Genomic DNA, 57,671 nt, shown 5'->3' with positions numbered 1-57,671 from the left:
CGTGAAATATGTAACGCACTAGGCGAAGTATCACATTTTCAGTACATGTTTATTATTTTACACAATATGATTCAAACAGACAGCATAATTGATTAAAAATTGAATGTTCTAGTACTTTTATTTCCAATAAACTTGAAGTTGAAAAGCATTTTCCAGCCTGGATAATAAAAAACTGCCAGTTCATCCACTGGCAGTTGTCTAATCAAAGCTATTATAGGCAAAGAAATTTTCCATGTCAAACAGCATTAGCCAGCCTGTGACTCCATGCGCTCTTTTTCTTCTGCATCCAAGACAATAGCATTTAAAATGGCAACAAGTTCATCACGAGTATCACTTTCATTAACAGCATTGCGGAATCTTGCATTTCCGCGGATCCCCTTCAGGTACCATGCGGTATGCTTTCTCATCTCTCTTACCGCAATATGCTCGCCCTTCAATGCAGCCAGGCGGTCAAGATGCAGGATACATACATCCATTTTTTCTCGCACTGATGGTTCGTCGATCAATTCGCCTGAATCCAAATATTTTACCGTCTGATAGATCATCCAAGGATTCCCTAAGGCTGCCCGTCCAATCATGACACCGTCACAGCCAGTTTCATCAAGCATCCGCTTTGCATCCTGAGGTGTTTTTACATCACCATTCCCAATGAGCGGAATCCCAATGCTTTGCTTTACTTCACGGATAATGTCCCAGTTTGCTGTTCCTTCATACATCTGCACGCGTGTACGGCCATGAAGGGAAACAGCTTTCCCGCCAGCCCGTTCAATTGCCTGTGCATTACGGACAGCATAAATATGGTTATCATCCCATCCCATTCGCATTTTTACTGTAACCGGCTTTTCAACAGCATCTGTTACCGCTGCAACCATTTCATAGATTTTATCCGGGTCTAATAGCCACTTTGCACCCGCATCACATTTTGTGATTTTCGGCACCGGGCAGCCCATGTTTATATCAATGATATCCGCATTGGTATTTTGGTCAACAAATTTGGCAGCTTGTACAAGCGTATCTTTCTCTCCGCCAAAAATCTGCAGACTAAGCGGCTTTTCCTGTTCGTCGATATAGAGCATATTTAACGTTTTTTCATTTTGAAAAACAATGCCTTTATCACTAACCATTTCCGCACAAACCAGGCCGGCACCAAATTCTTTAACCGTCAGACGAAAAGCAGAGTTGCAGATGCCAGCCATTGGTGCCAGCACAACTCGGTTTTTCATTTCAATATCGCCAATTTTAAGCATAGTGGTACCTCCTTCTTTATCTATTATTATTCCTTTGGAGCAATCTCATCAACTGACGTTTTCAGCACATCACTGATCTTCATAAGGAGCTGCTCGCTCGGCATCCTATTTCCTCTCTCAATTTCTCCGAGGATTGATACTGATATTCCAATTTCGCGCGCAAAGGTTTCTTGTGTAAAACCCTTCAGCTTTCGAAAAGCGCGAATGCGTCTTCCCCATTTTTCCGCTTCCATATTTGAACTCCTTTTTTGTCTGGAATCTCCTCAGCCAATATACGCAGAGGCATGTCCATCGCCGGAAGGGTGATGTCAGGCTTTATCTCTAAAAGAGGTATCATAACAAAAGCTCTTTCTTGTATCCGCGGATGAGGAACAGTTAGCTTCTCTGATTCAATATTTTCTTGATTATATAGCAGGATGTCAAGGTCTATTGTCCGGGGACCCCATTTGATCAGCCGTTTTCTTCCAAGTTCCTGCTCAGCCGCCAAGCATGTTTCTAACAATTCATAAGGACTAAGTTCCGTATCTACCTGGATGACCATATTTAGAAACCGATCTTGATCTTCATAGCCCACCGGATCTGTTTCATAAACAGAGGAGTAATTTACCATATTTATTTTTTTATTTGACGTTAACATTTCAATGGCATCCTGCAAATAAGAGAATCGGTCTCCTATATTAGAGCCCAAAGAAATAAAAGCAGTGTTCATGACCGGGACCTCGTAATCTCTACTGCAACGGATTCATAATGTCCTGGAATAGGAGGATCTGGCTTAATTACTTTTACCGTAAGGGAATCAATTGAACTGAAACGCAGTAATAAAGCTTCAGCAATTGATTCAGCTACCGCTTCAACAAGCTTATAAGGCTTCCCCTCCACAATTTGCTTACAAACTTCATAAAGCTCCCCATAGTTAATTGAATCATCAAGCTGATCGGTTTTTCCGGCCTGGCCCAAGTCTGTTTCTACCGTTAAATCCACGATAAATCGCTGCCCTAGCTTTGTTTCTTCAGGAAAAACGCCATGATATCCATAAAAATTCATCTTATTCACATAGATTTTATCCATTATATTCACCCTTTCCGCAAAGAGCATCCATCATTTTAGCCATTCTCGCCATTTCCTTCACATCATGAATGCGAATGATTTGGCAGCCCTTCTGTATGCCATAGCATATTGTCGCTCCAGTGCCTTCGGTGCGCTCGTTTATCGGCAAATTAAGCACTTGTCCGATTATGCTCTTTTTAGACGTGCCCAGCAAAACCGGATAGCCGATATCGACAAGCTTATCCAGATTCCTCATCATTTCAAGGTTGTATGTTAAATCCTTTGCAAAACCAATGCCCGGATCGAGAATGATTTGTTCATCCTTTACTCCTGCCTTTTTGGCAAGCATGATGCTTTCAAATAAGTCATTTAGGACATCCCTGTGAAAGTCAGTGTAAGACATATCAGTACGATTATGCATGAGGACAATCGGTGCTCCCGTATCCGCTGCAACAGCGGCCATGCCTTCGTCCGCTTTCGCTCCCCACACATCATTAATAATATGAGCTCCAGCTCTGATCGCCTGTTTGGCCACTTCCGCCTTATATGTATCCACTGAAATAGGAACTTTAACTTTAGAAGAGACAGCTTCAATCACTGGAATGACTCTCTGAAGTTCTTCCTCTACTGAAACAGCCGTATGTCCCGGTCTTGTCGACTCTCCGCCGATATCAATGATATCTGCTCCAGCATCCACCATCTCCTGCGCCCTGATAACCGCCGCTTCTGCATGGTTATATTTTCCTCCATCTGAAAAAGAGTCTGGTGTGGTATTCAAAATCCCCATAATCAGCGTTTTCTTGCCATAATCCAGAGTATAGGGACCACAGTTTAAACTATTTTTTTGCATTCTTTGCCCTCCTATAATTCATGCCGGCTTAACAGCTGCGAGGTTAAACTCTTATACTGATAGGATAAAAGCATCGTATACTTTCCATCCATACCCGGCATTACACCATTTTCAAAAGCTGAAACCGGGACAATCTCCTGAATAGAATTGGTTACAAATATCTCATCTGCCTCGGTAAGAGCTGAAGGCAAATAGTGCCCCTCCTCAACTGATAGTCCGTTCTTTTCAGCAAGCCTCATCACGAATAGACGCGTAATTCCATTTAAAATACCTAAATCGACTGAGGGAGAGTAAAGTGTTTCCCCCTTTATCCAAAAGATATTAGATGCAATTCCTTCTGCGGCAAATCCGCCTTCTGTTAAAAACAGCCCTTCCTTTTTTGAGTCATCACCTAACTCTTGTTTAGCTAAAAGATTGTTCATATAATGGTGAGATTTTAACCTTATTTCACCTTCAGGCGTATTGCGCCGGAGATTTAATACCACAATCTCTTTTTCATGAGTAACAGCTTGTTCAGGTAATTCCTTTGCAAAAATAATCATATTCGGTTCAGAATACGGTGCCGCTCTTAAACCAATTTCACCTGCACCTGCGGAAACATTCATACGAATATAAGCATTAGATATTTGGTTTTTCTCCAGCAACTCTTCTAATACAGTTTGTACTCCTTCATCACTGAACTGACTGCGGATATTCATAGTCTCTAGTCCATGGCGGAGGCGCTCTAAGTGATCTTTCAGCAAAAAGGGATGCCCGTCATAGATCCGAAACGTCTCAAAGAGGCCCATTCCATATAAAAATCCATGGTCAAATGGAGAGATCATGGCATCCTCTTGCTTAACCATTTGGCCATTTAAATAGATATACATATCTACACCTCTTTTACTTCAGTAACTCCTGTACAGAAGAAATTTCTCAGCAATTCCTTCCCTTCAGCGGTCATGATCGATTCAGGGTGGAATTGCACGCCCTCCACTGGAAGCTCTTTATGGCGAATGGCCATAATTTCTCCTTCTTCTGTCCAGGCTGATACTTCCAGACAGGATGGCAAGGTTTCTTTTTTAACGATTAACGAGTGGTATCTTGTCGCCGTAAACGGGTTTGATAGTGTGTTAAAGACTGTCTGACCATCATGATAAACAGGAGACGTTTTCCCATGCATCAGCTTTTCAGCACGCACTACTTCTCCTCCGAATGCCTGGGCAATAGCCTGCTGTCCTAAACAAACACCAAAGATCGGAATAACCCCCGCAAAAGCAGTGATCACTTCTAAGCTTATACCTGCCTCATTGGGACTGCACGGCCCTGGGGAGATCATAATATAAGCTGGCTTCAGGTTTCTAATCTCTTCGATTGATATTTCATCGTTTCGTTTTACAACTAATTCATGTCCCATTTCACCTAAATATTGAACGAGGTTATACGTGAATGAATCGTAGTTATCGATCATTAAAATCATTGTAATGCTCCTTTAGCTTCTTCTGCTGCTTCTTTTGCTTTCCATAGAGCAATTGCCTTCTTCATCGATTCTTTATATTCATTTCTCGGATTAGAGTCGATGACAATTCCAGCTCCTGCCTGCACATGAGCCATGCCATCTTTTATAAGCATCGTGCGAATAATGATATTTAATTCAAGATCGCCGCTGAAATTCATCCATCCTAATGAACCTGTATAGACTCCCCGGCGCACCGGTTCGAGTTCCTCAATGATTTCCATCGTACGCACCTTTGGAGCCCCAGTAATCGTACCTCCCGGAAAAGCCGCATCAATTAGATCAACACCATGCTTTCCTTCAGCAATCTTTCCTTTCACATTCGAAACAATGTGCATGACGTGTGAGTACTTTTCAATGACCATAAACTCGTCCACTTCCACTGTTCCATATTCGCAGACTCTGCCAAGATCATTTCTTTCAAGATCAACAAGCATCACATGCTCTGCCCGCTCCTTCTCATTTTCAATCAATTCATTTGCAAGCCGGAGGTCATCAAGTTCATCTTTCCCTCGAGATCTGGTGCCGGCAATCGGCCTTGTGCTGACCGTGCCGCCTTTCTTTTTCACGAGCAGCTCAGGCGACCCGCTGACAAGCTCATATTCATCTGTTTGAAAATATCCCATATACGGGGAAGGATTAAGGACTCTAAGCTGATCATACACCTCAATGGCTTTAACATTTAGCGGCTTACTTTGACGAACAGACAAATTGACCTGAAAAACGTCTCCAGCAGCTATGTATTCTTGTATTCTTTCAACTGCCTTTATAAACTCTTCCTCACTCATGGATACTTCCAGGCGCTGTTCAGGAGGATCATGATGCTTCGATTCCTCATGCACTTCAGCAGATCCTCGCCACCGCTTCATCCATAAAGCTTCACGTTCAGGCAGCTTGTCCGCTTCTTCCTCTTTATATAGCAATAACATCCACAATACTTCTTCTTGATGATCATATACAAACCACTCATTGTGAATAAGAAAATGAATGTCCGGTAAATGAAGATCATCTTCCGAAAGAGCAGGCAGCTTTTCAATGTAACGACCATACTCATAACTAATATATCCAATTGCTCCACCTTGAAAATCGGGGAGTTCACTGATCGGTTCAACTTTATATGCTTCCAGCCATTGTTTCATACTATGAAGCGGATTTCCTTTGATAATTTCTTTTTTCTCGCCTGTTACAATCTCAAGCTGATGATCTTTCCCCTTTAAAATCACTTCAGGCTCAAAAGCAGCAATGCTGTATCTTCCGCCTCTGCCGCTTTCCAGAATAACATGCTGTGCACAAGATTCTGAGAGGAATCTATATCTGCTGTAGAATTGTTTATATGAAATGGATTCCTTTTTTGCATATACCTTATACCCCATTAAAACACCCTCTTTAAGATAAGTATAACCCTCTAAATAATAACATGTTTTTAAAAAAGCGAATGTTGTTTTGCAATGAGCCTGCTGTTTAGAAGAAAGTCCGATTTTAAGAGAAATGGCGCATTAAACTTTTCCCCGAAATAAAAGCAGCCTTCAGGGAATTGAAGACTGCTTAAAATTTATTCACCTAAGATGTTAGGGCATAGTTAGTTTACTTCCATTTCAACATCGCCATCTTTTGAACTAACTGTTAATTTATGATCAGAATCATTATGGTTTGAAGCCTTATCGACGTATTCTTGGCCATTAATAGAGATATCACCATACTCATTTTCAATGTCGTAATTTAATTCTGCTTGTTTATTGACTAAACTCAAATGAATATCACCATAGCTCGAAGTAATTGTCGAATCCCCTAAGAGCTCTCCACCGATGTGAAGGTCTCCATCAGTACTTTCTAAATACGTCTCTTGGCTAGTATAATCTTGAAGCGTGGTATCCCCAAATTTATTTTTAAACGCAGCGCTTGCTGCATCAATGGAATCCAGTTTTACATTTCCATCGTTTAATTGCAGATCAAGCTGATCTATCTTTAAATCGGAGCCTGTTATGTCGCCATAGCTATTTTGAATAGCCAGCTGCTTTGATTGTATGTTATGAATCTCTATATCTCCATCCTCCTTGGATATCAAGATAAAGTTTGATTCTACTCCTCCCAGAGTCAGATCCCCAAAATGATGATCAATCTTTATATCTTCAAGAGTTTCCGGCACATACACTTTCACTTTTGTGCTATAGCTTACAAAAGCAAAATTCATCATAAAAAAGCTGGGTCTTGCGTTTTCCTCTTCTATAAAAAGTGTATCATCCTCGACATAATGGGATACTTTTCTGCTTTCTAATCGTTCAATCTCTATTTTATATTCCGTTGAGGGCAGGACCTCAATATCTGCATCATTTAAATTTATATCAATATTATTAAACTCCTCTAATGACCATTCTTCTTGCTGAAGATCCTCTTCTCCCGCTGCTTTGAAACCCTCACTTGTGTTAATAATCGAAAACTTTGATCCTGCTGCAGCCCCTGTACAGGCGAGAAGAATTCCAGCCGCAATTAAATAAATGGCTATTCGTTTACTGGGTCTTTTAGATTGCTTCATCTCAAAACCCCCTTATATTTATATGTCGCCTTATCAAACACTCTTTTTAATAATGAAACGATTGCGATAGAGGTCTTTTTTGAAAATAATACAACAGGCTGATACAGGAGCATTCCAATGCCTATTGCAAGAGAGCCAATTCCGATGAAGAACAGAGATGTTTGCCAGTGCTGCAACAGCACGCCAAAGCCAGCTATAATGCTGAATAGACCTGAGATAGGCAAAACAGCTACAAATAGAAAGAGGGTAAATATAGTCACTGCACAAACAATAATTAAAGTGAGTATTAGAAGAAAAAGAACAAGCAGCAGAGGCAGCCCGATTGGCGCAGCAAATATAGCCAGTATGATAAACCAGATGGAAGATAAGCTCTTCTTTGCCGACCTTGTTTCAGCATCCAAATCTTTTACAGCATGGTCAGCCAGAATTTGAGCTGCAACGCTAGAAGGTGATCCTAACCTTTTTATAACCGAATCATCTGAATCTTCTCCTGCCTCTTCAAAATATTCATCATAATACTCAATTGCCGCTTCTATTTCTTCTTTTGGCATTTTCCTGATTTTTGAACGTAGTTTCTTTAAATATTCTTCTCTACCCATCATTTTCCCCTCCTCCTAATAAAACAGAATCGATTTTATTCTTATAATCCATCCACTCTTGAAGCAATTCTTCATATCTTTCAATCCCGCTCGCAGTAATTTGATAATACCTGCGATTTCTCCCTTGATAAGGCTGGTCATAGGTCGTTAAGTATGATTTCTTCTGCAGCCTGCGCAGCACAGGATAAAGTGTAGATTCTGAGATATCCATTACTTCACGCACCTGTTGAGTAAGAGAATAACCATATGCATCCTCTTTGGCTAAGACAGCAAGAACACATGCATCAAGTAAAGATGAACCTAGCTGGAACGACATGTGAGCACCTCCTGTTCTTGTATAATACTATATGCCGTATATTATTATATTCATTCATATTATATGGCGTATAATATAGTTTTGCAAGTAATAAATTTCATAATTTTCACACCGTGCTCTGTTAGCCTTTGCTTTTAGGGAACTAAGAAAATGCGGCATTAAATCGGAGCAATTGTGAATGGATCCTTAAATCATGAATGTAGCATTCATGAAACAGCAAAAAGACAGCTTTCTGAGAAAGCTGCCTAATACACTCTAGTAAGCAATTTTATTCATTTTCAAATTGATACAGCGGTGTGCTTAAATATCTCTCACCGTTACTTGGAATGATGGCAAGAACTTTTTTTCCTTTGCCTAGTTCTTTTGCTACCTGCAAAGCCGCATAAATGGCTGCTCCAGATGAAATGCCTCCAAGAATTCCTTCTTCCTTAGCTGCACGGCGGGCATATTCAAAAGCCGTTTCATTTTCGACCTTAATAATCTCATCATAAATTTTTGTATTTAGGATATCAGGAACAAACCCCGCTCCAATTCCTTGGATTTTATGCGGACCTGGCTTTCCTCCAGATAGAACAGGAGAATCAGAAGGCTCAACTGCATAAATTTTAATATTTTCATATTTCTCTTTTAACACGTCACCTGCACCAGTAATGGTTCCGCCTGTACCAATTCCCGAAATAAATGCATCAAGCTGATCGCCCATTTGCTCTGTAATTTCCTTGCCTGTTGTTAAACGGTGAACTTCTGGGTTTGATTCATTTTTAAACTGCTGCGGCATAAAGTAGCCGTGTTCCTTTGATAGCTCTTCCGCTTTGCGGATCGCTCCGCCCATGCCTTCCGGTCCTGGAGTTAACACTAATTCCGCTCCATATGCACGAAGCAGGTTGCGGCGCTCCATGCTCATTGTTTCCGGCATAACGAGAATGCTTTTATATCCTTTTGCGGCAGCCACCATTGCCAAGCCAATTCCTGTGTTTCCACTTGTCGGCTCTATGATGGTATCTCCTTCTTTAAGACCGCCGTTTTCTTCTGCAGCTTCAATCATCGCAAGAGCAATTCGGTCTTTTACACTGCTGCCAGGGTTCATGTATTCTAATTTCAGATAAACTTCAGCAGATTCATTATCAACAATTCGGTTTAACTTTACAATTGGCGTCTGTCCAACTAATTCAGTGATTGAATTTGCTACACGTACCATATTCCCACCTCTTATTCCGAGTATTTTTATTGGTTTTATTAAAACTTACCAATTGATGACTGAAAAGTCAATTATTTTGCAGAGTTGCAGCACTTTTTTATGATAAAAAAGTCAGCATAAGCCTAATATATATCATACTCCTGCAACTGGGATTCTTTCCGTTTTAACAGAAAAAAATAACACGGAGTTCATCTCCGTGTTATTGTGTCTCATCATAAAACCATTCAACTTCTGCTTCATCCCAGAAAGGTCTTGCAGAGACTGGTGTATCCATCTGCTCAATAGCCAGCTGACGGCGGATTTGTGCTTTTACATCCTGATAATCATAGGACTCTTCTTCCATATACTCATGAAGCAGCATAATCACATAACCATCCTCTACTTCAATTGCTTCGCTCCACTCGCCAGGCTTTAGTGAACTAATTTCATCTAGCATCGATTCACTAACATGTTCGGTATCAGCACCGACAAAACCGGCGTCTCCACCTTGACTCGCGGTGAACTCATCAATCGAGCGTTCCATTGCCAGTACTGAGAAGCTGGATCCCTGTCCAAGCTCTTGCAGTGTCTGTTCTGCTTCTTCTTTGGTTTTAACGACAATTTTAGAAATATGATAAGAATCAGGAAACGTGAACATTGCACGGTTTTCTTCATAATAACGTTCCAATTCTCCCTCTGAAATATCCGCATCTTTCGTCAGCAGCTCTTCTAAAATTAAGCTATTTTCGATTTGCTCAGCAAGCTTCTCTTCATCATATAGGGTATAATCACCTACTGGACCATATGCGGTTTTCATCATTTTCATTTCACGATCAATATCTTCCTGTGAAATGGAAATATCATATTTTTCTCCAGCTTGACTAATAACCTCTTCACTTACCAGTTCATCTAATACATCTTTTCCATATTTTAATTCAATCTCACTGAGCCATTCTTGTCTTGTTATTTCCTGATTGCCGATGGTTGCGACAACCTCACTTCCCTTTTTGCTTTCACCGGAAAGAAGAAAGGTGAGAGTGACGCCATTTGTTATGATTAAAGCAGCAATGATCAGCCATAAATGCTGTTTTTTCATTCTTCCCTCTCCCTATAGAAAAACACTAAAGCTAAACACAGTGCGCTTGCGTAAATGTTTAGTTCTATTTAGCCTGCGCAGCCTCTCTCATTTCCTCTAACTCTTCCTTAGAGAAGACATAGATTTCATTGCAAAAATGACATTGCACCTCAGCTTGTCCGTCTGATTCGATCATATCTGTGATCTCTTCAGCTCCAAGCGTTACGATTGCATTTGAAAAGCGGTCTTTTGAACAAGTACATGTAAAGGCTACAGGCATTTTCTCCAGAACCTTCACTTCATCTTTTCCTAGCACCTCTTCTAAAATTTGTTCTGGTGTTAAGCCCTTTTCAATCATTTTAGAAACAGGATCGATTTGAGTCAGACGCTTCTCAATATGTGAAATAACCTCTTCCTCTACACCTGGAAGCAGCTGAATAATAAAACCGCCAGCAGCTAGAATGGTATTATCAGGATTGACAAGCACACCAACCGCAACAGAAGAAGGCACTTGCTCTGAAGAAGCAAAATAATAGGTGAAGTCTTCTCCTAATTCACCAGAAACGATTGGTACTTGACCAGTAAAATGTTCACGCATCCCAATATCTTTTATGACCGTTAAAAATCCTTCTGTTCCAACAGCTCGGCGAACGTCCAGCTTTCCTTGTGCATTTAGATCAAAGTGTACTTGAGGATGTGTCACATAACCTCGTACTTCCCCTTTTGCATTGGCATCCACTAAGACAGGACCAAGCGGACCGCCACCCTCAATTTTAACCGTAATTTTCTCCTCGCCTTTTAGCATAGCTCCCATCATTACAGATGCAGACATTGCCCTTCCTAAAGCTGCTGATGCAGTTGGCCATGTTTGATGACGGCGCTGTGCTTCTCCAATGGTTTCTGTAGATGATACTGCGTATGCCCGAACTTGTCCGTTATAGGCAAGTGCCTTAATTAAATAATCACTCATTTTTCGTTCTCCTTTATTCAAATGTCATAAGGGCAATTCCACATCAGCCCCATAACAATTATTTAAGCCTTATCTTTTATACTATCCATGTTGCGTTTATAAATAAGCTGTAATCCTTTTAAGGTTAGAAAAGGATCAACAATATCAATCATCGTGGATTCCTTTGCAATTAATGTAGCTAGACCTCCCGTTGCAATGACAGTTAGCGGAACGGCGGATTCGTCCTTCATTCTTTTTACGATTCCTTCAACCTGTCCAACATAGCCGTAAAAAATACCAGCCTGCATAGCAGAAACTGTATTTTTACCAACCACTCCATCAGGACGGGCAATTTCAATACGAGGAAGCTTAGCAGCCCTCGAATATAGAGCCTCTGTTGAAATGCCTATTCCTGGGGCAATTGCGCCTCCCATATACTGTTTATGTTCATTTATATAGCAGTACGTAGTAGCTGTTCCAAAATCAACTACAACAAGCGGGCTTCCATATTCATGTATAGCAGCAACCGCATTTACAATTCGATCTGCTCCTACTTCACGTGGATTCTCGTATTTTATATTTAAGCCTGTTTTAATCCCAGGTCCAACAACTAAAGGTTTAAGCTGAAAATATTTTTGGCACATTCTTTCAAGCGAAAACATAATGGGCGGAACAACCGATGAAATAATAATGCCATCGATCTCATTAAAGCTTAATCCTGCATGATCAAATAATGATTTAACCATCATTCCATATTCATCTTCTGTTTTATTACGGTTTGTTTCGATACGCCAGTGATGTTTTAACACATCCTTGTCATATACTCCAAGCACAATGTTCGTGTTGCCTACATCAAAAACAAAAATCACCATTCTCACCACTTTATATTTATTCTTGCCTATTATACTGCAAACATCATACCATAACTAACAACTGATCGTGTAATTGAAAAATCGCAGGAAGAGAAACAGCTGGAGTTCTTCGGAGTTGATTTACTGTGAAGGAATGAAAAAATGCCCCAATGTCAATGGCATTGGGGCATTCTGCTATCTATTTGCGTTCTTCATCGATGGCTGGAGGATCAACAGATTCTTCAGGAGAGGTATTCTCTCTGCTTTCTGTGATTTCACCTTCACCTGTTGTTTCTTCTTTTTTCATGTTGATGTTTACTTTCACATCATTAGAAGTTTCGATTTTTTTAGCTGAGCGATCTGGAAGTGTTCCATGATCAACAAGGTGTTTAATTTGTTCAGCGTCAAGCGTCTCAACATCTAATAGCGTATTGGCAATAAGGTCTAGCTTCTCGCGGTGTTCAGTAAGAAGCTGCTTACATCTTTCATAAGACTCCTTAATAATACGCTGAATTTCTAAATCAATTTCGTATGCAATAGCATCCGAATAGTTTTGTTCATTATTGAAGTCTCTGCCAAGGAATACTTGCCCGCCCCCGGATTGACCAAATTGAAGCGGTCCAAGCTTATCACTCATACCGAATTCTGTTACCATTCGGCGAGCAATGCCTGTTGCTCTTTGGAAGTCGTTATGAGCACCTGTGCTCACTTCTCCAAACACAATCTCCTCAGCAACACGTCCGCCAAGCAAGCCGACAATTTTATCAAGCAATTCTGGTTTTGTCATGAAATAACGATCTTCTTTTGGAAGCATAACAGCATATCCGCCTGCCTGGCCTCTAGGTACAATCGTTACTTTATGAACCATTTCTGCTTCATCAAGCACAACTCCGATCACAGTATGACCAGCTTCGTGGAAAGCAACAATATTTCTTTCTTTCTTTGAGATGACGCGGCTCTTCTTCGAAGGACCAGCAATAACGCGGTCGGTCGCTTCGTCCACGTCCTCCATGTCCACCTTCTTCTTATTTCGGCGAGCAGCTACCAGTGCCGCTTCGTTTAATAAGTTTTCAAGGTCAGCTCCAGAAAAGCCTGGTGTACGCTGTGCAATGGATTTTAAGTTAACTGATTCATCAAGCGGTTTATTGCGTGCATGTACTCTTAATACAGCTTCACGGCCTGTTACGTCTGGTCGGTCAACCGTAATTTGACGGTCAAAACGTCCTGGACGCAATAAGGCAGGGTCAAGAATATCTGGACGGTTAGTTGCTGCGATGATGATGATACCTTCGTTTGCACCGAAGCCATCCATTTCAACTAGCAACTGGTTCAGCGTTTGTTCACGCTCATCGTGACCGCCGCCAAGTCCGGCTCCACGCTGACGTCCGACTGCATCAATCTCATCAATAAAGATAATACATGGCGCATTTTTCTTCGCATTTTCAAACAAGTCACGAACACGGGATGCACCGACACCGACAAACATTTCCACAAAGTCAGATCCGCTGATTGAGAAGAATGGCACACCAGCTTCACCTGCCGCAGCACGTGCAAGCAATGTTTTACCAGTTCCCGGAGGTCCGACTAAAAGGATTCCTTTAGGGATTCTTGCACCGAGTTCAGCAAATTTGCGCGGATCCTTCAAGAAGTCAACAACCTCTACAAGCTCTTGCTTCTCTTCATCTGCACCAGCAACGTCTTTAAAACGTACTTTTTTCTTGCTTTCATCATAAAGCTTTGCTTTGCTCTTCCCAAAATTCATTACTCGGCTGCCGCCGCCCTGTGCTTGATTTAAAAGGAAGAAGAACAGGATAAAAATAATGATAAATGGAATGATTGAGGTGAAAAATGTCACCCAGCCGCTTGTTTCCTTAGCAGGCTGAATATTCACTTCTGATTCTGTGTCTGCTGCTAATGCATCAATTCGAGTAAGTACTGAATCGCTATTAGCTACATACGTAATGAATTGTTCACCTTCTTCTTGAGATGTTAATTTACCTGTTACGGCAAACACGCCTCTTTCAGGCTGCAGGGAAACTGACTCAATTTCACCACTTTCAAGTCTTTGAACAAATTCATCATAGCTCATTGGTTCTGTTGGTTCGTTGCCGCCATTAAAGAAGCTGACAACCCCTATAATCACTAAAAATATTAATAAATAAAAGATGGTATTACGGAAGATCCGATTCATCCCTTACCTCCTCCCACGGTAAACAAACTACATAGTATAGTATCATAGAAAATCGTGCCAATTCAAATATTTACACTTTTCACACCGGGCCAATTCATGCTGCAAGTAAAGGGCTTACCAAGATTAATTCCTTTTATCTTTCTCTTAATCGTTGCTGCTGTATACCTCTGGTTTAAGAACCCCAATATATGGTAGGTTGCGGTATCTTTCAGCATAATCTAAGCCATAGCCAACAACAAATTCATCTGGAACAATAAAACCGACATAATCTGCTTTAATGTCTACTTTTCTTCCAGTAGGTTTATCCAATAGCGTGACAATCTTGATGGATTTTGCTTTTCTGTAGCGGAAAAGCTCTACTAAATAGCTTAATGTTAAGCCGCTGTCAATAATATCCTCAAGAATAAGAATGTCACGGCCCTCTACTGAAGTATCAAGATCTTTTAGAATTTTTACTTCACCAGAAGAAACAGTAGAGTTTCCGTAACTGGAAACATCCATAAAGTCCATTTCCAAGTATGTATCCATGCGTTTGAGCAGGTCACTCATAAAAGGCATTGCTCCTTTTAACACACCGATTGCAAGCGGGAAACGATCTTGATATTCATCTGTAAGCTCTTTTGCAAGAGTAGCGATTTTTTCTTGCAGCTCTTCCTCTGAAATCAGTACCTTTTCAATATCATTTTTCATTTTTGTGCCCCCTAGAAGATCATTGCTTTATGTATTTTAAAAGAATATAACAAGAATGAGCATCACCCAGCATAGGCTCATCAGACTTTCTTAAACCCGGGAGCCAAAGAATTTTCCCTGTTGCATCTGTCAGGACCGGCCATTGATCCCTTTCATCCCTTGGAACTTTTTGATCAATAAAGATATCTTTAATCTTTTTCGTCCCTTTCATTCCTCTTAAATCAATTCGATCTCCATTTTTTCTCGTTCGGATAATGAGTGGCATGGGAATACTGTCAGCAGATAAAAGGAGGGATCCGGAATGATCTTTCACATGTTGACTGCAGGTAAACTCAAATGTAAGACTGCTGCCATTTGGAAGATCAATTTTCCCAGGTTCAAATAACTCATAATGATAGGATGACTGTGGTAAGTCTTTCGTTTGAAATGAAAAACGGCATTCCCTATACGAGCGTTTAACAATCAATCCACCTGGCAAATGCAGGACTCCTGATGGGTGAGGATTACGGATTAAGGAAAAAACATTTTCAATATGCACTGCGGATAAAGAAGATGGTTTTTCATTATAAAGATAGTTTAATATTAGTTGAATCCCTCTTCTTTGTAAAGGCATTGGCATATCTAGAAACAAATCAATGGCTAATCTTACTTCGTTATCTTTTATCTTCTCCATTACTTTATTCATTTCTCTAAAAGTTAATTCCTGCAGCAGATCCTCATCGCTCTCCAAATCCTCACTAAATCGCTGGAACTGTTCATGCATTTGCGGGTTTTCATTTCTCAAAAAAGGCAAAACATGATGGCGAAACCGGTTTCTGCTGTACGTATCCTTCTCATTGCTAGGATCTCGGCGGGGGTTTAATTGATGATCTCGGCAATAATCTTCTATCTCTTCTCTGCTAAGGCATAAAAAAGGTCTGATAATAAAACCTCCGGCAAATTTTCTCTCAAAGGGAATCCCTGCTCTAGCTGCTCCTGTGCTGCCTCTTGCAAGCCGCATTAAAATCGTCTCTGCCTGATCATCCCCGTGGTGCCCAAGTGCCAAATAAGTAAAGTTTTCTTTCTCCATCATTTCTGCAAAAAAGCGATAACGGCACTCCCTTGCTGCCACTTGGCCACTTTTACCGGTCACTTTCATATAAGCAGGCACGTCAATGCGCTCCATTTTAAAGGGGATGCCTAATTTTTCACAAAACTGTTCAACAAATTGCGCATCTAGTAAAGATTCTTCCCCTCTAAACATATGATCGACATGCAGAGCGAGCAGCTCTATATGAAAGATCGCACTTTTCTCTTTTAAATAGTGGAGCAGCGCTAATGAATCAGGACCTCCTGACACTGCGACCGCAATGCGCTTATGCTGCAGGTCAAAGCCCCGTCTATTGAGAAATAATTTTACTTTTGAATCCAGCATCTTCGTTTCCTCTTTACAGTATTGATAAATGAGCAGGAGAATTGCCTGCATTGCGGGCCTATTTTACACTCCCATTCACCTATATTAAAATCATACCATTCTTATGCTTGGCATCAAAGTATTGGTGCTTTCATTTAAATCAATTGACCATAAATATAAAGAAAATATAGGCAAGAAATAACGGCGACAATACATGCTGTTTCAAAAAATCCTCCGCTTTTCCTTTTCCGGACGTTCTGCTGCGTGCGCGTAACCGTGCTGCCTGCAGATACGGTCGGTGGCGATCTTCTATTACCCCTGCTGCTTGCTCTCGGAATATCGCTGCTGTTCATTGATTCCAGAAGTGCATGCCTCATTTCTTTAGCTGATAGATATTTACCCATTAAGGCATTTAAAATAACCTCTTCATATTGAATTAGTTCTTTGCTGGTTTGCACTTTCTCCTTTAATTCCGCTATCCCGCCAGTTTTTTTTGTAAATCGGTTTGGATAAGCTGTATTGATCATAATCATAGCTGCCGCAAATAGGTCATATCCTGGTTCAGCCTTTCTCGTACCGAGATTCCAGTAGCCCCTGTCATAAAACTCTGTGAATTCCTTAATTGCTCTTCCTTGCATGGTCGTCCCGCCAACGTCAATACAGCGCACCTTGGAGGGCGGACCCGTCACAATCAAATTTTCCGGCTTTAAATCGCCAAACACCCAGCCGCTGTCATGAAGATTTGCCAGATCATTTAAAAGCTGAAGGATCAATACAGCTGTCCATGACGGACCCTTTTGCTGAATAAAGGACAGCAAGTCAGGACCATGAATATATTCCATTACATAAAAAGAAATGTTTCTCCCATTAATAGCCCAATCATCAACATCAAGCAAAGAAGGTCCGAGGGCAGACCCTTGGACCTTCGCAAATGATTTAAGCACATTCACTTCGGATGTAATGGACATCCCGTTATCACTCATTTTAATCGCTACTTGCTGATGATTAAACTTTGACAAGTAAACAACGCCATTTGCTCCATATCCAAGCTCATTTAAAATGACATAACGGTTATTGTGCCATTTCCCCTCTATAACTGTGCCGGAGCGAACGTTAAACTGACTCTTCATAGAATGATTCATCATCACGAGAAAGCAGTCCCCTTAACGACCGTTTTTTCTTAAAGTATTGCAATGCCTCGCGCAGTGCTGGCCCTGTTGGCGTAATGCCGCCAACTGTCAGCTTAGCAAAAATACTATTTAGTGACTCCAGCCTTGGTGTCCAATCAAGCAGCTTCTCGACATCCTTCTTTTTCCCGGGAAATACAAAGACCGAGAAGCGATTATCTCCTGACCTGGCATTTAAACTTAATGATAAATCAAATAACGCTTCTTTCACGGTCGGCAGCTTTTGTTTCATACTTGCACTCGTATCAACTAAAATCAGTACTTCCAGTTCTACCGTTTCACCGAGTTCATCTACCACTTCCATGACCTCGCCTCTTTGCTCGGGCGGCAGATCTTCAACCGTTTTAGAGCTTCCTAAAATTTCTTTTAATTCTTTATTAACGACTCCTTGCAGTGTCTGAGTCATCGCCTTTCTTGTCACCATTTGAACCGTTTGTGATAATTGTTTTGCATAAACAACCTGACTGACACCGCCGCCTGACATGGCGATTCCTTCAATTTCACTCATCCCTTTTTCATCTATCACATCATTTTCCATAACCCCAATGACATTAACGGTAATTCCCTGTTCTTTCGCCAAGGCAGCCATTGCAATTGGATCTTCACCTTGATTGGAGCAGCCGTCTGTAATCAGCAGAATCTGTTTCAATGTACCCGTTTTCATATTTTCCCCTCCATCTCAATTTATTACCATTTTCGACGGTATGAGGTAGAAATATACATGATTTCATTTCATTTAGCAGATCCTAATAAATTTATTCTTAATTTGCCTTCTTGCGCATATTTTGCATTGGAATACTCGACCACTTTGGTGTATTATGAGTAACTTTCGATACAACTACTGTCATATCATCTTCTATTCTGCCGGAGCGGGATCGGATCACTTCCTCCATAATTAAATCTGCCACTTCCTGCGGATCTGAGGTCTTTAACTCAGTAATTTTCCGCTTCATCCATAAATCGAAATTCTCAACATGTTTTGGCCCTTCAAATACGCCATCACTCATCATGATCAATAGGTCACCTGCCTTCAGCTGCTCGCTGACCACATCGACATCAAACTCTTGTATGATTCCCATCGGCAGATTGCTTGCCTGTATTTTCATCACCTTTGACCCACGCTTAACAAAGCTTGGTGTTGAGCCAATTTTCAAAAACTTCACTTCAGCATTTTGCAGGTCAATCATGGCTAAATCCAGGGTCGAGAAAATCTCATCTGTGGTCCTTAATGATAAAATGGAATTCACTGATTTAATCGCTACCCGTTCCTCTATCCCCGATTGCAGGATTTTTTGAAGGAGTTCGAGTGTTTCTTGGCTTTCTATATGTGCTCTCTCGCCATTCCCCATTCCATCACTGATGGCAATCGCATATTTTCCGCTTCCTAGCTCAATCGTAGAATGGCTGTCACCAGAAATAAAGCCTCCGTCCTTGGCTGCATGGGCCACACTCGTTTCAACCGCATATGCTTTCGCTGAACGGAACGTTACATGACAAAACCCGGTTGAATATGCAGCACACTCCTCTTTGCCGACAAGAATGGTTTCTCCGAGAATATCCGACAGCATCGGTGCAATCAGTTTTTCGCATTCTCCATGCCCATTGCAGTATGGAATCGCCATATCAATGTCCACATTGCCCTGCTCTAAGCTGTAGATGTCAACCTGTTCGATTTCTACTCCGAATTCTTGAAGCGCTTCAAGAATCTGCTCTTCCTGTTTATGGTGGTTTTCCCGCTCGCGCTGTATTTCTTTCGCAAAATCTCCCATTACCTCTGAAACACCCAGCAGCTGATCTGCTACAAGTCTTCTGCTTTCATGAACTTGCTTCTTCAGTTTTTGATTTGCTTTTAGATAAGTAAGTTCCTGCTGAATTGTTTCTGTCACTTTTTTTGAACGTGTACAATGCTTTTCCCATTCTCTTGATAGTTTTGGAGATACGATTCCATCGCTGCTATCTATTTCTGTCATAATATCCTTCATATAATCATAGGTTGTATTAAAATTCCTTGCCCAGCAATGTTCCTTTTTAAAGCATGTCTGGCATGTCTTTTCAGTAACATTGCTTAAGAAATAATCAATTTCACGATCTTCATCATCGTCCCTGCTGGATGTTGCATCATAGTTAGAAAAGCTTTTTGATAATGCTTGAAACACGTTTGAAAATTGAGAGACTCTTTGAGCTGTAACATCCCGCATTTTTCTCATATAATGCTGCTGCTCAGCTGCATATTCAGGAGTACCTGGTATATGCTTCGCAAGCTTTGAGGTCAAGCTAATCGGCGTAACCAGGAAAATAAAAATAGCAGCACCTGTTTCATAAAGGGTAATCATAAGATTTCCATTACCTTCTCCATACATGCCCATTAACAATGTCGCAATCAGAAGTCCTAGAGATACACCCAATTTCCTGCCTTCTTTTAAGAGCCCGCCAAGTAAGCCGGCAAAGGCCAGCAAACTCATATGAAAGAAGCTTGAAATATTGGCAAGACTAAATATTAAGCCCGTTACAACCCCTACGGTAGAACCAACTGTTGCTCCTGCAACAAAGGCAAATAATAAAACCAAATATCTCGACATGATATGCTCAATCGACAAATCGTAAATGGTCCAGCCAATTGTCCCAGTCATCACAGAAGCAAGAATAATAATTAAACAGACAATCTCCTCTGTCTTTAAGGATTGTCTTCTCTTATTAATGGATAACAGCGGAAGCCCCTGCAAAAAGATCATGGTTAAAATAAATCCGAGACTGGCCTCTACTCCCGCCATCATTCCGTTATATAGCGTGACCGTGTTTGTCAGAATAAAACCTTCCGCTATTTTCCCTACTAATAAAATGGCAAAAACATAAAAGGGCAGGGCCTTCATTTCATTACTTAGCCACTTTTTTGAAATCCTGAACACAAATAAAAATAAAAAAGATATACTAAACGCGGATGCAGCATTTTGCACGGATAGAGTAGCAGCACCGGCCGTGAGTCCAACAAGTGCCAAAGGAGCCCGATCCTTCCTTAATAGGTACACAGCTGCGAAAAAAGGAAGCGTAAAAGGGGTCAGCTTAGCTAAAATCAAGGCTCTGCCCAGCAAGAAGCCGATAAACAGAAGGATGTACCCCTTTTTCAGAAAAAAAGTCTCCAGCCATAGTTGAAAATTGATAAAGGCTTGTCCTATATCCATCTTAGATCGATTAAGCTGAACTTCCCCGAGCGGCTCTGTCATTGACCTTCCAACCTTTTGCATATATTGCTCACTCCCTATTTAGATTCGTATTGTTTGCAGATCATTATAAAATTCTTAAATAAAAAAGTTTGTCAAAATCGCAGACAAGCTTTATTTTTTCGTTCGACTTGTTTCTCCGAAATGAGCGAATTCTGTACAAAAAATAAGGGAAATCGAGGAATGGCGGGGATAGCTTCTTTGGATAAAAATGTTCTTGTTCATGCTATGCGGCATTAATAGGGAGCAATATGACAATATTTTTACGGTTTCAAAAAACGACTATAGGGATATATATCATAGATTTCTGACCATTTTCTAAAAAAAGTATTGCTCCCTTCAGGTGCATAAAATACTTTACAATTTTTTATTGACACTTCCTATAAAAGTTTGTATGATATTACTTGTGTCTGATTGATACATTTGGCGGTGTAGCTCAGCTGGCTAGAGCGTACGGTTCATACCCGTGAGGTCGGGGGTTCGATCCCCTCCGCCGCTATACTTGTTATTAAATATGTACTGGCCCGTTGGTCAAGCGGTTAAGACACCGCCCTTTCACGGCGGTAACACGGGTTCGAATCCCGTACGGGTCATCTATAAAAAAGCGTCTGGAGATTTCCAGGCGTTTTTTTTGTATTTTAAATCCTGTTCCCCATCATTCAGATAACAAAAAATGAGACAGTCCACAAATGGACTGTCTCATTTTTAAGGGAATATCACGATAAACCCTGCGATATATGAATAAAATCAGCAACAAGTTAGCCTCGTCTAGCGCCTCTTCCCCCACGTTTTGATTCCGTATTGCGCTTTAAAGATGATAGGCGGTCTTCACTGTCCTTTAAGAAGCGTGCCATTTTTGATTCAAAATTTTCTCTTGGAGCACGATTATCATTTGTTCTGCCTTGACGTGGACGTTGAGAAGGACCTCTAGACTCTCTTCTTTCAGGTCTTTCTGGTCTTTCCGGTCTTTCAGGACGGTCTTTAGCCTTTTTAATAGATAAACCGATTTTTCCGTCTTTTTCTACATTAATGACCTTAACCTCAACCATGTCACCAACCTTCAGATGATCGTTGATATCCTTAACATAGTTGTCTGCTACTTCACTAATGTGAACAAGACCAGTTGAACCTTCCGGCAGCTCCACAAACGCTCCGAAATTTGTAATTCCTGTGACCTTTCCCTGTAACTTGCTGCCTACTTCGATTGACATAAAAAGAAATTGCCTCCTTAAAGATATAAAGTGAAACTAAAAAATTTCATACTTACTCTATATTATAACGAATTAGAAAAAAGGGTGTCAATACAGCTCTATTCAGCGTCCTTTTCTTTTTCCTTTTCCTTCTCCTTATTTTGCTCCTCTTCTGTCTCCGGCAAAACAAAGATTGTTTCACTTTTGTCTGATAAATAATAATCCTTGCGGGCAAGTTTGGCAATGTACTCATCGTCATTCAGTTTAACAATTTCTTCTTCAAGTACGACTTGCTCTTTCTCCAGTCCCGCCAGCTCATCTTCAAGTTTTTTCTTTTCAGCCAGCTTTTCATCCAGAGCGGCGGATTGCGAGACGAGTGTAGTAATCATAAATATGGATACAGTCGCTGCAACAATGAAAAAAGCGGCTAATCTTCTAAACAATAGCTTTCTTTTTCGATTGGCGCTAATCGTTGCATCCTCTCTCTGCTTTACATAGCTCGTTTGCATTTTGGCTACATTCTTTCTCTCGTTGTCACTCATTCTACGCTCCCCCCTCTCTGTTAGTTCTTTTTCTTCCAGTTGTTTATTTTCTTAACACAATAATTCTTTATTTTTATAAAATATCCTGCTAACGCTCTATAGAACTTATCGACCATTTTTTTAAGATGTTTCGGCAAAAGTCTCCATATAAGCATAAAGATCCATTTTAGCGGAAGTGTGATTATTTTTAATATAAGTATAATGACCTTATACAAAAATAAGAATAGTGCTAAAGTCGCTTTTCCTAACATCAGGATTACTGCTATTACAGCTGTTACAAGCCCTTGGACCGGCTTTATGACAAAAAATCTCAAAAACTTTAGAATAAAACGATAAAAAGAGATAAACATGGAAATTAGCAACTCTAAGAGTTTTAAATAAATTCTTTTGAATAAGCTTTGATAAGCTGCAAATCCGCACAATAAGGCGAGAAAAACATATAGACGCAATTCGCCTTGATTCACGAGGAATAGAATGTAGAAGATGGCTAGTCCTTGCAGGAGCCAGAAGAAAATATCATTTATAAAAACAGCCCATCTTTTTCTTTCCGTCCGTTTGAGGAAACGCTGGTACGTATCTAGCGACGCACCAAACATTCCGCCCATGCCGATCATTGCAAGCATTGTCATAAATTGTGTCGTCAGTGTCATCTGAATAGCTTGCTAAAGAATCCTTTAGCCTTATCTCCGTGCTGATCATCGATGTAGACAAGATCAAAAACCTTCCCTTTAATGGAGACGATTCCTTTGTCGACATCAAGGTTTTTCATTTGCAGATTTTGCCCTCGAATCGCTAAAAAACCCATGACTGTTTCAAGTAAGAACTCTTCATTATCAAAGCTTTCTACTTGTTTTACCCCAGATATCTCCAACGTTCTTCTGCCTCGCATGACCACATCATGTTCCTGGGCATTTGGCTTATTTGCATTTGATTCATAATATTGGCTCATATCATATCCCTCACAATCGCAATGTACTTCTGTTTGTACATGTTTATGAAGGTAAGGGATGAATTAGAACAAGCCATTCCTTTATACGGAAAGATCAGCTTTTTAAGAGGATCGGGAATGGCACTGACAGATATCAGCTCCCTCAAAGCTTAGATCTATTAATAAGATGATCAAATAACCATGTTCTTAATGGCAGGGTACGAATCAATCTTTTCCAACTTCAGTTCCAGCGTTTTCTTCTTTTAAAATGCTGTAAAGCTCTTGTGCTTCTTCCTTGCGTGTTGTTTCCTGCAGGCCATCAATTCTGACTGTTACAAGCTTTTGACCAAAGCGAATGGATAATACATCGCCCACTTTTACATTAGAGCTTGCTTTGGCCTGTATTCCATTTATTGAAATTCTCCCTTGATCGGAAACCTCTTTTGCTAATGTTCTCCTTTTTATCAGACGGGAAACTTTTAGAAATTTATCTAATCTCATATGCAAACGCTCCATCACTTAGTTTTTTAGTTTATATCCCAGATTTTTTGGCTTCTTCCCAATATTGATCCAGTTCTTCAAGCTGGAAGTCTGCAAACTCTCTCCCTGTTTCCTTTACCCTGTCCTCTATATAATTAAAACGCCGGATAAATTTTTCATTGGTCTCATGGATTGCTTCTTCTGGATTAAGGCCTAAAAATCTTGCAACATTGACAAAAGCAAATAAAATGTCGCCGTATTCTAATTTCATCTTTTCACTGCTTAATTCTTTTTCTGCCTCAAACTCACGGATTTCTTCCTTAACCTTTTCCCAGGCAGCATCTGCTTCATCCCAATCAAATCCAACAGATGCAGCCTTTTTCTGCAGTTCCTCTGCTCTCATTAGTCCCGGGAAAGAACGAGGAACAGAATCAAGGAGAGATGTTTTATCTTTCTTACCTGCCTTCTCTTCCTTTTTGATTTCCTGCCAATTCTTAACGACCTCTTCTGCATCCTCCGCTTGTCCATTACCAAATACGTGCGGATGTCTGCGGACCATCTTTTCTGATATGCCTTCAATAACATCTGTGATAGAGAAAAAGCCTTCATCTTCGCCAATTTGGGCATGAAGCATAATCTGCAGCAGCAGATCGCCAAGCTCTTCAATCATATTATCAATATCATCATTGTTGATTGCATCGATCAGTTCATATGCTTCTTCAATTACATATTTTCTTAGTGATTCATGCGTTTGTTTCCGATCCCAAGGACAGCCATCCGGTCCGCGCAAAATGGCAATGATCTCTTTTAACTTAGCAAAATCTTTATAAAGAATGGTTTCATCCTGGACAGGTGGTACATAAAGAGAAGTTAGATTATTCAGCTCTACCTCACGATCAAGTTCAACCAGTTCTACTTTTTTGATGTTTTCCTGACTGCTTCCGGCAGCTGTCACAATAAAAACCGGATAATCATGCGGCAATCTCTCCATTAACTCCAGCTTTACATCTGAGGCAACAAATTGATCATATACCTGGCCAATGATGATATGCTGGCGCAGCTGTGCTTCCTCAACCGAAAAATCAGTTCCGTCAAGAAGCTGAAATCCTTCTACCGGATCAATTCGCAGAGCTTGAAAAAGAGCATCCAAAAAGCTCTGGCCTCCGCCAACTTCTAACTGTATTCCGCTTTGTTCTGCCCGTTCGATCAGAAGCTGTACCGTTCTTTCAGCAACGAGCGGATGACCAGGCACTGCATATGTAACATCTTCACTCTTTGCAGCATTCAGGAGCACATTCGTAATTTCTTCATAAACAGCTTCAAAGGTATCGTACTTCTCATACACTTCATCAAAAGATCGGAAATGAGCCCCTTCCTTTATTAGCTCATCCACGACTGGATGTTCTTTTGTGCGCAAATAAAGATTTTCAGTGTTTTGTATCGTTTTGTAGACGCCTAAAGGAAGCTGATTTAAATCGCCTGCACCTAATCCAATTATCTTAATCTTATTCATTTTTTCGTCATCCTCGCTTTATTTTTGGGAAGCAGCCGTAAAAGCTTACTGCCTAAAGGAAGCATGTATAATTCCTCCTCAGTAAAGACCTGGCTTCTCAGCACCACTATCAAGTAAATAAATCCGCCAAAAAAAACAGCACTTATAGCTTGAAAACTCGATGCCATTCTTTCATAGCCAACCCCATAAAAGAAATCGGTAAGCAGCAAATACCCTTTTAACACAATATACATACAAACCGCTCCCTTTAAAATGGGAGTGATAAATTCCAACTGAACAATTTTAATATGTAATTGAAATTTTAACTTAATCAGCAAGGCTATGACAACAAGAAGCAAAGCAATGCATGACGCAATGGCAGCGCCGCTTAAGCCCGCAAGAGGGATGAACAGTATATTTAAACAATATTTTATAATAAAGCCGCCTAAAATAACAAAAGCAGGATATAAGGTAAATCCTAAACCTTGTAATACGGCTGATGCAGTCATAATGATCGAGCTTAAGAAAATCAGGATACTTAAAATCTGCAGTACATTAGAGCCAGCAGCATTTTCGAATAGCATCGTATTCGTTGGTTTTATAATGGCTATTAGCCCAACCATCGCCCCAGCTCCAGCAAAGATGGCAACGCGAAAGGCCAGCTGAATCTTCTCTTGTAAAAGTTTCCGGTCACTCTCAAGCTTCGCCTTGGTAATCAAGGGAACCAGCGAAAGTGATAATGAGGTAGCAACAACAGTTCCTAACTGAATAATAGGCTGTCCTCTATCATAAATCCCCTTCAACTGCTTTGCCTCCTCAATGCCAAAACCAGAAGATACAAGCAAAGAATAAAGATTAAACGAATCCGCCAGCTGAATGAAGACAAGCAGCAGACTGCTTACGCAAATAGCAAATCCTTGAACGATAAGTTCCTTTGCTATTTTGACAGATGAAGTTAACTCCAGCCGCTCTTTCCATAAAGTCTTTTTCAAATTTGCATTCCTTTTAACAAAAAAAATGTTCAACAGAACAATCGCCATCAGTCCGCCTGCCAAAGAACCTAAAAACGCCGAACTTCCTATGCTATAAAGTGATTCATTCTGCCTCACTAATAGAATAGCAAGCAGTAAAATAGTTAAAACCCGAATAAGCTGTTCCCCTATTTGAGAAATCGCTGTAGGGACCATATCATTTCTTCCTTGAAAATAACCTCTTAGTATAGAAATCGGAGCTAATAAAAGAAATACAAACGAAACTGTTCGGATAGGATCTGCCAAATACGGATCCTTCATTCTTTCAGCCAGGAAATTGGCACTTCCATACAATAAAGAAAATCCGCCAATGCTAACGAATAATAAAATAATCGACGACACAGCTAATACATGACGAGCTCCATGCCATTTATTTAAACTAATTTGTTCAGCATATAATTTTGAAATAACAACGGGAAACCCATAGGTAGCTAGTGCAAGAACAATACCATAGAAAGGATAGACTTGCTGATAAATATAAAAACCAACATCTCCTACAATATTTTGAAAAGGCACCCGATACACAGCGCTCAATATTTTCGTAATCACTGCCGCTGCTGTTAATACAAGCGCGCCTCTAATAAACTCACCTGAACGATCCACGCGCTCCATCGCCCAACCCCTCTCAAAAAACAACTTTAAATATTATAGCATACTACGAAAAGCGGAAGGCGCTTGCTCAGGGGCGACAAGCATAAGGCAGGTTGACATAAAGGTTGTTCTTTAACCTTTAGGGCAACATGACTTATGACCTTGAGCCCCTAGCGCCTGGAGCTGGACAATCAGAAATGTGGAGGCGGCTTGCTCAGCCCCGACAAGCATAAGGCGAGCTGGCTGGAAGGTTATTCTTTAACCTTCTAGACGGATCGACTTATGACCTCGAGGGGCTAGCCGCCGGAACTGGACAACTAGAAAAGCGGAAGGCGCTTGCTCAGGGGCGACAAGCATAAGGCAAAACAGCCAGAAGGTTGTTCTTTAACCTTTTGGATGGATTGACTTATGACCTCGAGCCCCTAGCGCCTGGAGCTGGACAACTAGAAATGTGGAGGCGGCTTGCTCAGCCCCGACAAGCATAAGGCGAGCTGGCTGGAGTTTTAAAACTGCCTAAAAGATACCGGCTGACGACCAAAAGTGCGGAATTTAGCTCTATTTCATATACCAATTAACAAAAAAGGCAACACAGCATGTCGTTTTTTATCCTAAATCGTTCAAAAAAGGCCTTTATCCGCCGTCCAGGAATTATATCCGCCATAAAGATTCCGCCGCCGTGCTCTTTCATGCACAAAAAAACAGGCAGCCCACGCCGCCTGTTTCTTATGATTCCATTTGTCTTGCAAGGAAGCCAGCAGCTGTTTCAACTGCTTTTTTCTCTACTTCGCCCAGTGTATCCTCTTTCGCAAATATAACAACTGCTCCAATTGGATCACCATTTGCTACGATCGGTCCAATCGTATAAGAAGCAACTGATTCTGTGTTTCCATCAACAATTGAAATGTCACCGGATTGTGTGACAAGGACCGAACTTCTGTCCTCAAGCGTCTTTTCAATCAGATCACTAATGTTTTTGTTTAAATAATCTTTCTTGGAACCGCCTGCTACTGCGATATAAGTATCACGGTCACAGATTAAAACGGCATTTCCGAGGCTGTCATATAGTGCCTCTGCATATTCTTTCGCAAAATCGCTTAATTCGCTGATTGGCGAATATTTCTTTAAAATGACCTCGCCATCTCGGTCGACAAAGATCTCAAGTGGGTCCCCTTCTCGTATGCGCAAAGTTCTGCGGATTTCTTTCGGAATGACAACACGACCCAAATCATCGATACGACGAACTATACCAGTTGCTTTCATCCAACGTTGCCTCACTTTCATCTGATGATTTTTTTGAACAGCTGAAGCACTCTACCGTTCCTCAAGCAAAAAATGGATGTATAAGGAATCATTTGCTGCCTTACTACTTGTAGGATGGTTTGATATGTAGAGTAAGCACCTTTCTAATTCATAATCGGGCCACATCCATATATCCAGCACTTCTGCCATTCTAATACGGCAATGCTTCAAAATCACAATTGGGAGAAAATGAATCCATCACCATGTTTGAACTTAGTATCTTTCATATGGAAAGTTCTATACACATGCATATAGGTTTTCTTTAGGCTGTTTTATATTCCATAAACGGAAAGACATTCCAATAGATGATTTATTGTGAAATTACCCTGACTCTGCGCATTTAAACATTTCATATATTTCAATTTATTTACAAAATTCTTATCGAATCGCCCACCGAGTTCAATTGAAATAAAAAAACAGAACGATTATGCTTTTGCCTTCTTTTCTTCTTTTTTCGCATTCTGAAGACCTTGAATAAATTCGTACAATGTTTCAAGCCACTTGTTTACTTCAATGCCTTTAATATGGAATACAGCTTTCAGCTTTTGCCCTTCCATGCCTAATCCAATCATTCTGCCATATTTGCTCGACAGCTGAAATACCTTTTGCCCATCAATTTGAGCACTTGCCTGCTCCGAAAATAGCAGTAGGATTTCCTGTTTAGACTGTTTAATGAGTTCTACCCCAGCAAGCTCACCGTATACTTTCATTTCTGCGATCGTAAATAAATACGAGACTTCCTGCGGATAATCTCCAAAACGATCAACAATCTCTTCTTGAAGCTCCTCTACATCCTCTAGAGCAGAAATTCCTCTGAAGCGTTTGTACATTTCGATCTTTTGATGGCCATCTGAAATATAGGCATCCGGAATATAAGCATCAAGTTCAAGATCGATTTCCATGCTAGCCTTTTTCTCTTCCGTTCCCATCATTACGTCTTTTCGTTGCTCAATTGCTTCTTTCAGCATTTGTGAGTATAGGTCAAATCCAACAGAGTCAATAAACCCATGCTGTTCTGCTCCCAGGAGATTTCCTGCACCTCTAATCGTCAAGTCTCTCATAGCAATTTTGAAGCCGGACCCAAGTTCTGTAAACTCTTTAATAGCTTGCAATCTCTTTTCCGCCACTTCAGTCAGAACTTTATCCTTTCTATACGTAAAGTAAGCATAAGCTACCCGATTCGAGCGTCCTACGCGGCCTCTTAACTGATAGAGCTGTGAAAGCCCCATGCGATCAGCATCATGAACAATGAGTGTATTTACATTCGGAATGTCTACGCCGGTTTCAATAATAGTCGTGCTGACAAGTACGTCATACTCGCCCTCAAGAAAACCGATCATTACCGACTCTAATTCATTTTCTGTCATTTTTCCGTGTGCATATGTGACTCTTGCATCAGGGACAAGCATCGAGATTTCCTCCGCTTTCCGCTCAATATCCTCCACACGGTTATATAAAAAGTACACTTGGCCATCGCGAGCCAGCTCTCGTTCAATTGCTTCTCTCACCAATGCTCCGTTATATTCCATTACATAAGTTTGAACCGGGAAACGGTTTTCCGGCGGTGTTTCTATGACAGAAAGGTCCCGGACCCCAAGCATGGACATATGTAAAGTCCTTGGAATTGGTGTAGCAGTAAGTGTTAAAACATCAACATTTGTTTTCAGCTGCTTGATTTTCTCCTTATGTGTAACACCAAAACGCTGTTCCTCATCAATGACAAGCAAACCTAAGTCCCGATATTCAATATCTTTTGAAAGGATCCGATGGGTACCGACAACTACATCAATCGTTCCTGCTTTTAAACCTTTTAACGTTTCTGTTTGCTGTTTCTTTGTCCGGAAACGGCTCAGCAGACCGATTTCAATCGGATAATCCTGAAAACGCTCACGCATTGTTTCATAATGCTGCTGTGCCAAGATGGTTGTTGGCACCAGGAATGCTACCTGTTTTCCATCCGCAATGGCTTTAAAAATGGCACGAATGGCAACTTCTGTTTTCCCATAGCCAACATCTCCGCATAATAGGCGATCCATTGGACGTTCCCGTTCCATATCCTTTTTAATTTCATGAATGGAACGAGCCTGATCCTCTGTCTCCTGATATTGGAAGGCCGCTTCAAAATCCCGCTGCATCTCTCCATCCGGGCTGAAGGCATAGCCTTTCGATGACTCCCGCTCTGCGTACAATTTAATTAAATCATCCGCAATGTCTTCCACTGAAGATTGAACTTTTTTCTTTACCCGCTTCCAGTCATTTCCGCCAAGTTTATAGATTTTCGGTTCTTTTGCTTCAGAAGCAACGTATTTTTGAACAAGGTCAATTTGTTCAACCGGCACATAAAGCTTATCGCTTCCCTGATAGCGAATATGAAGATAATCTTTATGTACCCCGTTAATCTCTAATGTTTCAATGCCAATATATTTTCCAATTCCGTGATTCACATGAACTACATAATCGCCGATTTTCAGCTCGGAATAACTTTTAATGCGCTCTGCATTTGAAAGTTTCTGTTTTCGTGATTTTTTCTTTACTTTTTTATTAAATAATTCTTCCTCAGTTATAACAGCCAGCCTTTGGGAGCTTAGCTCAAAACCAGTTTGCAGGCCGCCTGGGAGAATTTGAGCTCTTCCCTGAAGAACTGCCTGATCAGCACTTATTTTAGCAGCATCGATTTCATAATCTTCAAGAACCTTTTGAAGTTTATCTACTCTCTCTTCGTCAGATGCTAAGAATACAACAGAATAATTATTCTTCTCCCAGCGTTCTAACTCTCCTTTTAGCACATGCATTTGCCCATGAAAATTCTGCATTTGCTTACAGGTCATATTCACAATGTTTTGCGGGCTTGTATTAGGAACATGGCGAAGAAATAAAGACATATAGGTAATGGAATGATCCGTTCTGGCTGTGAGCTCCTTTAGAGAGTAAGCAACCTTCACATCATGAATCATTTTCCCTTCACCTAGCATGCTTGTATACCATTCTGCTTCTTCTTTCTCAAGTGAATCATTCATTTCCTGGACTCTGCTGATTTCATCTATAAAAATAAGACCTGATTCTGGTAGATAATCTATTAAACTACTTCCTGATTCATAAGCAAGAGAAGTGTATTTAAATAGCTGCTCAGGCTTTTGGCCTGTTCTCAGCTGTTCAAGCTCATAGCCGATATTTTGTGATAATAATGTTTTATCTTTATCATTTTTAAGCTTTTTCAGGCTTTTCCCCAGTCCTAGTTCAATCCGCTCAACTAGTTTGTCATAATGTTCTTTTTCAAGCGGGATTTCGGTTGCTGGACCAATCAAAGTTTGCTGGAGCTTTTCCTTGGATCTCTGATCATCTAGTGAGAATGTTCGAATGGAATCAATTTCTGTGTCAAATAGTTCAATTCGGATGGGATCATTTTCAGTTAATGGGTAAATATCAATGATTCCGCCTCTCACACTAAATTCACCTGGAGCTGAAACCATATCAACACGAACATAACCCATCTGGACGAAACGGTTTAATTGCTCTTCAAGCAAGTCATCTCCAACAGACAATGTCATCTGGTATTTTTTCCATAGCTCTGATGGCGGCAGCACCTTTCTCACACCTGCCATTGGAGCTATAACGATCCCTGCCTTCTGCTGGATCAAATAATTCAGTGCCTCTATTCTTTGTGCCTTAAGTTCTGGGCTTGCGATGCTTATTTCAGCAGCAATTAATTCGTTCGCCGGATATAGAAGTACTTCCTCTTCTCCTATTAAACTGATGATATCATCATATAATTTTTGCGCCTGCAATAAATTGTGAGTCACAACCAGAACAGGCTGTTTCGACTGCTCATAAACAGCCGAAATGAATAGTGCCCGTGCAGAACCAGATAAGCCAGCGATCAGTTGCTCCTTTAACCCTTCTTGAACACCAGACAAGATGGATACTACATCATCCTGCTGGCCAAATATTCGCTTAAGCCCTAACATACAGAAAAGTCCCCCTATATAAAGTACGTCGCTTCTAAAAATATGGCCGTGTCGAAGCGATACGAAATTAATCTCATTTTATCCATAACGAAAGGGTTCACCAAACCCATAAACTATTAAAAAAATACTATAAATGCAAATAGAAAAATGCTTTGGACAAAACGGCCCAAAGCGTTAGTGAATAAGAAAATCCTGCTGATGGTAATCCGGGTTGCGTTCTAGAGATTCTTGGCAGTCCTCACAAATCGCCTTAACCTGCACATTCCCCGCAGAATCGTACATCAGCATATCTTGACGCTCTTCATCATTTAATTTGTGAAATCCGAGCTGCTCTGTTTGAACAGACATGGAATCAATAGAGCCAAGCTTTGCGCCGCAATGACGGCAATGATAATGAATAGCCATTAAAGCCCCTCCTATCCGTACATATCCCTATTATGGACGTTCAGAAAGGAAGTTATTCAATCAATTAAAGGGACACAAGGACACAAGATGGGCAAAAAGTTAAATGTGTTAACTAGCTTATTCATTTTATATGCTTATGATGTATTTAAGATTGATTAAACTGATTCATCACTTGTAAGAAAGGCTCCTTAATGGCAGCTTCACATGCGTTTACACATTTCTCGATTACGCTTTGTAATTCCTGCTGTTCCTCAGAAGAAAATTTACCCAGCACATAATCAGGAACCTTCATGCCCGCTGGGGGACGATCAATTCCTACTCGAATTCGATTAAATTGCATGGTGCCAAGATGGGCAATTGTCGATTTAATTCCATTATGCCCGCCGGCGCTTCCTTTCTGGCGGAGACGAATTTTTCCGACAGGCAAATCAAGATCATCATAAATGACGGTTAATTCATCATCTTCAATCCCATAGTAATCCATAAGCGGACGGATGGATTCGCCAGATAAATTCATATATGTAAGCGGCTTTAATAAAAAAACTTTTTCTCCGTTAACAATTCCAAATCCATAAACACCTTTAAACTTTGCCTGATCTAATGTAATACCAAGCTTAACAGCCAAGTGATCAATCACTTCAAAACCGATATTATGCCTTGTATGTTCATATGGTTTGCCTGGATTTCCAAGGCCAACAAATAATTTCATCTTCACTTCACCTGCTTCTTAATCTAGTGATGGCAGCTGTCAGCACCAGACGGCATGTTAGAAGTTACTAAATTAGCCGCAATGCTAATTTAACTCGTCATAAAGAAAAAGCAAAAGCTGGCCTAACATCGTAATGCAGCCAGCTTTTGGCAAGTATAAAAGTTATTCTTTTTACTCGCTTTCTGTTTCTCTTCCTTCTTCTTGCTCAGGCGTACCTTCCTCCTGCTGCTCACCGCTGTTTATTTCTTCTTCCTGTTTAGGCGGAAGAATGGAAGCGATGACTTCTTCAGCATCATGGTTGAGCGAATAAGAACGGCTTGTCTTAAGATCAGCAACCGTAATGGTCTCGTTCACTTGTAAATCTGTTACTTCCACATCAACTGAAGAAGGAATTTCATTTGGAGTAGCTGTTACGGAAACTTCATGCAGTGATTGCTGCATAACACCGCCATCTTTCACGCCTTGTGCATCGCCGACCAAATTGACTCTTACCTCTGCCGTAATTTCCTTCGACATATCGACTGCTAGAAAGTCTACATGCACAATATTATTACGCAATGAATTTGTTTGATATTCCGTTAACATGACTTCATGTTTCTTGCCATCAACATTTAATGAGAATACACCATTCCGCCCTACTTCCTTAATCGTTTTGATAAAGTCAGACTCACTTAAATAAATCGGTGTACTCTCCACTTTTTGCCCATATACAACTGCTGGGATATTCCCTTCATGCCTAATTTTCGTAAGCGATGAATGACGAAATTCACTTCGTTTTTTTGCTTCTAATGTTACTGCCATAATGATCCCCTTCCTCTTGTATATTGAATGACTTTCTATATAAAAAATGCCCTAAAAAGAGGAAGTCTAAACGTTTTAGTTTATAAGATCAGCACAGCGGGAAGCAGAAAAGTAGAACTATATAGGCTGGAGCGGCAATTTTCCTATAATACAGTTAGACCTGCTTTCGTTTAGCAGGCCTAACAAAAAATATTAATCGAACAATACACTTACAGACTGTTCTTCATGGACACGGATAATAGCTTCACCAATAAGTGATGCTACAGACAGCTCAACAACTTTACCTGTTTTCTTTTCTTCCTGCAAAGCGATTGAGTTCGTTACGACCAGTTCTTTAATCTTAGAGTTCTCAATTCTTTCAATTGCAGGTCCTGATAATACTGGATGACTGCAGCAAGCATATACTTCAGCAGCGCCATTTTCTACTAATGCATTAGCAGCTAATGTGATTGTTCCAGCTGTATCAATAATATCGTCAATTAAGATAGCAATCTTGCCATCAATATTACCAACAATATTCATTACCTCAGCCACATTTGGCTTTGGACGGCGTTTATCGATAATCGCAATCGGTGCTTTCAGCTGGTCTGCCATTTTGCGGGCACGTGTTACTCCGCCGTGGTCAGGAGAAACGATGACAACATCGCCTTGCAGGTCTTTATTCTTAAAGTACTCTGCTAGAATTGGCACGCCCATTAAGTGGTCAATCGGAATATCAAAGAAACCTTGAATTTGCGGAGCATGCAGATCTAAAGTAATGACACGAGTCGCACCTGCTGTCTCAAGCAGATTCGCCACAAGCTTCGCCGTAATTGGTTCACGTGCTCTAGCTTTGCGGTCTTGGCGCGCATAGCCATAATAAGGCATAACAATATTAATCGTCTTAGCAGAAGCGCGTTTTAATGCATCAATCATAATAAGCAGTTCCATTAAATGTTCGTTAACAGGAGCGCTTGTTGATTGAATGACATATACGTCACAGCCGCGAATACTTTCTTCAATGTTTATTTGAATTTCACCATCACTAAAATGGGTAACAGAGCATTTCCCCAATTCAACGCCAATAAATTTGGCAATTTCCTCGGCCAATGCTTTGTTTGAATTTAAACTGAAAACCTTTAAATTTGGATCTAAATACTGATTCGACATGCCTGTGCCTCCGTGTTTTTTTATTTCTTGATATCTAGCTTTTGTACATAATTCTCTTTATTCACTTGACGAGCGCGCGCAATAGACAGCGCCTCTCCAGGAACATCCTCAGTAATGGTTGAACCTGCTGCAACATATGCGCCTTCTCCAATTGTCACTGGTGCAACCAGGTTGGAATTGCAGCCGATAAATACGCCATTTTCTATTTTTGTCAGGAACTTATTTTTCCCGTCATAATTTACTGTGATTGCTCCACAGCCGATATTTACATCTTTACCGACCTCAGCATCACCAATATAGCTTAAATGGGATACCTTGCTGCCCTTTTCAATAACAGATTTTTTAATTTCGACAAAATTGCCGATCTTCACTTCATCATGAACATTTGATTGCGGGCGAATATGCGCAAATGGTCCAATCTGAACATCTGAGCCGATCTGGCTATCAAAAGCCGCAGATTGGCGAATAACCGTTCTATCACCAATTTCACAATTTTCCAGATGCGAATTAGGGCCTATTGTACAATCTGAACCAATTTTTGTTTCTCCGCTAATCACCGTACCAGGATATATAACCGTATCTGAACCAATTTCAACATCTGAACCAATGTAAGTATTGGATGGATCAATCAAACTCACACCAGCACGCATATGATATTCATTGATCCGATTCTTCATAAACAATTCCGCCTGAGCTAATGCTACACGGTCATTTACACCTAAAGTCTCTTCAAAATCATTTGTACCAAAGGCTGTTACAATTTCACCTTCTGTTTTTAATATTTCGATGACATCCGGTAAATAATATTCCCCTTGAACATTATCATTTTTAACTTTCTTTAGTGCGGTAAATAATGCTGCATTATCGAAACAATACGTGCCTGTATTGATTTCCTGTAACTTTAATTCTTCCTCAGAAGCATCTTTATGCTCGACAATCTTCTCTACATGACCTTGACTATTACGAACAATGCGGCCATATCCAGCAGGATTCTCTGCAAAAGCCGTCAGCACTGTTGCTTTTGCGTTTGTTTTTTCATGATGAGCAAAAAGCGCTTCCATCGTTTCCGCTTTAATTAGAGGCGTATCTCCGCAAACAACAATTGTGACACCCTCTTTGTTCTCCAGATGATCTGCTGCTTGCATAACAGCATGAGCTGTACCTAACTGCTCTTCCTGCAGGGCATATACACTTTTAGCGCCTAATTGAGCTTTTACTTTTTCAGCTCCATGCCCAGTAATCGTAACAATATCTTGGATATCAAGCTTCGCAACTTGATCAACAACATGCTGAACCATCGGTTTTCCGCACACAGGATGCAGGACTTTATATAATTTTGATTTCATTCTTGTCCCTTGACCTGCGGCTAAAATGACCGCGTATCGATTAGACATTTAATAGCCTCCAATTTCACCTTTTTATCCATTAAGAATATATCTTAAATAGAGGCTGATTTCAAGGAATCTCGTGTAAGTAGTTATATTTTACAGGATATTTCCCTCTTAATTGTACAAGCATACTCAATCTTCCATATTAATCCATGATGATTCGCTTCATTGGCATGTCATAAATAAAAAGGACTTTTACTAAATTTGAACCTGCTATTTAATCATACTGGAAAGCCCAATTTGAATGTTGAACAATTACATAACTTTTTCTGCCGGGGTATGTTTAACAAGATTTGGTAAGGGTATATAATGGTGGGGTTGCTTTAGAGAGGCACATTTTTATAAATAAAAAAGAGCCCTACTTTACATAGCAGGCTCTTGTTGGACTCTCTTTCTAGGAAGCTCCAGCTTCTTCAAACTCTACTTCTAACTCACCTAAACGGTGATATTCTGCTAAGACCGCTTCTTGGATTTTACCGCGGGTTCCGGAATTAATAGGGTGAGCAATGTCCCTGAACTCTCCATCCGGGGTGCGTTTACTCGGCATTGCAACGAATAAGCCATTATTCCCATCAATCACCCGAATATCATGAACAACAAATTCATGGTCCAGTGTAATAGAGGCAATCGCTCTCATCCGTCCATCCGTATTTACACGGCGTAATCTTACGTCAGTTACTTCCACTATGTTCACCACCTTTTCCAGTAGATAAAATCCTATTTATTAACATTCAACACCATTTTGCATTATTCCTCCTTTTATAGAAAAAATTTTTTGAATAATTAGGCCTAAGTAATGAAATAGACAGGTTTCATGTCATATAGTCCCGAAAACTCTCCTTCAGGAGGCCGTTCTTGCAGACTTTGTTGCTTTTTAATATAAGAAAAGCAGGTCGATTTACACTGCGAGACACGCACTTTCTGCATGACGTGCCGATCAGCGCCCACATTCCTTCCACTACACTTAAACCATTAATATCCAATCCCGGATGTTTTCTTTTTTTAAATTTGAACTCATAATAAAAAGCATCCGTATATTTTCGGATGCTTCTTCACTATGGCTTATATTCTATTTAACCAGCGCAATGACTTCGATCTCTACTAAGCTATCTTTTGGGAGCCGCGCTACCTCGACACAAGAACGCGCCGGTTTATGCGTGTGGAAATACTCACCGTATACTTCGTTGATGCTAGCGAAATCATCCATATTTTTAATAAAAACAGTTGCCTTCACAACGGTTTCAAGTGAAGCGCCTGCCGCCTGAAGAACAGCCTGCAAGTTTTTGAATACCTGATGAGTCTGAACTTTTACATCACCCTCGACCATCACTCCATCAGCATTTAGAGGAATTTGCCCGGAACTGTAAAAGAGATTATTGACTGTAATCCCCTGTGAATAGGGTCCAATTGCAGCTGGTGCTTCATTTGTTTGAATGATTTTCATGACTTTCCCTCCACTTGTTTATTGGTAAAATAGTTGCCATGTGTCACATTGATTTTCTTTTCTTTCACATCGACATCTGAAAGCCTGACTAAAGATAAATAATCATCCACTAGTCTTTCCTCTGCTTTTTCCGCCTCTACTAAAACCGCAATGCCGACAAGCGCTGCATTGAACTCCTCCAGCATGCTAATCATTCCGTTAACTGTCCCGCCTGCCTTCATGAAGTCATCAACAATCAGAACCCTTGAACCTTCTTCAAGACTTCTTTTCGATAGGACCATTGTCTGAATTCTTTTGGCGGAGCCTGATACATAATTAATACTAACGGTAGATCCTTCTGTTACCTTGCTATCCCGTCTCACAATCACTACTGGGACATTCAAATAGTTGGCAACAGCATACGCTAATGCAATTCCTTTTGTGGCGACAGTCATGACGACATCTATCTCTTTATCCGCATATGCCGAGGCGAATAACCGTCCTACCTGTTTAACAATCATAGGATCCCCAAGAATATCTGTCATATAAAGATAACCGCCCGGAAGCAGCCTATTAGGACTGGCAATCAGCTCACAAAGCTGATTGATAATTGGCTGTGCATCCTCTTCCGTCATTCTCACTTGATATTTCACCCCGCCAGCAGCACCCGGCACGGTTTGCAGAGTCCCAATACCTCTATGTTCGAAGGTCTCTTTTATGATAGCTAAGTCTTCGCTAATAGAGGATTTGGCAGATCCATATCTCTCTGAGAAGTAGGTTAAGGATACCAGCTGATGCGGATGCTCTAATAAATAATTCGTCATATCTATTAAACGTTCACTTCTGCGAAACTTCATCATTGGCCCTCCTGTTAAATCCGAATATTTTAACAGTAATATATCATTAATATACGGATTTAATCAAGCGTATGTCGTTCTCCCAGCATTCTAACCGCAAAAACCTGATCACAAAATCCACGCAGACCATTATATACACGGTGCATCCGCGAATCATGGTGAGCAAGTCCAAAAACAGTCGGACCGCTGCCGCTCATTAAGACCGCATCCGCCCCGAAACGCTTCATCTGATCTTTGATTTGAGCGACTTCAGGATGCATTTTTAATGTTACTGTTTCTAAAACATTTTCAAGATGCTGACATACCTTCTCATAATCGTCATTTTCAATTGCTTGAATCATCGCTTCCGTCTGCGGATGCTTTACACCGTCTAAATCCAGCTTACGGTACACATCTGCCGTAGACACCCCTATAAAAGGCTTTGCAAGGATAACCCAGCATGTCGGCGGTGCTTCTAGCTGACGGATCATCTCTCCTCTTCCCGTAGCTAAAGCGGTACCTCCATATACACAAAAAGATACATCAGAACCGATTTCAGCACCAAGCACTGCCAATTCATCTAAGCTTAAACCAAGGTTCCACAGCTTGTTTAAACCTCTCAGCGCTGCCGCTGCATCACTGCTGCCGCCTGCCAGCCCAGCTGCAACCGGAATCATTTTTTCAATTGTGATACTGGCACCCTGCTTTACCTGAAATCGTTCCTTTAACAGCATCGCTGCCTGATATGCTAAATTCCTATGATCATCTGGAACAAAACGATTATGGGATATAATTCGAATTTCGTCTTTTTCCAATAGTGTTAACTCAAGCCGGTCGGCTAAATCAATGGTTGTCATAATCATTTCTACTTCGTGATATCCATCATCACGCTTATGTAGTACATCCAATGATAAATTAATCTTCGCCGGGGCCTTCACCAAAAGCTTCAAAATCTCCACCTACTTTATAAAATGAATCCGCAATTGCCGTTTGCAGATTGAAATCCTATAGGTCCTGCTGCACTCCTTTTTGAGTAAATCAGCATCTCCATTTTTTGTCCTATTTTACCACAAAACGAATATCGTAAGACCTGTGAAACCATATTATTAAAAATTATTATTCATTTTTGCACCAGCAACTATCTAATATAACATATTCGTTCCGTATTACTGGTTCATTTTTCAGGTGTTTTATTCTAAGATAAGCCGGAGCAGAGAGCTCCGGCTATCATCGCAGTGCTATTGTGATGTAATACTGTGAAAGTGAAGCCTAGAGATATCTAGCGATTGTCCTGAAGATTTTGCTGCGCAATTTCAATTGCTCTTTTTACCATATTGCCGGCATCCTTAGCTTTAATGCCGCCCCAGCCCTCTTTTTGAACTGTATCATAAAAGCCAAGTTCCTTTGCAATTTCTTCTTTCAGCCGATACGACATGATTCCTCTTCTTCTAGCCACAGATAACCTCTCCTTTTTCACACTGCGATATTATTAGTATGAAACACGGCTCTGTTTTCATAAGAGGCTATTTTCTCCAATAGATCTATTCTATAAAAAGGCAAAGCAAAAAGCAGCAAACCATGTTCACTGCTTCAGATGTAGCCATTATTTAATGTCAGCTTAAAGCAACATGTCCTGATGTGTCATCATAGAAGGTAATTTGAACCGTTTCTGTCAGTATATCCGCATAGCTGTATGATACACGTTCAAATGCATTTTCATCCTGGTCTAGCTCAATGACGAATACTGATGGATATGTTTCAGCTAAAACGCCTGAACGCTCGATCGTCTTTCTCCGTCCGCCATTTGCTTTCAGCAATAGCCTTTTTCCAAGATTTGAATCAAGAGCTTTCTTAATATCCGTTAATGTTTTTGCCATTCGGTCCACCTCACTATGTAAAGTATATCACGCTGACACAAAATAGTCAAATAAAAATATAAATTATAACAGGATTTTAAAATGTATGTCAATATATTTTTTTCTACTTTTTCTGTTGAATTTCAACATTTCTTAGGATATCCCATCAGCAAAGTGAATATGTACACTTTTTTAGATTTTTTTATATTAAATTCGCAGCAGAGCTTCTGCCTTTGACTTTGCAGGCACAAGTCATAAGCCAAGTGCATAGTTTATGTCAGAAACGTTATTGTAACGAAATGCCTAATTGGAGTGACGACATTTGACTATAAATATGATGGATATCGTCGGGAGGGTATCATACAATTGTGATATTATGTTTCGCGTCATCGATATTAAAGAAGAAGGCGGACAGAAGCTGGCCATTTTGTATGGAGAGGATGTTCGCTTAATTGCTGATGCACCTTATGAAGATTTAATTATGATTAGTGCTCCGGACCGGATGAGAAAAGAACAGGAATACCGTTCTCTTGAAGAGCAATCGTACCATTTATTCCGCCAGGATGTTGATCTGATTAAGCAGAAGCAGGAATATGCTGCAACAGACAGCTACAGCAAATCATATAACTATTTTCAGCTGCCAGGTAAAGTTCTTCATCTTGATGGCGATCCTGCTTATTTAAAGAAGTGCTTGTCCTTATATGAAAAAATCGGTGTTCCCGTCACTGGTATACATTCAACAGAAAAAGAAATGCCTCTAAAGATCGGTGAGCTTGTTGAGTATTATAGACCTGATATTCTTGTCATTACGGGCCATGATGCTTATTCAAAAGCAAAAGGCAGCAAAACAGATATTAACGCATACAGACATTCAAAACATTTTGTACAGACAGTAAGAGAAGCCCGCAAAAAAGTTCCGCATTTAGATCAGCTTGTCATATTTGCCGGAGCATGCCAATCTCATTTTGAGTCTCTTATTCATGCTGGAGCAAACTTTGCCAGCTCTCCTTCAAGAGTCAACATACATGCCCTTGATCCAGTCTATATTGTAGCCAAAATAAGCTACACACCCTTTATGGAGAGAATTAATGTATGGGATGTCCTCCGAAATACCTTGACCGGCGAAAGAGGAATTGGGGGTATTGAAACAAGAGGAGTATTAAGGACGGGTATGCCTTTTAATATTGATGAACAGAAATGAATGGATTCAGTCATTCCCAGATCACCTCTTTTACTCGTTCCTTCAGGCTTCTCCTTTTAAAAATAATGTTTAAATGATTCTTCCCGCCGAATCATTCCTTTCAAAGATAACAATTAACCACGGACTTGTTTCAAGCAGCTGCGAGCGCTCTTCACATGCTTTTTCCGGCAGCATTCATCATAGATTAAGATAAAAAAAGCCTGCAAAAAAAGCAGGCTTTTTAAAACAGACTTCCTTACAGCTGACCCACAAAATGGGGGTAAAGGGCATCACTTAGCTTTCCAAATTCCTCAATTGAAAGGGTCTCTCCTCTTCTGCCAGGATCAATTTCTACTTGTTCCAATGCAGAAATAATTTGCTCTTTCTTCTCTTTTCCGTTCGGAAGCTGACTTGTTAAATTATTGAGCAGCGTCTTTCGTCTTTGAGCAAAACTTGCTCTTGTCACAAAAAAGAAAAACTCTTCATTTTTCACTGTAACAGCAGGTGCCGCTCTTTTTATCAGGCGAATGACAGCTGAATCAACATTAGGCTGTGGCATAAAAACCGTTTTCGGAACGATCATTACCGTTTCAGCTACCGTATAATACTGTATCGCAATGGATAGGGAGCCATAATCCTTTGTACCAGGTTTAGCCGCTATACGGTCTGCCACTTCTTTTTGCAGCATACATACAATACCTCTGATGGGCAGCTTATCCTCAAGCAGTTTCATAATAATCGGAGTTGTAACATAATACGGGAGGTTTGCAACCACCATAATATCATCTAAACCAGCAAATTCTTCTGCAATTGCCTTATGTACATCCGCTTTTAATATGTCACTATTAATAATTTTTTTATTTTCGTATGGAGACAATGTATCTTCCAGAATTGGCAGCAGCCGCTGATCAATTTCAAATGCAAGCACTTTGGCGCTTCTTCGTGCCAGCTGTTCTGTCAGCGCGCCAATGCCTGGACCAATTTCAATAGCACCTGAAGTTTCCGTTAGTTCCGCATGATCAACAATCCGCTTCAATATATTCGTATCAATTAAGAAGTTCTGACCCAGACTCTTTTTAAAAGAAAAGCCATATTTATCTAGGATCGCCTTCGTTCTAACCGGTGTCGCTATATCTTTATTCATGATTATCCTCCTGGCTGATTGCTTCTATCGCACGTTCAAAATCTTCCTTCTTCACAGAAAACATGGTAAGCCTTTTATGAAGCTGTTTTCCATTCGTATAGCCAATCTTCAGCAGCCTGCCCAGCTTCTCACGGCGCTCCTTTGCCCCAGGACCGCCAATCAGTCCTGCTTCAAGTAAATCATCCTGTGTAATGTCTATTTGTACGATTTGGGTCATCACATGAGCATGCTTCAGTGCCTCACGGATGACGTCTGGTGATGCATGCTCGACTCCTACTCCTCTGCCCAGCTTTTCAATTGCTGCGCTTTTCTCAATAAACGCATGCTTGCAGTTTGGAACGTATTCACTGATGATTTGACGGATCTTTTGACCAGGAAAATCAGGATCTGTAAGTACAATAACTCCTCTTGCTTCCTGGGCATGTTTAATTCTTTCCAGCGTATCTTTATTAACGGCAGAGCCATTTGTCTCAATAGTATCAGCCTCAAGGGCTCTTTTTATAGCAACAGTGTCGTCCTTGCCCTCTACGACAATAATTTCTTTGATTTTCATAAATGCTCCTCTTTAAAATTTAAAAAATAAAATAATTGAAAAATAAATGAAACATTTTTGTAATGTGAATCGTCTATATATATACAAAGATTTTTTTCCAATGCAATTTATTATATATGAAAATATAAGGAAACAAAAGAAAGCAATGACCTCGCGCATAAAGCTTATCCTTCGAAAAGCATAAAAAAGCAGAGGATTAAAATCCCCTGCAATGTGGTTAATTCAATATTTTTATTTTGACAGATTTTCGTCCCCAGCGATAGGCATCAGATTTATTAGCAAAGAAAACATCAATCTTGTTTCCTTTAACCGCAGAGCCTGTATCAGCAGCCACTGCGTAGCCATATCCTTCAACATATACCTTTGTGCCTAATGGAATGACACTAGGATCAACTGCGATTACCTTCAGATTCGGGTTCGCTTTTAAGTTAATGCCCGTAGCTGTATAGCCGGAACAGCCATTACACCCTGCCGTATAAGCAGTAGAGCTGACATACATCTCTTTACCGCCAGCAGGTGCACTGCCGCGAGAGACAACCTTCGTTGCAGCAGCTACTTTTGTACCGACTGCAACCACTTTATCTTGTTTTTCTTTGAGCGTTTTCTCGCTTATCAGCTTACGGGAAATTTCTTTCCCATTCTCTTTAATGATCTCGAATTGTTTTGATATTAGACCTTCTTGACCCTGTGTAACAACTTTCTCAGATCCTCTGTTCAAGCTGTCATCCTTTTTTGTCACAACTGCAAAATTAATTGGTTCTTCCACTACATCGGTGACTTTTTCAACTCGAATGACTTTTATAGTGTCATCTGCTTTGACTGTCTCTTCCAAATTTGGCTCAACACGATCTAATTCTTTCAGCTCAATACCCTGCTGTGATAAAAAGTCAGCGACCGTAGTCGAAGTTGACCAAACCTTCTTTTCTTCCCCGCCATTTGCCAGGGTTAAAGAAAATGCCTTTTCAATCTGTATTGCTGTAGTTCCTGTAATCTTTTCATCCTGCTTTGGTTCTACCTGGTCATGCTCTGTGATCTCGATATTTTGTTCCTTTAGGAACTCACCAACTGTTTCAGCTGCGGACCAAACGGATTTCGTCTCACTGCCATTCACAAGTTCAATCTCGTTAGCAGGATTCCATATTACTTCTAAATCATTCTCAACCTTTGTGTTAACCGAGGGAAACACGTAATCTTCTGAGCGTAATGTTATATCCATATCATCAAATATTTCATTGATGGTATCTGCATGTGTTTTGATGATTTCTTCACGGCCATCAAGCTTCAGCACAACGGACTTTTTTGTCATTTCAAAAATAACAAATCCAAAGGCTGCTGCAAATACTATAAAACTAGCAGAAATAATGGCCAGCTTTTTTTTACTCAAAGACTCGGATAACAGGTTTTTCATGTTTTGTATCACGATGAAAAACGCCTCCTTTTCTCTCGGAGTGATTATATAGACAATCTTTCAGGCTGTCAACTCTTTCTCTTTTCCAGTTTGAAAGGTTTGGGCGTTTGATCCAGATTTTTAAAGGAAAAGTTCATCTTTCATTAAAATAGGTATAGAAGACCGGTTGGGCTCCTCCTTTCCACGAAAAAACTCCAGCTTTGAAAGCAAAAATCAGCAAAAGTGAATCCTTCATTTTCACCTCCAGATTGTAAATCTCCGTCAGATCAACGCCTAAATTCCCTTATTTTACAAACTTGCCTGATAACGTATATCCTATTATGCAAAAAAAGAAAGAGAAAGAAAAGAGAGAGTTATCGACATGGTTATCCTATGTTGACAATGAGACATGTAGAACTTTTTAGAATTAGAAAAAAATCGGACAAGCTTATCCAAATATCGACAGCCTTTGCTATCAATTTATGCCGAATAGTTTTTTTGCGTTGTCCGTTGTAGCTTTTGCAACTTCATGTACAGGAACTTCTTTAATCTCAGCAATTTGCTGTGCTACAAGAGTCACATAACTCGGTTCGTTGCGTTTGCCGCGGTACGGGTGTGGCGCTAAAAACGGGCAGTCTGTTTCAATCAATAATTTTTCCAGGGGGATGACCTCAGCTACCTCTTTTGGCTTCTTCGCATTTTTAAATGTTACAGGTCCGCCTAATGAGATGAGAAAGTTCATTTCCACACATTCCTGTGCCGTTTCTGCACTTCCGCTAAAGCAATGCATGATGCCTCCCACTTCTGCTGCTTCTTCTTCTTTTAAAATCGCCACAATATCCGCTGTTGCCTCACGATTATGGATGACGATTGGCAGTCCCACTTTTTTAGCAAGACGAATCTGCTTGCGAAACACTTCTTTTTGTATTTCCTTTGGTGATTTATCCCAATGGTAATCGAGTCCCATCTCTCCTAAAGCAACTACTTTTGAATGAGCAGAAAGCTCTTCAATCCAAAGGAGATCTTCATCAGTCATATCAATTGCATCGACAGGATGCCATCCGACACTCGCATATAAGAAGTCATATTTTTCAACAAGCTCCATTGCCCTCGTAATGGTCGGGCGATCAAAACCTACAACGACCATATTTGTGACACCTTCTTCTACTGCCCGGTCAATTACCTCTTGTACATCATCTTCAAATTGCTCAGCATTTAAATGTACATGTGTATCAAAAAACATAAGAATTCCCCTTATTGTCATATTTTTAAATTCCATAACAATTGTTTCAATTGTATAACAGCAATTTTTACTATAGTAGAATATAAAAGATTTTATCCTTCAAAATATAGTCAATTGCTCTTTCAAATGTGAAACATATAAATATTAAGAAAAGGCTAACTCAACTAAATGAAGTTAATATTCTAATAAACCTTTTTCCGATAAATTTTATAGTTTGTTCAGAGCGATTTCGTGAATTTTTATTTTTTGTAACAATTCAGTTCCAAGTGATAATTACTTCTATAATTGTAAGAAAACATAGAAGTGCCTGCTGAAAAACAGCGGCTCTTCTATGTCCTAATGAAAAATAGATTTATTTTACCCGTGCACCAAGCGGCAATGCCTCGGCAATTGTTGCAAGAGATAATTCTCCATCCTTACTTCCAGCAAGAATCATTCCCTCTGACAATTCACCGCGCAATTTTACTGGCTTCAAATTCGTTACACAAACGACTTTTCGGCCAACTAAATCTTCTGGTTTATAAAACTGAGCGATTCCTGAGACAACTTGACGCTTTTCATATCCTAAATCCAGCTGCAGCTTTAAGAGCTTATCAGCTTTTTTAACAGGTTCAGCTTGAATAACCTGGGCAACACGCAAATCGACCTTCATAAAATCATCGATCGTAATTTCTTCACTGTCCGGCTTATCTTCTGTTTTCTCTTCCGTTTCCTTCTCTTCCGGAGCAGGAGTGCTTCCTTGCATCTTTTCCTTAATATAACCAACTTCCTCTTCTAGTTCTAAACGAGGGAAGATCGGTTCTCCCTTCTCAACCTTTGTTTCAGCAGAAATTTTTCCAAAACCGTCGAGACTTTCCCAAGATGTCAGTTCTGGGTTATTAACATTCAGCTGATTAAAGATTTTAACCGGTGTTTGTGTAAGGAAAGGCTGTAGAAGGACAGCAATTCTTCTCAAAGATTCAGCAAGGTGATACATCACAGTGCCTAACTCTTCTTTCTTTCCTTCTTCTTTTGCAAGGGCCCATGGTTTTGTTTCATCAATGTATTTATTGGTTCTGCTAACAAGCTGCCATAAGGCTGTTAAAGCTACAGAGAACTCCATTTTCTCCATTGCTGCTTCATACTTTTCTACCGTTTCTTCATTCATTTGAAGAAGTAGCTGATCGAATTCACCAGTAGACCCATTATAGGCTGGGATGACACCATCAAAGTATTTATTGATCATCGCAACAGTACGGTTAAGAAGATTCCCTAAATCATTGGCTAAGTCAAAATTAATCCTCTCAACAAAGCCTTCAGGTGTGAATACTCCATCCGCTCCAAAAGGAACTTCACGAAGCAAGTAATAGCGAAGCGCATCTAGACCATACCGATCAATTAATGTAACTGGATCCACAACATTTCCTTTTGATTTAGACATTTTACCGTCTTTCATTAGAAGCCAGCCGTGGGCAAAAACTTTTTTAGGCAGCGGCAAGTCTAGAGCCATCAGCATAATCGGCCAATAAATAGTATGGAAGCGGACAATTTCCTTCCCAACCAGATGAACATCTGCTGGCCAATAGTTTAAATATTTCCGGTCATCCTCTGTTCCATAACCTAGAGCTGTTATATAGTTTGACAAAGCATCAATCCAAACATATACAACATGCTTTGGATTTTCGGGAACTTTCACACCCCAGTCAAACGTTGTTCTTGAAACAGCCAAGTCCTCCAGACCAGGTTTAATAAAGTTATTAATCATTTCATTTTTACGCGATTCAGGCTGAATAAAGCTTGGATTTTCCTCATAATATTTCAGCAGGCGGTCAGCATACTTGCTCACTTTGAAAAAGTAAGATTCTTCCTTAACTTTATGAACGTCTCTGCCGCAGTCAGGGCATTTTCCATCTACAAGCTGGCGTTCAGTAAAATAAGATTCACACGGCGTACAATACCAGCCTTCATATTCTCCCAAGTATATATCGCCTTGCTCTAAAAGCTGCGAGAAGATTTTTTCTACAATTTGCTTATGGCGGTCCTGTGTAGTTCGAATAAAATCATCATAAGAAATATCAAGCTTCTTCCAGAGTGATTGAATGCCAGCCACAATTTCATCTACATATGCTTGCGGCGTAACACCCTTTTCCTCTGCTTTTTCCTGGATTTTCTGACCATGTTCATCTGTTCCCGTTAAATACATAACATCGAAACCGCGCAAACGCTTATAACGAGCCATTGCATCACCTGCAACGGTAGTGTATGCATGCCCTATATGTAGATTTCCGCTTGGATAGTAAATCGGCGTTGTTAAATAAAACGTCTTTAATTTTTCTTCCATTCCTATTACCTCCTATTAATGAAGATCACCCTGACGGACAGGGAACCAAACATTTTATTTGGCTATAACCTGACGAGGTTTGCCATTTGAAGTTACCGATCATCTTTCAAAAAAATCCCGTCCGAAAAGACGGGAAACGAAGGAACTTCCTTATCATATCGATGAATTAAGAATAGCGGAAGCACAGTATGGTCAGAGATGCGCTAAAGTACGCGCTATTATGATAAGCGGCCCTCTTCTTATGCTCTAGCACCGAAAATTCTTCTTCATTATTTCCAGCTTGCAGTACAAAATTTTTTTATTATTACACTCGTCAGCATTACCTCTTATATCAACAAAATATACCTAAAAATAAGAAATTGTGCAAGGAAAGATCCTATAAAGAGCCTTGCACTATAACGTTTTATCTTTTTGACATCTAATTGACTTAAAAATCCTGTTCGACAAACCATCCTGCAAATGTAGAAATTTGTCGAATTAAAAAATATTTATCTTTAATTAAAACTATTTGATTGATAATAAACTGGAATAAATATATACTTAATTCAAGATTTTTTTAATAAAATCCGCTCTATATCAACCTTTACCAGACTAACTAAATTTTCCACATAAAAACATTATAAAGTAATTGACGAATATGGTAATGGCTGGTATCATATAAATATAGAGAATTTTGTCGAATAATGACGAAACATAGAGAGATAAACATAAATTAATTGGAGATTTGAGAGGAGAAACAATAAATGAAATCTACAGGTATTGTTCGTAAAGTTGATGAGCTTGGCCGCGTGGTAATTCCGATTGAATTGCGTCGCACACTAGGAATCGCAGAAAAAGATGCTCTTGAAATTTATGTGGATGACGAAAAAATCATTCTTAAAAAATACAAGCCTAACATGACTTGCCAAGTAACTGGTGAAGTTTCTGATGATAACCTTGCTTTAGCTGGCGGTAAATTAATTTTAAGCCGTGAAGGTGCTGAACAGCTTTTACAAGAAATTCAAAACAACTTTGAAACATCTAAATAATGATAAAAAAGCTTCTCAACACATTGAGAAGCTTTTTCTTTATTCTGCAAGAGAGATTTTCCACCACAATCATTGATCTTCAACATGATAGGCTTGGTAAATATCCCTTTTTGCCATTTGCCGGTCTAAGGCTGTCTGTTTAATTGCATCCTTTACAGCGAGTTCCTTCATATTAATATAGTGCTCTACATGCTCCACTATTGTCATCTGGTCCCACCATGCTGCAGCATCCTTTTCTTCTGGCACACCGCCTTCAACAATTACACAGAATTCACCGCGAACTTCTTCTGTTTTTGCCCATTGTACCGCTTCTGACAAGCTTCCTCTAATAAATTCTTCATATTTCTTCGTTAACTCACGGCATAAAACAACTTGCCGATCTCCCAGTTGTTCTTCCATAATTATCAGTGTTTCCTTCAAACGGTGTGGTGCCTCATAAAAAATCATGGTTGATTCCATGTTTGCCAATTCACTCAGCTGCTTTCTTTTTACCTTTTTCTGACGATCTAAAAAGCCATAGAAGTAAAAAGGCTGTGTGGCAATACCCGAAGCGATTAGTGCAGTTAGACCAGCATTTGCCCCTGGCAGTGGAACAACTGTAATATTCTCTTCCAGTGCAGCTGCCACTAATTCATAGCCAGGGTCAGAAATGGCAGGCATACCGGCATCACTTACAAGAGCAATCTTCAAGCCTTCTTTAAGCTTTTCCACAATTTTTTGCCCGCTCGCTTCCTTATTATGTTCATGATAACTGATCAGCGCCGTTGTCATTTCAAAGTAGTTGCAAAGCTTTTTAGTATTTCTCGTATCCTCTGCCGCGATAAAATCTGCTTCTTTCATAATGCGGACTGCTCTATACGTCATATCCTCTAAATTTCCTATTGGTGTTGGAACTAAATAAAGGATACCTTTCTGTTCTTCATTATGAAAGCTTTTTTGCTGTTGCATCAATCTCACCCGTCTTCTATTATGTATAAGCGCCATCCCCGTTCACGAAATAGACGCAGTCTGCTTTATAAAATGAAGCTTTTTTTGCCGTGAAAGCTGTTTAAATTGATATTCTGCCCTCAAGGCATCTCCCTGATTATCAAATGCCTGTGAAAAGACAAGCTCTACCGGGCCTCTTCCTCTTGTGTACTTGGCCCCTTTTCCTTCATTATGCTGTTTTACTCTTCTTGCTATATCATTTGTATATCCAGCATATAGACTTCCATCCCGACAATGCAGAACATAGAAGTAATGGCTAGTTGTCTCCATATAAAAGCTCACGCACCTCTGCCGTGTATTCATTATTTTGATCATAAACGATTAAAGGAGGCAGAATTTTGAGGTCTGGCTTTCCATGCTTGATTGCTTCAATCAATAACGTATTGGCTTCCTTCCCTGCTTTCGGGTATACAAAGCGGATCCGCTTTGGTTCAAGCTGATAGGCTCTCATATGCGTTATGATATCCATTAGTCTGCCAGGCCGGTGCACAAAAGCAACTTTGCCGCCTTGTCTTACGAGCTGGCTGGATACTTTGATTGTATCTTCCAATGTACAATAAATTTCATGCCTGGCTATGGCAAGATGTTCATTTTCATTTATTTCTTCATTAGATGGTGTTGGAAAATATGGAGGGTTGCATGTTACCACATCATAGTTCCCATATCCAAGCTGAGCCGGCATATCTTTCAGGTCACCATGAATCATATCAAGGCGATCTTCTAACTCATTATATTTTATACTTCTAACCGCCATATCATAAAGGCGTTCTTGAATTTCCACTCCTGTAATCGTTCCTTTTGTTCTCGCACTTAAAAAAAGCGGAACTACTCCATTTCCGCTGCATAAATCAATCAGTTTGCCTTTTTGAATCGGCACATAAACAAAACGGGACAGCAGCACTGCGTCTAATGAAAAAGAAAACACAGATGGGCTTTGGATAATTCTTAAATCTTCCGCCAGCAGATAATCCAGGCGTTCATCGCCCTTTAAAAATTCCATTATTTAAATCCTCCGGGTTTTTAACTATATAACTGCCATTTGTAAAAAAAACCTTCCTAATAACAGGAAGGTAATCACACTACTTTTTATTAAGAAAAGATAGGCAAAATAGACAATCTCCTTCTTTTCTAGGACTGCCAAAATGAAGGTTACAAATGTGAAAGCCTTCCTGATAAAGTCGTGCAAGATTATCATAGCCTTCACCAACATCCAAAAGCTTATCCAGCTTCTCTGCATCTGTCTCAGGTTCGTTCTTTGCTTTTTTCTTCTGAGATGCACCTTTTGCAACTGTGCTGTTCATATGGCGACGTAAATGCTCGTTTTCTAGCTTTAGTGCATTGTTCTCTTCTAATATTTCTGCCAAATGCTGTTTTAGCTCTCCAAGCTGCTGATACAACTGGCCAATTTGCGTTTCCATGTTAATGACTGAATCAAATATCTCTTTTTTATCCAAGCATTCCACCTCATTAATCTGTGGATTGAGCCGATACAGCACCTTGTTGTTTCGTAATTTCTTCGAGTGTAAATTCAAGGACGCGTTCCTGCTCCTTAACATCTACTTGCAGAATTCGTTCAAGAATATTTAAACCTACTACTTTGCCGTGGCCTTCAGGTGTTTCAATCCATTCTCCGATATCTGGCAGCTGCTCTTTTGCTGCTTCATACTCATCATTCTCATATTTTAGGCAGCACATTAAACGGCCGCAAAGTCCAGATATTTTCGTAGGATTTAGAGACAAATTCTGATCTTTCGCCATTTTGATGGATACTGGATCAAAGTCGCCTAAAAATGTGGAACAGCAGAGCATTCTTCCGCAAGGACCGATGCCGCCCAGCATTTTTGCCTCATCCCGTACGCCAATTTGTCTTAATTCGATTCTTGTTCTAAAGATAGCCGCAAGATCCTTTACAAGCTCACGAAAATCGACTCTTCCGTCTGCTGTAAAATAAAAAATAACCTTATTGCGGTCAAATGTATATTCTACATCAACTAGCTTCATATCTAGTTGATGGGTGCTTACTTTCTCACAGCAAACCTCGTATGCTTCAGCAGCTGCCTCTTTGTTCTCTTCAACAATCATTTGATCCTTTTGATCAGCTATACGGAGGACCTTTTTTAAAGGCAGTACAACATCATGCTCATCGACCTTTTTAGGAGCGATGACCACCTTGCCATATTCGACACCTCTAACCGTTTCGACAATAACATAGTCGTCCTTTTGTATAGGAAGTTCTCCGGGATCAAAATAATAGATTTTGCCCGCTTTTTTAAAGCGAACTCCTGTTACATCATACAAATGTAGATCCCTCCTGCATTTTTAACACAAGCTGTTCCATTAAAAGCTGTGTGTTCATATTTGCGTGCAATTTTCTCTTTGCTTCTAACACGGCACTCATCTGCTCAGTCAGCCTTTTGCTTGATGATTGCAGCGCAAACATTTCTAAACGCTGTTTTTCATTTAGAAAAACGACCTGCTTCCACTTGCCAAGCTGAATATATAATAAATCTCTTAATAAAAGAAGTAGTAAGTCTAAGCCTCTATCACACTGTTCTTTTTCTTTAAAGTGCAAAAACCAGCTCTCCTGAAGAGCGACCATGGTTTCAAGAGGGTTTTTCCTAAGTGCTTCATATAATTTTAACACTATTTTTCTTGCTTGTACAAACCAATCATCTCCACTTAATGCCAAAGCTTCTTCTAAATTATTCGTCATCTGTGCAAGTAAAGGCGCTAACAGGGGATCAATCCCGCGTTCTACAAGCTGCTCGACAACTCTTATAGGAGATAGTGGCTTGAAGGTTACAATTTGACATCGTGATAAAATGGTGGGCAGCATTTGCTGCAATTGTTCTGTTAAAAGGATGGCAGTCGTCTCTGCATGAGGTTCCTCTAAAAATTTTAATAAGCTATTTGCTGCATTAACTGTCATTTTATCAGCACCAGCAATAATATAAACCTTCTTCTTTGACTCTACACCTGTCTTAGAGAACTCTTCCTGCAATTGCTGAATCTGATGTTTCTTAATGGATAGCCCATCCGGTTCAATCATATGAACATCAGGATGGTTGCCAGCCGATATTCTTTTGCAATTTACACACTGCTCGCATGGGACATAAACATCTTGCGGCTGCAGACAAAAAAGACTCTTCGCCAGCAGCATACCGGCTTCCCTTTTCCCTGTCCCTTTCATCCCTTCGAATAAATAAGCGTGGGCCAGCCGGTTCTTATTGAGGCTATTCTTCAGCATTTTTAAGACAACAGGCTGTATTTCTTGTAATTGCTCCCACGATTGTGCCAAAAAAATCACTCTCTTACATATATAAATTAATGAGCAGTCCTTTAATTTCCCCAATCTTGCCTAGGAGATCAATGGACTTTCCTTCTTTGTTTAATGCTTCTTCTGTTAATAAGGCAAGCTCTTTATCAATGGTTTCGACAATTCTAAGCGTTCTTCCTTGCCCCATCTCATTCCAGCTGTGAGATTGCTTAAGATCCATGCCATAATCAACTGCTTCTTTAACAAAATTTTTGACTAATGTTTTAAATTTAGCCATATCTTTAAAATTTCTCGATCTTCCCAGCCGTTCACCTGCTAAATCAATATCCTTCATCAATGCTTGAAGCTGTGAAAATTGCATCTTTTGCCCCTGCTTTTGAACAAGTTCATTAAACCTGGATGAGGATGCAACTGGCTGACCATGATCTCGTCTTGATTTATCTAAATTCAAGCGCAATTCTTGATTGATTTTCATCATTTACCCCCGATTCACCTATTTTAGAAATGGTGAAACTGTTCTACTGGCAGTACAAACACGGTAGCTCCGCCAACTTCTACCTCAACAGGATAAGGGATATAGGAATCAGCATGCCCACCCATTGGAGAAACAGGTGCAACTAATTGCTCCCTTGATTGGCAATTATCTTTTATGATCTGTAATGCACGATCGACTCGAATATCTTCTGTTCCAATCATAAACGTTGTATTTCCAGATTTTAAGAAACCTCCGGTGCTTGCGAGTTTCGTTGCTCTAAAATTATTATCCACCAATGCATTCATTAGTTTATTACTGTCCTGATCTTGAATTACAGCTAATATGAGCTTCACCTTGCAATCCCCCTTCATTTCTTATCACTTTATCTTATTATAGCAATTATTTGAGCATGTAAAAGAGCTGGTAAAAAAAAGAATGTATTACTGCGCAGAAATTTTTTTAATAACCGCTTTTTTAGCTTCGCTAAAGACTTCTTCAAGTGACTTGCCTGCATCAATCACCTGAATTCTGTCTGGATATGCTTGAACAAGTTTATGATAACCTTCCCTAACCAAATGATGAAATTGAAGTTTCTCTAAATCCAGCCGATTTACTTCTCTATCTTTATGTTGATTTATTCGTGCAAGACCTGTCTCTGACTCCACATCAAAGTATAGTGTTAAAGATGGCATCATGTTTTCAATCGCAAATTGATTAATAGTAAGGACATTTTCCATTCCAAGACCTCTTGCATATCCTTGGTAAGCAAGGGAGCTGTCAATAAAGCGGTCACAAAGAATGATATACCCTTTTTCCATTGCGGGTATGACTTTTTCAACTAAATGCTGCCTTCTTGCTGCAGCATAAAGAAGCGCTTCTGTCCTTGCATCCATGCTCGTATTATTTGTATCCAGTATAACACTTCTGATCTGCTCTGCAATTTCAATTCCGCCAGGCTCACGAGTATACATGACTTGATAGCCTTCCGCCTTCATGCTTTCAGCCAGCATGGTAATGACGGTTGTTTTCCCAGCGCCATCAGGACCTTCTGCTGTTATAAAAATCCCTTTTTCCATTTAGTAACCCCCAGATGTTTCATATTTATATATAGTAATAAAGCCATTTATTAAATTTTCTCCTTGCTGAAATCTTGCGCCTGTCTCCAGCAGCAATCTTAAGAGGCTGATATCATCCTCATTAATCTTCTCACCAGGGTACAATAAAGGGATTCCTGGCGGATATGGGATAACCATTTGAGCACTTATTTGACCAACAGCCATTGAAAGAGGAACTTCTGTTGAATGCATCTTTTTCATTTGTTCTTCATTTAATTCTAATTTTGCAATGGCAGCTTTACGAAATTTAGGTTTCTCAGTCTTTTCACGAATCATTTCATATGGTGAAACAGCCTCTTTTACTAACTGAACTGTTTTTTCTATAGGAAAATCTGTTCCCTGTTTCAGCAGCGGAAAAACAAATAATACGTTAAAGGGGTCAGCTAATTCTGTAAATACTCCCTTTTCTTCAAGCTGCTCCTGTAGCTCAAAACCGCTTAAAGCTGTTTCCGATTGGATGGTTATTTTTAATGGATCTCCTTTGCCATCTTGGAATTGCTGCAGTTTGATCCCTTTAATATTCATAAGCTCTGATCTGAAGGAAGCAATCTTCTCTAACGTATATTGTTCATCCTCTTTTGTAAAAGAAGCTATATAATGCCTCGCTAAGTCGAGAGAAGCCATAATAGGATAGGAAGGACTGCTCGACTGTAAAATACTTAAGTATTTTCGTATAGAGCCTTTATTAATCCTGTCACTATTAATGTGTAAATAAGCACCCATTGTCATAGCTGGAAGCGTTTTATGAGCAGACTGAACTACAGCATCTGCCTTCAGCTTTACTGCAGATGGCGGAAAGTGATTGCCAGCAGCAAAATGTGCCCCATGTGCTTCATCAATTAGAACAGGTATATTCCTATGATGTGCTATCTCTATTATGGACTCTAAATCATTGATCATCCCATAATAATTAGGATAGGTAAGGATGAGGGCTTTTGCATGTGGATAAAGAGAAAGTGCCTCCTCAACGACCGAGGAAGATATCCCTCCTGCCACTCCCCAATCTTCATAAAAATCGGGCTGTAAAAATACTGGTCGTGCCTTGGCCAAGGAGATGCCATTTAAAACTGACTTATGGCAATTTCTTTGCACAAGCACTTCATCATCCTCTTTAAGTACTGCCATGATCATTGCTAAATTGCCGACAGTGGAACCATTAACTAAGAAGTAACTCTGCTTTGTCCTATAAAAATCAGTGAGCAGCAACTCTGCCTCTTTAATCATTCCTTCTGGAGAATGCAGATCATCTAGTCCATTCAACTCGGTTACATCAAGCTTAAAAATATGTGAAAAGTGATTATTCCAACTCATCTCTTGTACAAGCATTCCATTTTTATGTCCAGGCACATGATACGAAATTGGCTTCATCTTTATATGACTTAATAATGTTTCATATATGGGGTATCTATTCTGATCCATTTAAACACTCCGGAATTTAATATCTAATAATCCACTCTCTATTCTAACAAATCACTCGTCAAAAGAGGAGAAAACCAAAGTCAAATTAGAATAAATTGAGTTAGACATACACCGCCCCCTGGTTTTTAACATACAATGGATATGTAAGCATCCTGGGCTTGTGAATTTTCTAAAAATTGTATTTAGTTAAACAAATTTGGGCAGAATTAGTGTATGGAGGTGGAGTAATTGGATACACTATTAGCTAGCAAGGATCATAAGGTATGCGTAATCTGTGATCAGGCAAAAGTAAGGGGAATACATTTATACACTTCATTTATTTGTACGGAATGTGAAAAAGAGTTAATTTCTACTGACACAAGTAATCCAAAATATAAATATTACTTAACTAAATTAAAGAAAGTAACGACTCCTCAAATACTTTCATAAGGTTTCAATATTGATTTTCAGATTAATTTTATATCAAATAATACAATCCATTTTAAACGCAAAAAGCACATCTATATAGATGTGCTTTTCCATGTTGCCCGGCAGCGTCCTACTCTCACAAGGGGACAGCCCCTAACTACCATTGGCGCTGAGAAGCTTAACTTCCGTGTTCGGGAGGGACGGGTATGACCTTCTCGCTATCATCGTTCGG

General features: G+C 40.1%; 59 protein-coding genes, 2 tRNA genes and 1 rRNA gene. 5 read left to right on the top strand and 57 right to left on the bottom strand.

The window, feature by feature from the left end:
• Window positions 1-245: 245 nt before the first annotated feature.
• The 21 genes from dusB to spoIIE form a co-directional block, all read right to left on the bottom strand.
• Window positions 246-1,247 carry a tRNA dihydrouridine synthase DusB gene (gene dusB, locus F7732_RS22005; RefSeq protein ID WP_151576158.1) on the bottom strand — a complete coding sequence of 334 codons (1,002 nt, stop codon included), beginning with the start codon at window positions 1,245-1,247 and terminating at the stop codon, window positions 246-248.
• A 26-nt stretch (window positions 1,248-1,273) separates the two neighbouring features.
• On the bottom strand, window positions 1,274-1,480 hold the full coding sequence (locus F7732_RS22000; protein ID WP_151576157.1) for a helix-turn-helix domain-containing protein: 207 nt from the start codon (window positions 1,478-1,480) through the stop codon (window positions 1,274-1,276).
• The gene (gene folK, locus F7732_RS21995; RefSeq protein ID WP_066441663.1) at window positions 1,432-1,956 is read right to left on the bottom strand and encodes a 2-amino-4-hydroxy-6-hydroxymethyldihydropteridine diphosphokinase; all 525 of its coding nucleotides are present in this window, start codon (window positions 1,954-1,956) and stop codon (window positions 1,432-1,434) included. The genes F7732_RS22000 and folK overlap by 49 nt, the downstream gene beginning before the upstream one ends.
• A complete protein-coding gene (gene folB / locus F7732_RS21990; protein ID WP_151576156.1) occupies window positions 1,953-2,315 on the bottom strand; it encodes a dihydroneopterin aldolase in 363 nt (120 codons plus the stop codon). The genes folK and folB overlap by 4 nt, the downstream gene beginning before the upstream one ends.
• Window positions 2,308-3,144 (bottom strand): dihydropteroate synthase, encoded by an 837-nt coding sequence (folP, locus tag F7732_RS21985; protein ID WP_151576155.1) that lies wholly within the window; start codon window positions 3,142-3,144, stop codon window positions 2,308-2,310. The genes folB and folP overlap by 8 nt, the downstream gene beginning before the upstream one ends.
• 11 nt (window positions 3,145-3,155) lie before the next feature.
• Window positions 3,156-4,013: an aminodeoxychorismate lyase gene (gene pabC, locus F7732_RS21980; protein WP_151576154.1), complete on the bottom strand. Its 858-nt coding sequence runs from the start codon at window positions 4,011-4,013 to the stop codon at window positions 3,156-3,158.
• Between the two features lie 2 nt (window positions 4,014-4,015).
• A complete protein-coding gene (gene pabA / locus F7732_RS21975) occupies window positions 4,016-4,603 on the bottom strand; it encodes an aminodeoxychorismate/anthranilate synthase component II (RefSeq protein ID WP_151576153.1) in 588 nt (195 codons plus the stop codon).
• The gene (locus tag F7732_RS21970; RefSeq protein ID WP_151576152.1) at window positions 4,600-6,012 is read right to left on the bottom strand and encodes an anthranilate synthase component I family protein; all 1,413 of its coding nucleotides are present in this window, start codon (window positions 6,010-6,012) and stop codon (window positions 4,600-4,602) included. Before F7732_RS21970 ends, pabA begins: the two co-directional genes overlap by 4 nt.
• 206 nt (window positions 6,013-6,218) lie before the next feature.
• Window positions 6,219-7,172: a DUF4097 family beta strand repeat-containing protein gene (locus F7732_RS21965; protein WP_151576151.1), complete on the bottom strand. Its 954-nt coding sequence runs from the start codon at window positions 7,170-7,172 to the stop codon at window positions 6,219-6,221.
• Complete coding sequence (locus F7732_RS21960) at window positions 7,169-7,774, bottom strand: DUF1700 domain-containing protein (protein WP_240056704.1); 606 nt, start codon at window positions 7,772-7,774, stop codon at window positions 7,169-7,171. The genes F7732_RS21965 and F7732_RS21960 overlap by 4 nt, the downstream gene beginning before the upstream one ends.
• A complete protein-coding gene (locus tag F7732_RS21955) occupies window positions 7,764-8,087 on the bottom strand; it encodes a PadR family transcriptional regulator (protein WP_151576149.1) in 324 nt (107 codons plus the stop codon). Before F7732_RS21955 ends, F7732_RS21960 begins: the two co-directional genes overlap by 11 nt.
• A 268-nt stretch (window positions 8,088-8,355) precedes the next feature.
• The gene (gene cysK, locus F7732_RS21950) at window positions 8,356-9,285 is read right to left on the bottom strand and encodes a cysteine synthase A (RefSeq protein WP_151576148.1); all 930 of its coding nucleotides are present in this window, start codon (window positions 9,283-9,285) and stop codon (window positions 8,356-8,358) included.
• Window positions 9,286-9,484: 199 nt separating this feature from the next.
• The gene (locus F7732_RS21945) at window positions 9,485-10,360 is read right to left on the bottom strand and encodes a peptidyl-prolyl cis-trans isomerase (RefSeq protein ID WP_151576147.1); all 876 of its coding nucleotides are present in this window, start codon (window positions 10,358-10,360) and stop codon (window positions 9,485-9,487) included.
• 64 nt (window positions 10,361-10,424) lie between these two features.
• Complete coding sequence (gene hslO, locus F7732_RS21940; protein WP_066441693.1) at window positions 10,425-11,309, bottom strand: Hsp33 family molecular chaperone HslO; 885 nt, start codon at window positions 11,307-11,309, stop codon at window positions 10,425-10,427.
• Between the two features lie 62 nt (window positions 11,310-11,371).
• A complete protein-coding gene (locus tag F7732_RS21935) occupies window positions 11,372-12,157 on the bottom strand; it encodes a type III pantothenate kinase (protein ID WP_192913075.1) in 786 nt (261 codons plus the stop codon).
• 181 nt (window positions 12,158-12,338) lie between these two features.
• Complete coding sequence (gene ftsH / locus F7732_RS21930) at window positions 12,339-14,330, bottom strand: ATP-dependent zinc metalloprotease FtsH (protein ID WP_151576145.1); 1,992 nt, start codon at window positions 14,328-14,330, stop codon at window positions 12,339-12,341.
• A 144-nt stretch (window positions 14,331-14,474) separates the two neighbouring features.
• Window positions 14,475-15,020: a hypoxanthine phosphoribosyltransferase gene (gene hpt / locus F7732_RS21925; protein ID WP_066441701.1), complete on the bottom strand. Its 546-nt coding sequence runs from the start codon at window positions 15,018-15,020 to the stop codon at window positions 14,475-14,477.
• 19 nt (window positions 15,021-15,039) lie between these two features.
• A complete protein-coding gene (gene tilS / locus F7732_RS21920) occupies window positions 15,040-16,434 on the bottom strand; it encodes a tRNA lysidine(34) synthetase TilS (protein WP_151576144.1) in 1,395 nt (464 codons plus the stop codon).
• A gap of 134 nt (window positions 16,435-16,568) precedes the next feature.
• Complete coding sequence (locus F7732_RS21915; RefSeq protein WP_151576143.1) at window positions 16,569-17,558, bottom strand: protein kinase domain-containing protein; 990 nt, start codon at window positions 17,556-17,558, stop codon at window positions 16,569-16,571.
• Complete coding sequence (locus F7732_RS21910; RefSeq protein WP_080843570.1) at window positions 17,527-18,264, bottom strand: vWA domain-containing protein; 738 nt, start codon at window positions 18,262-18,264, stop codon at window positions 17,527-17,529. The genes F7732_RS21915 and F7732_RS21910 overlap by 32 nt, the downstream gene beginning before the upstream one ends.
• A 97-nt stretch (window positions 18,265-18,361) precedes the next feature.
• Window positions 18,362-20,842 carry a stage II sporulation protein E gene (gene spoIIE / locus F7732_RS21905; RefSeq protein WP_151576142.1) on the bottom strand — a complete coding sequence of 827 codons (2,481 nt, stop codon included), beginning with the start codon at window positions 20,840-20,842 and terminating at the stop codon, window positions 18,362-18,364.
• Between the two features lie 401 nt (window positions 20,843-21,243).
• Here spoIIE and F7732_RS21900 point away from each other — a divergent pair.
• Both F7732_RS21900 and F7732_RS21895 read left to right on the top strand, forming a co-directional pair.
• Window positions 21,244-21,317: transfer RNA gene (locus F7732_RS21900), tRNA-Met, on the top strand.
• Window positions 21,318-21,339: 22 nt separating this feature from the next.
• Window positions 21,340-21,411: transfer RNA gene (locus F7732_RS21895), tRNA-Glu, on the top strand.
• 165 nt (window positions 21,412-21,576) lie between these two features.
• Here F7732_RS21895 and F7732_RS21890 read toward each other — a convergent pair.
• The 20 genes from F7732_RS21890 to veg form a co-directional block, all read right to left on the bottom strand.
• Window positions 21,577-22,029: a S1 domain-containing RNA-binding protein gene (locus F7732_RS21890; protein ID WP_066441720.1), complete on the bottom strand. Its 453-nt coding sequence runs from the start codon at window positions 22,027-22,029 to the stop codon at window positions 21,577-21,579.
• A 98-nt stretch (window positions 22,030-22,127) separates the two neighbouring features.
• Window positions 22,128-22,550 carry an FtsB family cell division protein gene (locus tag F7732_RS21885; protein ID WP_151576141.1) on the bottom strand — a complete coding sequence of 141 codons (423 nt, stop codon included), beginning with the start codon at window positions 22,548-22,550 and terminating at the stop codon, window positions 22,128-22,130.
• Between the two features lie 20 nt (window positions 22,551-22,570).
• Window positions 22,571-23,200: a spore cortex biosynthesis protein YabQ gene (gene yabQ, locus F7732_RS21880; RefSeq protein WP_151576140.1), complete on the bottom strand. Its 630-nt coding sequence runs from the start codon at window positions 23,198-23,200 to the stop codon at window positions 22,571-22,573.
• Window positions 23,197-23,499 (bottom strand): sporulation protein YabP, encoded by a 303-nt coding sequence (gene yabP / locus F7732_RS21875; RefSeq protein ID WP_080843563.1) that lies wholly within the window; start codon window positions 23,497-23,499, stop codon window positions 23,197-23,199. The genes yabQ and yabP overlap by 4 nt, the downstream gene beginning before the upstream one ends.
• 204 nt (window positions 23,500-23,703) lie before the next feature.
• Window positions 23,704-23,979, bottom strand: coding sequence for an RNA-binding S4 domain-containing protein (locus tag F7732_RS21870; RefSeq protein WP_151576139.1), 276 nt, complete (start codon window positions 23,977-23,979; stop codon window positions 23,704-23,706).
• 31 nt (window positions 23,980-24,010) lie between these two features.
• Entirely contained in the window at window positions 24,011-25,471 is a 1,461-nt protein-coding gene (yabN, locus tag F7732_RS21865) for a bifunctional methyltransferase/pyrophosphohydrolase YabN (RefSeq protein ID WP_151576138.1), read from the bottom strand.
• Window positions 25,468-27,093, bottom strand: coding sequence for a putative polysaccharide biosynthesis protein (locus F7732_RS21860; RefSeq protein ID WP_151576137.1), 1,626 nt, complete (start codon window positions 27,091-27,093; stop codon window positions 25,468-25,470). Before F7732_RS21860 ends, yabN begins: the two co-directional genes overlap by 4 nt.
• 702 nt (window positions 27,094-27,795) lie before the next feature.
• Window positions 27,796-28,332, bottom strand: coding sequence for a stage V sporulation protein T (gene spoVT, locus F7732_RS21855; protein ID WP_151576136.1), 537 nt, complete (start codon window positions 28,330-28,332; stop codon window positions 27,796-27,798).
• Between the two features lie 464 nt (window positions 28,333-28,796).
• Window positions 28,797-32,336 (bottom strand): transcription-repair coupling factor, encoded by a 3,540-nt coding sequence (gene mfd, locus F7732_RS21850; protein WP_151576135.1) that lies wholly within the window; start codon window positions 32,334-32,336, stop codon window positions 28,797-28,799.
• Window positions 32,337-32,510: 174 nt separating this feature from the next.
• Window positions 32,511-32,741 carry an anti-sigma-F factor Fin gene (locus F7732_RS21845; RefSeq protein WP_151576134.1) on the bottom strand — a complete coding sequence of 77 codons (231 nt, stop codon included), beginning with the start codon at window positions 32,739-32,741 and terminating at the stop codon, window positions 32,511-32,513.
• A 145-nt stretch (window positions 32,742-32,886) separates the two neighbouring features.
• A complete protein-coding gene (gene pth / locus F7732_RS21840; RefSeq protein ID WP_151576133.1) occupies window positions 32,887-33,450 on the bottom strand; it encodes an aminoacyl-tRNA hydrolase in 564 nt (187 codons plus the stop codon).
• A gap of 171 nt (window positions 33,451-33,621) precedes the next feature.
• Entirely contained in the window at window positions 33,622-34,251 is a 630-nt protein-coding gene (locus F7732_RS21835; RefSeq protein WP_151576132.1) for a 50S ribosomal protein L25/general stress protein Ctc, read from the bottom strand.
• A 192-nt stretch (window positions 34,252-34,443) separates the two neighbouring features.
• On the bottom strand, window positions 34,444-35,400 hold the full coding sequence (locus F7732_RS21830) for a ribose-phosphate diphosphokinase (RefSeq protein ID WP_066441758.1): 957 nt from the start codon (window positions 35,398-35,400) through the stop codon (window positions 34,444-34,446).
• A 20-nt stretch (window positions 35,401-35,420) separates the two neighbouring features.
• Window positions 35,421-36,794: a bifunctional UDP-N-acetylglucosamine diphosphorylase/glucosamine-1-phosphate N-acetyltransferase GlmU gene (gene glmU, locus F7732_RS21825; protein ID WP_151576131.1), complete on the bottom strand. Its 1,374-nt coding sequence runs from the start codon at window positions 36,792-36,794 to the stop codon at window positions 35,421-35,423.
• 388 nt (window positions 36,795-37,182) lie between these two features.
• Window positions 37,183-37,473, bottom strand: a complete 291-nt coding sequence (spoVG, locus tag F7732_RS21820; RefSeq protein WP_009336662.1) for a septation regulator SpoVG — start codon at window positions 37,471-37,473, stop codon at window positions 37,183-37,185.
• A gap of 384 nt (window positions 37,474-37,857) precedes the next feature.
• Window positions 37,858-38,232, bottom strand: a complete 375-nt coding sequence (locus F7732_RS21815) for a RidA family protein (RefSeq protein ID WP_066441766.1) — start codon at window positions 38,230-38,232, stop codon at window positions 37,858-37,860.
• Window positions 38,229-39,068 (bottom strand): pur operon repressor, encoded by an 840-nt coding sequence (gene purR, locus F7732_RS21810; RefSeq protein WP_151576130.1) that lies wholly within the window; start codon window positions 39,066-39,068, stop codon window positions 38,229-38,231. Before purR ends, F7732_RS21815 begins: the two co-directional genes overlap by 4 nt.
• 59 nt (window positions 39,069-39,127) lie before the next feature.
• Window positions 39,128-39,997 (bottom strand): 4-(cytidine 5'-diphospho)-2-C-methyl-D-erythritol kinase, encoded by an 870-nt coding sequence (gene ispE / locus F7732_RS21805; protein ID WP_151576129.1) that lies wholly within the window; start codon window positions 39,995-39,997, stop codon window positions 39,128-39,130.
• 329 nt (window positions 39,998-40,326) lie between these two features.
• Window positions 40,327-40,503: a small, acid-soluble spore protein, alpha/beta type gene (locus F7732_RS21800; protein ID WP_066441781.1), complete on the bottom strand. Its 177-nt coding sequence runs from the start codon at window positions 40,501-40,503 to the stop codon at window positions 40,327-40,329.
• Between the two features lie 157 nt (window positions 40,504-40,660).
• Window positions 40,661-40,924 carry a biofilm formation stimulator Veg gene (gene veg / locus F7732_RS21795; RefSeq protein WP_080843547.1) on the bottom strand — a complete coding sequence of 88 codons (264 nt, stop codon included), beginning with the start codon at window positions 40,922-40,924 and terminating at the stop codon, window positions 40,661-40,663.
• A gap of 301 nt (window positions 40,925-41,225) precedes the next feature.
• On the opposite strand from veg, the gene yabG reads away from it, so the two are divergent.
• Window positions 41,226-42,104 (top strand): sporulation peptidase YabG, encoded by an 879-nt coding sequence (gene yabG / locus F7732_RS21790; protein WP_151576128.1) that lies wholly within the window; start codon window positions 41,226-41,228, stop codon window positions 42,102-42,104.
• A gap of 235 nt (window positions 42,105-42,339) precedes the next feature.
• On the opposite strand, the gene rsmA is transcribed toward yabG, so the two are convergent.
• The 5 genes from rsmA to metG all read right to left on the bottom strand — a co-directional run bounded on the left by rsmA (window position 42,340) and on the right by metG (window position 48,730).
• The gene (gene rsmA / locus F7732_RS21785) at window positions 42,340-43,227 is read right to left on the bottom strand and encodes a 16S rRNA (adenine(1518)-N(6)/adenine(1519)-N(6))-dimethyltransferase RsmA (RefSeq protein ID WP_151576127.1); all 888 of its coding nucleotides are present in this window, start codon (window positions 43,225-43,227) and stop codon (window positions 42,340-42,342) included.
• Entirely contained in the window at window positions 43,220-43,780 is a 561-nt protein-coding gene (rnmV, locus tag F7732_RS21780) for a ribonuclease M5 (RefSeq protein WP_151576126.1), read from the bottom strand. Before rnmV ends, rsmA begins: the two co-directional genes overlap by 8 nt.
• A 217-nt stretch (window positions 43,781-43,997) precedes the next feature.
• Window positions 43,998-45,188, bottom strand: a complete 1,191-nt coding sequence (locus tag F7732_RS21775) for a G5 and 3D domain-containing protein (protein ID WP_151576160.1) — start codon at window positions 45,186-45,188, stop codon at window positions 43,998-44,000.
• A 454-nt stretch (window positions 45,189-45,642) separates the two neighbouring features.
• Complete coding sequence (locus F7732_RS21770; RefSeq protein WP_151576125.1) at window positions 45,643-46,410, bottom strand: TatD family hydrolase; 768 nt, start codon at window positions 46,408-46,410, stop codon at window positions 45,643-45,645.
• Between the two features lie 352 nt (window positions 46,411-46,762).
• On the bottom strand, window positions 46,763-48,730 hold the full coding sequence (gene metG, locus F7732_RS21765; RefSeq protein WP_151576124.1) for a methionine--tRNA ligase: 1,968 nt from the start codon (window positions 48,728-48,730) through the stop codon (window positions 46,763-46,765).
• Window positions 48,731-49,473: 743 nt separating this feature from the next.
• On the opposite strand from metG, the gene F7732_RS21760 reads away from it, so the two are divergent.
• Entirely contained in the window at window positions 49,474-49,758 is a 285-nt protein-coding gene (locus tag F7732_RS21760) for an AbrB/MazE/SpoVT family DNA-binding domain-containing protein (RefSeq protein ID WP_080843541.1), read from the top strand.
• 69 nt (window positions 49,759-49,827) lie between these two features.
• Here the strand turns inward: F7732_RS21760 and rsmI are convergent, their stop codons facing one another.
• The 10 genes from rsmI to F7732_RS21710 all read right to left on the bottom strand — a co-directional run bounded on the left by rsmI (window position 49,828) and on the right by F7732_RS21710 (window position 57,031).
• Window positions 49,828-50,706 carry a 16S rRNA (cytidine(1402)-2'-O)-methyltransferase gene (gene rsmI, locus F7732_RS21755; protein ID WP_151576123.1) on the bottom strand — a complete coding sequence of 293 codons (879 nt, stop codon included), beginning with the start codon at window positions 50,704-50,706 and terminating at the stop codon, window positions 49,828-49,830.
• Between the two features lie 42 nt (window positions 50,707-50,748).
• On the bottom strand, window positions 50,749-51,015 hold the full coding sequence (locus F7732_RS21750; RefSeq protein ID WP_151576122.1) for a GIY-YIG nuclease family protein: 267 nt from the start codon (window positions 51,013-51,015) through the stop codon (window positions 50,749-50,751).
• Window positions 51,002-51,745 carry a tRNA1(Val) (adenine(37)-N6)-methyltransferase gene (locus tag F7732_RS21745; protein ID WP_151576121.1) on the bottom strand — a complete coding sequence of 248 codons (744 nt, stop codon included), beginning with the start codon at window positions 51,743-51,745 and terminating at the stop codon, window positions 51,002-51,004. The genes F7732_RS21750 and F7732_RS21745 overlap by 14 nt, the downstream gene beginning before the upstream one ends.
• A gap of 79 nt (window positions 51,746-51,824) precedes the next feature.
• Window positions 51,825-52,199 carry a DNA replication initiation control protein YabA gene (gene yabA / locus F7732_RS21740; protein ID WP_151576120.1) on the bottom strand — a complete coding sequence of 125 codons (375 nt, stop codon included), beginning with the start codon at window positions 52,197-52,199 and terminating at the stop codon, window positions 51,825-51,827.
• A gap of 13 nt (window positions 52,200-52,212) precedes the next feature.
• Window positions 52,213-53,043, bottom strand: a complete 831-nt coding sequence (locus tag F7732_RS21735; RefSeq protein WP_151576119.1) for a PSP1 domain-containing protein — start codon at window positions 53,041-53,043, stop codon at window positions 52,213-52,215.
• A complete protein-coding gene (gene holB, locus F7732_RS21730) occupies window positions 53,036-54,043 on the bottom strand; it encodes a DNA polymerase III subunit delta' (RefSeq protein WP_151576118.1) in 1,008 nt (335 codons plus the stop codon). The genes F7732_RS21735 and holB overlap by 8 nt, the downstream gene beginning before the upstream one ends.
• Window positions 54,044-54,056: 13 nt before the next feature.
• Complete coding sequence (locus F7732_RS21725; RefSeq protein ID WP_151576117.1) at window positions 54,057-54,497, bottom strand: YaaR family protein; 441 nt, start codon at window positions 54,495-54,497, stop codon at window positions 54,057-54,059.
• A gap of 23 nt (window positions 54,498-54,520) precedes the next feature.
• Entirely contained in the window at window positions 54,521-54,850 is a 330-nt protein-coding gene (locus F7732_RS21720) for a cyclic-di-AMP receptor (RefSeq protein ID WP_066441809.1), read from the bottom strand.
• Between the two features lie 87 nt (window positions 54,851-54,937).
• Complete coding sequence (gene tmk / locus F7732_RS21715) at window positions 54,938-55,573, bottom strand: dTMP kinase (protein ID WP_151576116.1); 636 nt, start codon at window positions 55,571-55,573, stop codon at window positions 54,938-54,940.
• Window positions 55,574-57,031, bottom strand: coding sequence for an aminotransferase class I/II-fold pyridoxal phosphate-dependent enzyme (locus F7732_RS21710; protein WP_151576115.1), 1,458 nt, complete (start codon window positions 57,029-57,031; stop codon window positions 55,574-55,576).
• 228 nt (window positions 57,032-57,259) lie between these two features.
• Here F7732_RS21710 and F7732_RS21705 point away from each other — a divergent pair, with 228 nt between their 5' ends.
• Window positions 57,260-57,460 carry a sigma factor G inhibitor Gin gene (locus F7732_RS21705; protein ID WP_151576114.1) on the top strand — a complete coding sequence of 67 codons (201 nt, stop codon included), beginning with the start codon at window positions 57,260-57,262 and terminating at the stop codon, window positions 57,458-57,460.
• A gap of 96 nt (window positions 57,461-57,556) precedes the next feature.
• Here F7732_RS21705 and rrf read toward each other — a convergent pair.
• A 5S ribosomal RNA gene (gene rrf, locus F7732_RS21700) occupies window positions 57,557-57,671 on the bottom strand.

Origin of the sequence: Bacillus mesophilum (genome assembly GCF_008923265.1) — a bacterium.
GTDB classification, from domain to species: Bacteria; Bacillota; Bacilli; order Bacillales; family Cytobacillaceae; genus Cytobacillus; species Cytobacillus mesophilum.
This window is presented reverse-complemented; position numbering and strand designations above follow the sequence as displayed.

What these genes read in the sequence shown, in the direction of transcription:
- dusB (WP_151576158.1), bottom strand. Translation starts at nt 1,247, where the DNA reads ATGCTTAAAATTGGCGATATTGAAATGAAAAACCGAGTTGTGCTGGCA.
- F7732_RS22000 (WP_151576157.1), bottom strand. Translation starts at nt 1,480, where the DNA reads ATGGAAGCGGAAAAATGGGGAAGACGCATTCGCGCTTTTCGAAAGCTG.
- folK (WP_066441663.1), bottom strand. Translation starts at nt 1,956, where the DNA reads ATGAACACTGCTTTTATTTCTTTGGGCTCTAATATAGGAGACCGATTC.
- folB (WP_151576156.1), bottom strand. Translation starts at nt 2,315, where the DNA reads ATGGATAAAATCTATGTGAATAAGATGAATTTTTATGGATATCATGGC.
- folP (WP_151576155.1), bottom strand. Translation starts at nt 3,144, where the DNA reads ATGCAAAAAAATAGTTTAAACTGTGGTCCCTATACTCTGGATTATGGC.
- pabC (WP_151576154.1), bottom strand. Translation starts at nt 4,013, where the DNA reads ATGTATATCTATTTAAATGGCCAAATGGTTAAGCAAGAGGATGCCATG.
- pabA (WP_151576153.1), bottom strand. Translation starts at nt 4,603, where the DNA reads ATGATTTTAATGATCGATAACTACGATTCATTCACGTATAACCTCGTT.
- F7732_RS21970 (WP_151576152.1), bottom strand. Translation starts at nt 6,012, where the DNA reads ATGGGGTATAAGGTATATGCAAAAAAGGAATCCATTTCATATAAACAA.
- F7732_RS21965 (WP_151576151.1), bottom strand. Translation starts at nt 7,172, where the DNA reads ATGAAGCAATCTAAAAGACCCAGTAAACGAATAGCCATTTATTTAATT.
- F7732_RS21960 (WP_240056704.1), bottom strand. Translation starts at nt 7,774, where the DNA reads ATGATGGGTAGAGAAGAATATTTAAAGAAACTACGTTCAAAAATCAGG.
- F7732_RS21955 (WP_151576149.1), bottom strand. Translation starts at nt 8,087, where the DNA reads ATGTCGTTCCAGCTAGGTTCATCTTTACTTGATGCATGTGTTCTTGCT.
- cysK (WP_151576148.1), bottom strand. Translation starts at nt 9,285, where the DNA reads ATGGTACGTGTAGCAAATTCAATCACTGAATTAGTTGGACAGACGCCA.
- F7732_RS21945 (WP_151576147.1), bottom strand. Translation starts at nt 10,360, where the DNA reads ATGAAAAAACAGCATTTATGGCTGATCATTGCTGCTTTAATCATAACA.
- hslO (WP_066441693.1), bottom strand. Translation starts at nt 11,309, where the DNA reads ATGAGTGATTATTTAATTAAGGCACTTGCCTATAACGGACAAGTTCGG.
- ftsH (WP_151576145.1), bottom strand. Translation starts at nt 14,330, where the DNA reads ATGAATCGGATCTTCCGTAATACCATCTTTTATTTATTAATATTTTTA.
- hpt (WP_066441701.1), bottom strand. Translation starts at nt 15,020, where the DNA reads ATGAAAAATGATATTGAAAAGGTACTGATTTCAGAGGAAGAGCTGCAA.
- tilS (WP_151576144.1), bottom strand. Translation starts at nt 16,434, where the DNA reads ATGCTGGATTCAAAAGTAAAATTATTTCTCAATAGACGGGGCTTTGAC.
- F7732_RS21915 (WP_151576143.1), bottom strand. Translation starts at nt 17,558, where the DNA reads ATGATGAATCATTCTATGAAGAGTCAGTTTAACGTTCGCTCCGGCACA.
- F7732_RS21910 (WP_080843570.1), bottom strand. Translation starts at nt 18,264, where the DNA reads ATGAAAACGGGTACATTGAAACAGATTCTGCTGATTACAGACGGCTGC.
- spoIIE (WP_151576142.1), bottom strand. Translation starts at nt 20,842, where the DNA reads ATGCAAAAGGTTGGAAGGTCAATGACAGAGCCGCTCGGGGAAGTTCAG.
- F7732_RS21890 (WP_066441720.1), bottom strand. Translation starts at nt 22,029, where the DNA reads ATGTCAATCGAAGTAGGCAGCAAGTTACAGGGAAAGGTCACAGGAATT.
- F7732_RS21885 (WP_151576141.1), bottom strand. Translation starts at nt 22,550, where the DNA reads ATGAGTGACAACGAGAGAAAGAATGTAGCCAAAATGCAAACGAGCTAT.
- yabQ (WP_151576140.1), bottom strand. Translation starts at nt 23,200, where the DNA reads ATGACACTGACGACACAATTTATGACAATGCTTGCAATGATCGGCATG.
- yabP (WP_080843563.1), bottom strand. Translation starts at nt 23,499, where the DNA reads ATGAGCCAATATTATGAATCAAATGCAAATAAGCCAAATGCCCAGGAA.
- F7732_RS21870 (WP_151576139.1), bottom strand. Translation starts at nt 23,979, where the DNA reads ATGAGATTAGATAAATTTCTAAAAGTTTCCCGTCTGATAAAAAGGAGA.
- yabN (WP_151576138.1), bottom strand. Translation starts at nt 25,471, where the DNA reads ATGAATAAGATTAAGATAATTGGATTAGGTGCAGGCGATTTAAATCAG.
- F7732_RS21860 (WP_151576137.1), bottom strand. Translation starts at nt 27,093, where the DNA reads ATGGAGCGCGTGGATCGTTCAGGTGAGTTTATTAGAGGCGCGCTTGTA.
- spoVT (WP_151576136.1), bottom strand. Translation starts at nt 28,332, where the DNA reads ATGAAAGCAACTGGTATAGTTCGTCGTATCGATGATTTGGGTCGTGTT.
- mfd (WP_151576135.1), bottom strand. Translation starts at nt 32,336, where the DNA reads ATGTTAGGGCTTAAGCGAATATTTGGCCAGCAGGATGATGTAGTATCC.
- F7732_RS21845 (WP_151576134.1), bottom strand. Translation starts at nt 32,741, where the DNA reads ATGGCTATTCATTATCATTGCCGTCATTGCGGCGCAAAGCTTGGCTCT.
- pth (WP_151576133.1), bottom strand. Translation starts at nt 33,450, where the DNA reads ATGAAATTATTTGTTGGCCTTGGAAATCCAGGCAAACCATATGAACAT.
- F7732_RS21835 (WP_151576132.1), bottom strand. Translation starts at nt 34,251, where the DNA reads ATGGCAGTAACATTAGAAGCAAAAAAACGAAGTGAATTTCGTCATTCA.
- F7732_RS21830 (WP_066441758.1), bottom strand. Translation starts at nt 35,400, where the DNA reads ATGTCGAATCAGTATTTAGATCCAAATTTAAAGGTTTTCAGTTTAAAT.
- glmU (WP_151576131.1), bottom strand. Translation starts at nt 36,794, where the DNA reads ATGTCTAATCGATACGCGGTCATTTTAGCCGCAGGTCAAGGGACAAGA.
- F7732_RS21815 (WP_066441766.1), bottom strand. Translation starts at nt 38,232, where the DNA reads ATGAAAATCATTCAAACAAATGAAGCACCAGCTGCAATTGGACCCTAT.
- purR (WP_151576130.1), bottom strand. Translation starts at nt 39,068, where the DNA reads ATGAAGTTTCGCAGAAGTGAACGTTTAATAGATATGACGAATTATTTA.
- veg (WP_080843547.1), bottom strand. Translation starts at nt 40,924, where the DNA reads ATGGCAAAAACATTAACGGATATTAAGAAAGCTCTTGATTCAAATCTT.
- rsmA (WP_151576127.1), bottom strand. Translation starts at nt 43,227, where the DNA reads ATGAATAAAGATATAGCGACACCGGTTAGAACGAAGGCGATCCTAGAT.
- rnmV (WP_151576126.1), bottom strand. Translation starts at nt 43,780, where the DNA reads ATGAAAATCAAAGAAATTATTGTCGTAGAGGGCAAGGACGACACTGTT.
- F7732_RS21775 (WP_151576160.1), bottom strand. Translation starts at nt 45,188, where the DNA reads ATGAAAAACCTGTTATCCGAGTCTTTGAGTAAAAAAAAGCTGGCCATT.
- F7732_RS21770 (WP_151576125.1), bottom strand. Translation starts at nt 46,410, where the DNA reads ATGTTTTTTGATACACATGTACATTTAAATGCTGAGCAATTTGAAGAT.
- metG (WP_151576124.1), bottom strand. Translation starts at nt 48,730, where the DNA reads ATGGAAGAAAAATTAAAGACGTTTTATTTAACAACGCCGATTTACTAT.
- F7732_RS21760 (WP_080843541.1), top strand. Translation starts at nt 49,474, where the DNA reads ATGAAATCTACAGGTATTGTTCGTAAAGTTGATGAGCTTGGCCGCGTG.
- rsmI (WP_151576123.1), bottom strand. Translation starts at nt 50,706, where the DNA reads ATGCAACAGCAAAAAAGCTTTCATAATGAAGAACAGAAAGGTATCCTT.
- F7732_RS21750 (WP_151576122.1), bottom strand. Translation starts at nt 51,015, where the DNA reads ATGGAGACAACTAGCCATTACTTCTATGTTCTGCATTGTCGGGATGGA.
- F7732_RS21745 (WP_151576121.1), bottom strand. Translation starts at nt 51,745, where the DNA reads ATGGAATTTTTAAAGGGCGATGAACGCCTGGATTATCTGCTGGCGGAA.
- F7732_RS21725 (WP_151576117.1), bottom strand. Translation starts at nt 54,497, where the DNA reads ATGAAAATCAATCAAGAATTGCGCTTGAATTTAGATAAATCAAGACGA.
- tmk (WP_151576116.1), bottom strand. Translation starts at nt 55,573, where the DNA reads ATGGAAAAAGGGATTTTTATAACAGCAGAAGGTCCTGATGGCGCTGGG.
- F7732_RS21710 (WP_151576115.1), bottom strand. Translation starts at nt 57,031, where the DNA reads ATGGATCAGAATAGATACCCCATATATGAAACATTATTAAGTCATATA.